This is a genomic window from Leptospira jelokensis (genome assembly GCF_004769635.1).
Lineage (GTDB): Bacteria > Spirochaetota > Leptospiria > Leptospirales > Leptospiraceae > Leptospira_A > Leptospira_A jelokensis.
The window spans coordinates 57,672-115,342 of record NZ_RQGH01000040.1; the positions used below are offsets into that span (position 1 = coordinate 57,672).

A 57,671-nucleotide genomic window follows, 5' to 3' on the forward strand; every position below is an offset into this window, starting at 1 on the left:
TTTCCACCCATTCTTTCTATTGTTTTCTTAATTCCTTATTATTTGGAATCAAATGAGGCAAGGATTCAAATCTTAAATACAATCCATGTTTCGGAATATGGATCCATACTGAGTGGTCTTAATTTTGGAATCAAACTTGCCATCCTCTTGTCGGTTGGAATATTTCTCTTTCGAGAATGGATCCCAAATGTGGTTTTGTCAGTTTTTTTCACCAAACGTGCGATATACTCTTCTATTTTTATACTATTGATTTGGATCGATTTGTTGGTTGGAAGTATCGGATTTGGTTTCCAAATTCCTTTTTTTCGGAAGTTGAGTGCTTACCTATTGCCCATTTTGATGTATTTTTATTATTTTACACGTGAGTTATGGGAACCATTTGTTTCTGATGTACGAGATAACATTCAAAAAAGCAAATATGAAAAATCCAAACTTGTTTCTGTCCCACTGGAAACCATAGATCAAAAATTATATGAATTAATGTTGGAAAAAGTATTTTGTGATGAGGATTTAAATCTTTCTAAACTTGCTGAGTTAGTGGGTGTAAAATCAGGGCAGTTATCTGAATACTTTTACAAACGGTATGGATTCGGATTTTACCAATACATCAATCAATACAGAATTGAAGAGGCAAAACGTTATTTATTGGAACCTACAGAGCGAACCATCCTTTCCATTGCTGATGCTGTAGGTTTCAATTCGAAGTCTACTTTTAATCGAGTGTTTTTAGAGAAGGTAGGAGTTACACCCACTGATTTTCGAAAACAATCAAAACACCCAAAATAAGTGTTTTAAAAGTCTCAAAGAATTCTAGGGGACGACAAAGTTTTTTCTATAGGTTACTCTTCTATTCGAAAGAGGAATTGAAATGCGAACCATGATAGATTTTTATTTAGACCTACCCAAACGGTTTGGGCAAAAAAATGCATTTGCGACGAGATTGGGGTCTGGGAATTATCAATTCAAAACTTACAATGAATTGTTAACTGATGCAAAAGACTTGGCTACTGGTTTAACTGGGAGTTTGTATGAAAGGGACAAAGTGGCGATTTTTGCCGACAACTCATATGAATGGATCCAAACTAGTATCGCAATCACACTTCTTGGAGCCATTGATGTTCCGAGGGCATCGGATGTCACAGACCAAGACATATTATACATTCTAAACCATTCTGAATCCAAAATCCTTTTTGTAGAAAACGAAACCGTTTTTGAAAAAGTGATTCGATTGGAAAAGGATTTAGAGTTTATAAAAGAAATCATTTTGTTTTACCCACCAAAACAAAATAAAAATCTTAGATCTAAAAAAATTAAAATTAGAACCTTACAAGACTTAGTTTTGATTGGAAGTCAAAAAAGAAAAGATAATCCTTCGGATGAATTGTTCTTAAACAATACGATTAAAGAATCTGATTTGTTTACGATGATTTACACCTCTGGTACAACAGGAACACCGAAAGGAGTGATGTTAACTCATGGAAACATCCTTTTCCAATTAAATCATTTGCCTTTGAGTTTGAGAAAAGGAGACAAAACATTATCGATTTTACCCATTTGGCATATCTTTGAACGTATCTTCGAAATCTTCAGTTTGTCTTACGGAGCTTGTACTTACTATAGCAGTGTGCGAACTTTAAAAGATGATTTGAAATATGTGAAACCAAATTTTATGGCTTCCGCACCGAGATTGTGGGAAAGTATTTATTCGGGAATACTTGGAACATTGAATAAATCATCGCAATTAAAACAAACTATGTTTAAAATTTCAATGTTCTTTGCGAAATCATTTTTTCACTCAAGACAAATCATTACAGGCAATGTACTGGATATCCATCCAGTTCCTTTTTGGAAACAATGGCTTCGGTTTTCTTTCCACCTCGTTCGATTTTTTTCTGTAGCCTTACCATTTTTCATTTTTGATTTTTTGGTATTGTCCAAAATTCGAAAGGCAACTGGAGGTGAACTCCGAGGTTCTTGTTCTGGTGGTGGCGCACTACCGTTTCATGTGGATGAGTTTTTTAACATGATTGGCATTCCTGTTTTAGAAGGTTATGGGATGACAGAAACAGCACCTGTGCTTGCGATGAGAACCTTTGAAGAAATCATTCCTGGTTCTGTGGGAAAAATATTTCCTAAAACAGATTTACGCCTCGTCGATTTGCAGTCAGGTGAAGTGTTTTTAGACACAGAAATTGGTATGTTTGTGTATGGAAGGAAAGGTGAAATCCATGTAAAAGGCAAACAGGTTATGGCTGGCTATTATAAAAATCCTGATGCAACAAACAAGGTTTTGGTGGATGGATGGTTGAACACAGGAGATTTGGGTTTATATACATCCAATCATCATTTAAGGATTGTTGGCCGATCCAAAGAAACCATTGTTCTTTTAGGTGGTGAAAATGTGGAACCTGTCCCAATAGAATCTAAAATATTAGAGTCAGAATGGATTGACCAATGTATGGTAGTGGGCCAAGACCAAAAATTTCTTTCTGCCCTTGTTTATCCCAATATGAATCGATTTGAGACAGAACCGAAGGGTGAATTTTGGAAAGACAAAGAAATTTTGCAAAAAATGGAATCAGAAATCAAATCCAAAATCAATTCACAAACTGGATTCAAATCTTTTGAGCGCGTTGTTGGTGTGGTTGTGATTCCAAAACCTTTTGAGGTAGGTGATGAGTTAACTGCAAAATTATCGCTCAAACGACATGTGATCACAGAAAAATATAAAAATCAAATCCATTCCATTTATGATAAAACTTAAAATTCAAATAGGAATGTAAGAATGGAATTGGATTTGTTTCCAATCGCTCTCATGAAAATCCAACGTTAGGAAAGTACAAGGATCTGTGGAGGGATTAGTTTCCTCCACTAATCCTTGTAATGTTAATGCTAAAGTTTCTTTCTGACTCGTGACCAAAAAAATCTTTTGTTTGCACCTTGATGGTGTTTTCACCGGCCTTTAAATTCAGAACACCAACGAGATAACGATCTTTGAAAAAGAGATCGTCAAAACTAAGTCCATCTTTTGTTTTCCATTTGGAACCATCAAATTGTAAGGACTCAAAATTTGCTTTTTTATACACTTCGCCATTGAAGAGATACTTCACATCTCTGATGCCACGACGTTGGCTATTTTTGATTCCACCATCAATGATACTCACGGTAAGTGGAAAGGCTTTGGAAACATTGATGTTATCACCATCATTCAAGTTGGTGTAATTTTCTCCCACATGGATGAATAAATTGGCAATTTGAGGAGGCATGGTATCTTCTACAGGTGGCAGATAGGAGAGTGGATCTAATAAAGTTTTTCCATAATCTTTTCCTAACACAAAATGTAAGTGACCACCTGTGGAGTGTCCGGTGTTCCCAGAAATTCCGAGAGAATCCCCAGCCTTCACCTGTGTTTGGTTTTTTACGAGTTCGTTCCTCGTTCCACCTAAGTGGTAATAACCGCTCACATAACCATTTTTATGCGCGACCCAAACGATGTTACCAGATCCTCTTTCATCCTCAAAGGGGTTGTCCTCCGCATAACGCGAGTACAAAATGAAACCATCTCCCATGGAACGAACGGGTTGGAGGACAGACGAAATGTCCAAACCATTGTGAAAATGATCCTTTCTCGATTCTCCAAATGTACTTGTGATGAGGCCAGAAAGTTCCAACCCTTGGATCGGCCAAACAAATTCAGGTTTCCCATCAGACTTCTGTCCATCAGCGAAAATAAAACTTGCCAGAAGAGCGAAAATCACAACAATACGTTTCATGTTATTAGAAGTCTCTTTATGGGTTCATTTTTAGGAAAGTAGTTTATGAATCAGACTTCTTATTCGCCAGAAGAAATTTTAGAACTTGTCAAAGAATGTGGGACAGGGGATGGAATCGCCCTTCAGAAGTTCTTTGATCTTTATTCCCAGGATATTTATAATTTCCCGATTCGTGTTTTCCATCTAACGGAAGATGATGCCAGTGATTATTATATTTATGCGTTCGAACGATTGAAATCAGGCAAACGATTCAAAAGTTTTGTGGGGAAATCCAGTTTTAAAACTTGGTTTTTTTCCGTATTGCGAAACCTTCTCATTGATTGGCAACGCACCAAACGAGAAGTGAAAACCCAAACCATTTCCAAGGTCAACCAAGAAGGGAAAGAATACAGTACCATCGAAGATGAACCGGACAAACGAGCCGATGCGTTGGCAATGGCCCTCGACGCAACTGACCAATTCCAATCCGTTCTTTCTTCCATCAAAATGGAAAATCGAATCGTGTTCAAATTATCATTTATCTACTACCTCCACCTAGATCCAGAGGAACTGCACTCCATTGCCGAAAAAACAAAACGTTCCGAGGAAGAGATCCGTATCGAAATTCTAAAACTCCGTGAGGATTTATCCCATCGCGAGGAAGAAAATCTCAAAATGGAAGACAAGATCACTTCCTTGTATTTGAATATTCTCGATTTGAAGGAACAGAAAAAACAAAAGGCACAAGGGGACAGTGTAGAAGCGCAATATTATAAAGAACGATTGGACCATGCACTTGCGAAGAAGTACGAACAACGTAAAAAGCTGATTGAGAAAAAGCAAAAAGGCCACTTCCTCGTGCGGACCCCATACCGAGAAATTGCCCGAATCTTAGGGATTTCCGAAGGTGGGGTGAGTGTGACCTTGCTCCGGGTGCTCGAAAAAATGCAAAAAAAAATGCATTCGGTTGCGGGAGAGTCGTGATTTCCTTCGTCATACTTACTATCGTGGAGGCGCCACATGGAACATCAGGACTTTAACGTAGAATCATTGGAATTGGCTCGGGATTTATTCCTAAAGGGTGAATTTCCGAGTGAGGCTCTGTTGCAAGACCACCCAGACCTTTGGGACGCCTATTCGTTTTGTGAGGAATCCTTTTTTGCCGCTCTCCGTTTGGAAACGATGGTCGACCACCCATTGGCAGAAGCCTTTGCCTTACAAAAAGCAGAGAACACGGTTCACCGTTCTCCTTTGGCACTCCCCGAATTCCTAAAAGAATACACAAAAAAGAACCTCACTGCACCTGAAAAAAAGGACAATCTCATCATCCGCCTCTCCCAATCGGGGATCCGTGTGATTGATAGCCTGATCTCTTCTTTGCAGATCCGGGAAAGTTTGGAATTTGCTCCTGCGATGCGCTCGGCATCGACTGACGTACGTTCCAACGACACAAACTCTGTGATTTTTGAAGAGACCACGAAGGAAAACCAAAAGTTTTACTACCAAATCGTAAAAGAAAACGAAGGGGAAGTGTATCTTTCTGTGAAGGCAGAGGGAGTCACTGGATTCCAACAAGTGAATTTGCGTCGGGACGGACGTTTCATCCTTTCCAATAAAATCAATTTGGATGGCAGTGCTAGTTTTTCAGGATTAATACCAGGTAGTTATACAATAGAGTTTGTTGGCCCTAATCATTCAAAATCGTTTGACTTGTCCATTCTCCTTGGATAGCTTCAAGGGAGAATGCTCTCCCTTATCATCGATCGTGTAGGCAATGTCAATATCTTCAATGTTTTAGAAGACAATCTGCCAGTCGAAGAATCTCACATTCAATCTACGTTAGACGATGATTTGATTTTGGAATATTTGGGGGAAGTGGAGAGGTTAGTGCATGTCTCCCAATCCGTTTTATCCAAACCCAATCAGGTTCTAAATGTTGATATCTTACAAGACTTGAAGGTGCTTGGGGAAACGTTTTACCAACAGTTTTTCCCTACTTCCATCATTGAAAAATTAAAAAACACAAACAAACAAAGTATCCATTTTAATATTGATCCCACTCTTGCCCTTGTACCCTGGGAACTTCTGCATGATGGAAATCGTTTTTTATCGGATAAATTTCGGATCGGGAAAACGATCCGAGGTGGGCTTCACAGGTCCACTCACCAAGAAAACAGAAAAATCAAAATGCTCATCATTGCCGATCCGACAGAAGACTTATCCCATGCGCAAAAAGAAGGGGAAGTATTATTTTCTGTCCTGAGCCAAAAAGTTCCTAACCATCTTTTAGAACTTGAATTTATTGGTGGCAAACAAGTCACCAAACTGAAGTTACTTTCTCTCATCAAAGACAAACATATCATCCATTATTCGGGGCACTTACATTTTTCAGACGATTCTCTTGAAAATGGTTGGTTATTGTCAGATGGAAAAGTATTAAAAGCAAGGGAAATCAAATCCACAGGGATTGAAACTGATTTAGTATTCTCTAACTCTTGTATGTCGGCGAAGTCAGCGGGCAAAAAACTCAATACTAATATCTTAAACCAATATGCAGGTGCATTTTTAACTGCCGGTATCAAAACCTTTGTGGGTACCAATTGGGAAATTTTGGACAATGAACGAACCATTGACTTTACAGTTCGATTTTATACATATTTATTTTCTGATAAATCAGTAGGTGAGTCTTTATTCCTTTCTAAAGAATTTGCAAGAAGGAATTACCATGCCAATGATTTGACTTGGGCAAATTATTCCTTATATGGAAACCCAGACTTTTCTATGTTTGTGAAGGAAAGAAGGAATTTCCATTCTGCAAAAATCCTGAATCCCACTGCCGTTTTGGAATTTTATCCCACACCCATTTCACTTGCGTATTCTAAATGTGCAAACTTAAATAAAACCAAAACGATCGATAAAACCAATCTGATCAATTTGATTCGATTGTTTGAAGCCATTAGCCAAGTTGTTGGTATGATTGTGTTTAGTGACCATGCTTCCCACGCAATGAACAAATCCATTCCAAATAACTTAGATGATGCAGTTACACTTAGAAAGTGGTGGGAACTCGTTTATAGTTGTGTATGGGATTTTCAAAAACTAAAAATCACGAGTATTTTTGAAACTGCACTTCCTGTTTTACACGAACAAAAAGAAACCATATTTAAAATTTTAGGTTGGATGGAAGGTTGGGAACAAGGGGATATAAAAACGGAAGAGTTAGAATCTTACCAAATCATCCTCCAGTTCTTTTTAGAAAATATGTTACTTGAATTTGCCGAACTAGAGCGAATTAGCATCTTACTTGTATCAGAAAACAACAATCCACATTTTTACTTTAAAGGGATTAAACCTTCGTATCTTTATCCAACTTCTCATGGTTCAAGGGAAAAACTTTTAGAACAATTGTCCCACCAGAAAGGCAACTTGGTGTTATTACACGAAAGTAGAAAAATGGTAATCCCTTTCCAAACTTACTTCAAAGAAAAAAAGGAAACTGGTGATTTGGAACTTGTATTCAATGGACTAATTCCCTTTGTTCTTGGAGCCAAACAGAGTTGAGTTTATGCCATCCAGATAAAGGGAATGTTTCCTGTGGTGCCTGTTGTGGACTTTTTAACTTAAAACTTACAACGAAAGAATACAAAACCTTACTTTTAGAAAGAACCGCTGAATTTAAACAAACTGTTGATTTTGAAGTTAGGCATAGTTTTCCTATCTATAGAAAAGAAAGAGAAACAAAAGAATCCCAAATTTCTAAAAAGGATGACATGACTTATAATTGTCCATTTTTGGGATATGTAGATGACACCAAACAAAGGATAGGTTGTATGATCCATCCTATCTATACTGGTGACCCCAAAAGCCAAAATTTTTCTTTTTATGGGACTTCGATTTGCCAAGCTTATGATTGTAAAACGAAGGAAGGAGCCCTTGCGGATCTATGGGAAAACCTATTTGTGGAGATAGCAAAAGATTCGATTGAATATTCATTTTTATCGGCAGACCATATCTTTACAAATGCAGTAGAAAAGTTTTTTTCTCACCAACAAATGAATACAGAAGATATGTTCCATCACTATCGTTTGGAATTAGTTGCATTATTTCGGATACGTTTGCTTACTTCGAGTGTTAAAAATTTCACTTCATTTGAAATCAATTATGATGCATTTTTAAGTTTAGAAGATGTTGAATCTTATTTCAATTCAGAACTTGGATCGGAGTGGTGGGATTGGAAGTTAGAGTGGGAAAAGAAAAACCCGAATAGAGGTGAAATATCCGGGTTTTGATAAGTGATTTGGATTATGCTTTAGAAGTAACAGTTGCTACTTTTGCTTTTGCTTCAGCTACAACAGTGTTTGCTTTTCCAATGATGGTTTCTACTTGAGAAAGACCTTCTTGAACATATTTTCTGAGGTTTACAGAAACTTCGCTTTGGTCTTGAGCACCTTTCGCTGCCAAGTTTTGGAATTCTGTGTTGATTGTAGAGAAAGCTTTTTCTGCTTCTACTTTTGCAGTGTTCACTGCGCCTAAGATAAAGTTTAATCCGTCTTTTACTTGTTGTTCCATTTTCATTTCCCCTTTTTCGGTTTCTAGTTTGTGCAATGCACTACTTCTTTTTGTGCGCTGCACACGGATTTGTCAACCTGTTTTTTCATTTTTTTCCTGCATCGCACAAAAAAAATGGAAAGATGCCCCAACCCGAATTTTTACCCATCCAGTGGAAATCCACTCATCTCTCCCTTCTCGACCAAAGAGCCCTTCCAGGAAAAAAAGAATTTTTGGAAATCCACACCATGGAGGAAACCATTGTTGCCATTCGTGAAATGGCAGTTAGGGGAGCGCCTGCCATTGCCATTACGGGAATATTTGGGTTAACACTTGGAGCAAAAGAGAAACAAGGAAATCTTTCCTCAGTTGAAGTGGATTCACTCATCAAACAAATGTTTGAGTCTAGACCAACTGCGGTGAATCTTAGTTTTGCGTTAAAAGAGGCAAAAAAAAGGTCCGAAGGGAAAACCGATTGGGAATCGATCCAAAGGGTCTGGGAATCTTATGCTTTGGAAATGATGGTGGAAGATTTGAGAGCCAATCAGATGTTAGGCGAAAATGGGGCAAATCTTTTCCCAAAAGACCAAAATGAAATTCATATCATAACCCATTGTAATACGGGGGCTTTAGCCACTGCCGGTCATGGCACAGCGCTGGGTGTCATCCGTAGCCTTCGGGACCAAGGGAAAAAAGTGATTGTGTATGCCGATGAAACTCGTCCGTTTTTGCAAGGGTCTAGGCTCACTGCATTTGAGATGATGGAGGAGGGGATCGAGTGTTATATCATCACAGATGGAATGTCCGGTTGGCTTATGAACCAAAGAAAGATTGATGCAGTGCTTGTGGGATGTGACCGAGTGGCGGCCAATGGAGACACTGCTAATAAAATTGGTACGTATAATTTAGCGATTGTGGCCCATGAACACAATGTTCCCTTTTATGTATGTGCCACAAAAGATAGTTTTGATTTTAATCTGAAAACGGGGGATGAAATTCCCATTGAAATGAGAAAGGAATCGGAAGTGACCCAATTCGATTTTTTGAAAACTAGTGATGGAAACTATTTATTGCCTGAAGGGAAAACTGCACCCTTTGGTGCCAGGGCTCTCAATCCGTCTTTCGACATCACAAAGGCAAAATTTATCAAAAACTTTATAACAGAATTAGGGTGTTTTGTACCCACAGAGATTTCCACTCGTCTAAAGAAAGTATGACGGAAAAAGCGATTTTAGGTGGTGGGTGTTTTTGGTGTACGGAGGCGGTTTACCTTCGCATCCCTGGTGTGATTTCCGTTGTTTCTGGATATGCGGGTGGACAAACACCAAATCCAAGTTATAAGGACATTTGCACTGGAACAACTGGTCATGCGGAAGTGATTGAAATTGAATTTAACCCTGAGGTCATTTCATACTCAAAAATTTTAGAAATATTTTGGGCTTCGCACGACCCCACAACCCTCAACCGGCAAGGGAATGATGTGGGAACACAGTATCGTTCCGTGATCTTCTATTTAAATGAAAAACAAAAAGAATTGGCTGTAGAATCGAAACGGAAACATGCTTTTATGTTCCCCGATCCCATCGTCACAGAGATTTCGCCTGCCCCCACGTTTTACAAAGCAGAAGACTACCACCAAAATTATTTTACCTTAAACCCACAAAACCCTTATTGCCACTACGTGATTTTTCCCAAATTAAAGAAATTGGGACTGAAGTTAAGTTAAGTAACAGAGATCCAAACCGATCGATTCCAATCCATTCTACGACATTGACCAATGGATGAGATCGATTGTTTGTTAGCCGAGTGTCTATTTGCCTTTGAAGGCAGTGAGCATCGCTTTTTCTTGGTTTGGAAAAAAGTTCATCACAAACGCAGATTGGGCCTTGGTGATTTTTTCCACTTGCCTTCTGTATTTGATCACAGCGCCCGGGTGAGCCGTGTTACGAACCACAACTTTTACATTGTCTTGGTTATAACGTGCCCCTTTTAGTTCTTCAATTTTTGATTTGAGTAATTCGACAGTTTTATTTTTTTTCTGATACGCATCAAAAATTTCTTTGAACTTTTCTTTTCGCGCTTCATCAAGTTTTCCACGAGAACGTTGCACCACTTCTTTGATCTTTTGGATTTCTGGCACTAGTGCTTCCAATTCTCTTTCCATATCAGTCAGTCTGGAACTACCTTCTGTGAGAAGTCTGTCATTCTTATAATGGAATCCAACTTCAACAACTGTATCCATTTGCGCAGATGAACCAAGAGAAGAAACAGTGATACCTTGGAAAGAAACGAGATCACTTCCGATGATGGAGGATGATTCACCGGTAAGGATGATATTTCCTAAACAGAGGATTTTACTTCCCAAAATGAAGTTTTCAATGAGACAATCACCATCAATTTCTAAGTTAGCGTTTTCAATGAACTTTGCACGAAGGTCTCCTTTGATTCGGATCACTCCTTTGCCTTTTGCCTTAACGCCACCTTTTACTTCTAAATCTTCTCCAACGATTACATCAGATGATTCAACATTCCCATCCAGATACAATGACCCTTGGCAATTGACAACGGCTCCTTCTTCGATGGTTCCTTTCACACGGATGGTACCTTCAAAATTGATATTGCCCGTACCAAGTCCAATGTTACTTTCTATATTGAGTTCAGGTGAAACGGTGAGTGAAGTATCTGTGGAAAAAACCACTCCACTGAGTGTGGCAAAGTATTCTTTTAATTGCCTTCCAGGTTTTTCAGGATCATCAATTGTTTTTGGCAAAACGTTTTTACCAAGTGTTAACCTTGGTCGATCAATGGGATTGGGGTAAATGGGATTTCCTAAAACATCGACCCCTTGTTCCCCAGCGACTCCTTCAAATAAGGTAGCAAGTTTTTCGCCTTCTTTGACATGCACATATTTATTGATATTACGAAAATCTGCAGAGCCGTCTTCTTTTAGAACAACTCGCTGGGCTCTTGGAAAATAAAATTTGATCCAACCACTTTCCCCTTGTTTGGCGGGAATTCCTTTCCCCACAACAAAGGTAAATTCCTCTTTTACCTTCTCAGGGTCTTTTAGAATTTTTGCGATTTCTGCAGCGGCTTGGTCCACATCTTTCATCAAAATGCGGTCCCTATGAATGGTAGCGTTATCAAGTGCCTCAAAAATAAGTATATTGCTCATAGATCCCCCTAACAACCAAATTGGTTTGACCACCAAATTAGCAGTTAGTCGATCCTCGGAGATTTGGATCTTGAGTCCCCGTTCCGGATTGAAGTCCGGTGCATTTTTTACGTCCATTCTGACAATAATATCGGCAGAATTCTTAGGAGAAACGACAATTTCTGTAGTGTTATCGTTCCAACCAGTGCAGAAAACTGCCAAAAGTTTGAAGGAGGGCCGGCACCCCAAAGATTTGGGAATGCAAGGGTAGGCTGTCCCCATGGGTGAGGGCGGTTGAGGTTCTGTGGACGTGTAAAATCCCTTTTTCCTGGAAAAGGCGGGCGAGCTTTTCTGATTCTTCTTTGGAGATCACGGGGTCGGACTTTCCGTGGAGTAGGGCCACGGGACCACTCAACGTTTCGAGTTGGTAGTAAGGAGAAAGGGTTTCTGGCATTTTTTCTGGCACTGTGTCTAGGACTCGTTTGGCCAAACTGATACGAAAGTTACGGTCGTTGTGGACTGCTTCAAAAAATTCTTTGGCAAGGAGGCTGGTTTTTTCTAAGAGGATGGGGGATTTGGCATTTTCACCCAATCGTTTTAACCCGTTGTCGAGAGCTGCCTCAAAATAAACAGGTTCTAACTCCTCGGCAATTGTCGGTTCAAATCGATGCAACATATTGAATAAAATGACGTACACAGCGTACGGATCTACTTCGTAATGAGAGAAAACAAAAGGTACTGCTTCAAAAAAATTGCAATACCCACCAATGAGCATACTGGTTTTAATTTTGTCACGAGTATTGGATCTGGATGCTGCAATGATGCCCATGCCCGCAGAAAAACTTGCAGATAAATAACCTAAGTCAGTTCCATTAAACAACTGTTTATTGTCGTAAATCTCTAACATCAAGTTTTGGATATTCGAGATGGTTTGTACTTCAATTTTTAAAGCTTTTACCTCTGGTAGTTCCGGTAAAATAACACTATAACCTGTGTTTGCAATGTTTTCTGCTAAATCAATGATCCTTTGGTCATCAATTCCCATCGCACTCATTCCATGTTGGAGGTAAACTCCTGGTAAATTTTGTGGATCTTTGTCTTTTGGGAAAAATAAAAAGGAACGGCGCCCAGTATCCTTAAGAGTAATTTCTTTACGTTCGAGAGACTTTTTTTGTTTTAGCCCGGCATAACTCAAAATCAGAGGGAGTGCCAAAACGTAGGGTTTCATTCGTCTTTAGTTTTGAGGAGTGGGGAATTTTTCCAACAATAAAATCAGATACAATCGCCCCATATATTCGTCTCCACGACGGTCTTTTAAATTAAAGATCAGAATGTATTGGCGAAAGTGTTCAAGAGAAATGGGAACCAGTTTGTGGTTTAAATTTTCTGGTGGCAAAATATCAATTTCGTAACGTCCCAGTCGCATTTCTGTAATTAAATTCCCTGCGATTTGATTGGCGAATTCCATCATGATGGAAGAAGAATGTGCCCTTGAAGTTGGATCAATTTGAAAGGCTTTCGCAATTTTTGGTAAAAGTTTGAGTTTTGTATAACCATCAAGGGCTAAATAGAGTTTACCATTGATATCCCCTACAAATTCGACCAGGGTGCAGTTTTCAAAGCAAAGACCTTCGTTTTTAGAAGGACCATAGGCTTCCCTCTCAGCAAACACAAGTAAGGTTTTGTAAAAATGATCAGGTAAAACTTGTGAAACCGTTAAAATAAATTTTTCATCAATGAGTGGATCCATTTATCAAGCTGCGTTATAGAGGATACTCTCTTCCAATGAACTGTATGCTTTTTTGATCCAAACATCAAACTTTAAATCCGGGATGAGTGGATTGGAATATCCTAAAGCGACTTCCGAAGGATAACCCAATTGGTCCAGTTCTTCGATGAATTGTTGGAAAAAGGATGAAAATGATTCCAAACGTTCATTCGGAATGAGAGCTGCATACAAATTTTCTTCTAATTGGAAAAGGCCTATGCCAAGGACTGAATGTTTGATCCCCATTTGGTTGAGTCCAATGGCAAGTTCCGATTGGAAATTGGTTTCAATGAATTTAAAAAGTACCAATGTCTTTTTTTCGGAAGCTTCAAACGAAGCTTTCGCCAATTGGTAAAAATGGGAAACTGTATAAAGTTTTGTGAACGGATGTTTGGTGACCTTTGCATATTCACGTTTCAAAAGGATTTTTTCAGATAGGTTTGTTGTTTCGTCCCAAAAAATTTGTATGTCTTCGTTTGCCCAACCTTCCTTGGAAGTGAAACATAAAAAGCCAAACAATTTGGCATTCATCGTTAAAGGAACATATAACTTACGTTTGTTTTTGGAAATGACTGGTAGTGATTCTCTGATTTGATTTTCTTCCCATTCATTCCATTCCACAGGATTGTCATCTGTTTCCACCAACATATCTGACTTTTGCCAGTAACATTCCTTAAAATCTTTTCCATCAAAATAAACATATTGGATGGAAGATAACTTAGGACTTGTAAAGGAAAAAGGGAATTCTTTGATTGTATCACAAAATAAACTTCGTTCTTCTAAACGCACCGATTCCCGAGCATAAAAAATTGGATCCACTTTCCATAGGATTTCTTTTGTTTCTGTTCCTTCCCCTTCGGTGTTAGTAACGACCGAAGCTGTGGACAAATGGGAACGATCGGAATTGGTTTGGGCATTGGTATCAAAAACAACTTCAGTTTCTAAATCAATTTTTTGTAATGTGGATGGATCATCTTCCATGGAAGGATTTTCTGGTTGGTACGATTGCGAAGGGAGTTTGGCATTTGGATAGGATTGGAAATCCAAACTGTATAAAAAAAGTGTGAGGAGGAGGCAAGAAACAGCGAGCAGAGTGAAACTAACCCATGAAAAATAGAAGAGGGTTTGAAGGGTTACACCAATTGCAAAAAAAATTGTAGGAATTGTATATCGTTTCATGGTACCTTGGCCGTTACTTAGAATAACGGGTAAAATGGGGATTCGCTAAACTGATTTTCCTTTTCCACTAGGAGCAAATGAAACTCTATTCCGAATTAGCAGAGTACTATTTTACCATCGAAGAACCTAGTCGTAAGTTTTCAGAAGAAATTCTGTTTTTACGTGAAACATTCAAGCGACATAAAATTTACACGGTGCTCGACATTGGTTGTGGCACAGGCGAACACATCAAAGAATTACAGGGTATGGGATTCAAACCACATGGAGTGGATGGGTCACCTAGAATGTTAGAAATTGCAAAAGCAAGATTCCCACATTGTTCCTTTGAAGTTGGGAAAATGGAATCATATGTTGCGAAACAACCTGTTGATGGTGTGATTTGTTTGTATGGGACCTTTAACTACTTAGTCAACGATGATTTGGTTCAAAATTTTTTAAGGAATTGTTATAAAAATTTAAAACAAGCCGGTTTATTGGTGTTAGAGATATGGAATGCAGACCCAATCCATAGGATCAAACGAAAGCCAATCACGACAGTGAGTAATGTGAGGCAAGGCACGACATCCATTCGTAGGAATAGAGGTTTTCGTTTAACAAGGGCAGATGACATTGCCATCGTCGAAGTGAATTATGTATATAATTTAAATCAAAAAGATTTAAAAGACAAACATACGATGCGAGTGTTTCATTTCCCACAAGTGCGAAATTTCTTAGACGAAAACAAATTTGAGATCTTAAATGTGTATAGCAATTATGATGGCGAAAAATACATCAAAACTGGCGCACGGATGCTCATCGTCGCCAAAAAGAGGTCTTGACTTTCTTTTTTTGTACGGTATCCCATTCTATCGGGAGAACGTATGTCCAATTCAAACCATTTCCAAGTGATCGTGATTGGAGGAGGGCCTGGTGGTTATGTCGCCGCGATTCGTGCAGCCCAACTCGGATTACAAACCTGTGTTGTTGAGCGCGACAAACTCGGCGGTGTTTGTTTGAATTGGGGTTGCATTCCCACCAAAGCTCTGTTAGAAAGCGCCCATGTTTTAGAACACCTGAGAGAAGCCTCGAAATTTGGTATCTCAGCAGACAATATCAAAGTGGATTTTGAAGCCGTGATCAAACGTTCTCGCTCCGTTGCGGACCAAATGGCGAAAGGTGTAGAATTTTTAATGAAAAAAAACAAAGTCACTGTGGTCAATGGTGATGCAAAATTTCTAAATTCCAAAACCATCGAAGTAAAATCGAATTTAGGTGAAACCTCTTTGCTTACAGCAGATTATTTTATTTTGGCAGTGGGTGCCAAAAACAAAGCCCTTCCCTTTTTACCTTTTGACGGCAAACGTGTGTTATCGGCGAGAGAGGCGATGGTGGAACCAAAAGCCATTCCTAATTTAGCCATCATCGGCGCGGGAGCCATCGGTGTGGAGTTTGCCGATTTTTATGCAAGTATGGGATCAAAAGTCAGTATCATAGAATTCCAAGACCATCTCCTACCCAATGAAGACAAAGAAATCTCAGGTATTTTGGAACGGAGTTTTAAAAAACGAGGGATCGAACAGTATTTGAGTTATGGTGTGGAAACCGCCGCTCTCTCAGAGAAAGGAGTGGAACTCACCATCCAAGATCGTAATTCCGCAAAAAAAGAAAAACTAAACTTTGATAAGGTGATCGTAGGTGTTGGAATTTCACCCAATACAAGTTCTATTGGACTAGATGAAATTGGAATTAAGTTAAAAAATGGATTTGTGGAATATTCAGGTAACTACCGTTCAACGGTTGATCATATCTACGCAATTGGTGATTGTATTCCCACTCCTTCACTTGCTCATGTGGCAAGTGCTGAAGGGATACGCGCCGCAGAAGACATTTCGATACGATTGGGAAATCCACACCACATCCAAATCCAACGATTGAATTATGCATACATTCCTGGTTGTACGTATTGCCATCCAGAAGTGGCAAGTGTGGGACTCAGTGAAGACAAAGCGAAAGCAATGGGACATGAAATCAAAGTGGGAAAATTCCCATTTAGTGCGAGTGGACGTGCCCAAGCCCAAGGGGATACGACCGGTATGGTGAAAATTGTTTCGGATGCGAAACATGGTGAAATTTTAGGTGCACACATCATTGGACCCGGAGCAACTGAGCTCATTGCGGAACTGACGTTAGGTGCCAATATGGAAATCACTGTCAAAGAACTCGCAAACACCATCCATGCCCATCCCACACTGGCCGAAGGGATTATGGAAGGTGCTGCTTCTGTTCTCGGTGAAGCGATTAATATATAAGGGTAAAAGATAAAGGAAAGGAATAGGGGTCAATTTCAATTGGAGTTTCATCTGTCCTTTAGAAATAGATTCCTTTCTCGTTTAGAATGTGTTATGTTTAATTTCGAAAATGAATGCCTCAGGACATGGGTATGACTCTGATTTGATTAAGAAAAAAAGACGATCCCTTGAAAAAGCACTTGATACTTGGTTATACCCCAGTTATACTTGCTACATGAAGACAGCTATTTCTATACCAGATGATCTCTTCCTATCTGCTGAAAATACTGCAAAAAAACTCGGTATTCCTCGAAGTCAATTATTCGCAAAAGCTATCGAAGAATTCATTCAAAATCATTCAAAAGAAAATATAACTGACAAATTAAATGAAGTGTATACGCATAATATAAATATAGTTGATAACCCTATATCGAATATGTCTGTCACGAATTTAAGAAAGAGTCTTAAAAATGACTCGTGGTGAAATTTGGTGGGTCGATCTAGGAATTCCTTTTGGAAGTGAACCTGGCTTTAAAAGACCTGTTTTAATCGTTCAAAACGATGCCTTTAACGAAAGTAATATTAATACAATTGTTGTAGTCCCATTGACAACAAATTTGAATCTAGCGAAGGCTCCTGGTAATGTTCCGCTAAGTCGAAAGGAATCAAATCTTTCGAAAGATTCGATCGTAAATGTTTCGCAAATTGTTACTCTTGATCGAGACAGATTCATTAGTAAAGCATCACATCTGAAAACAAAAATTATGAAAAAAATTGAAGATGGAATCAAATTAGTACTTTCTCTGGACTAATGGGCAATACTCATAACAACGACTTACCACTTTACTTGGGAACAATTCCTCGCCGAGCCTGCGGTAAATACTCTTTTGGAATTCGCCTAGCGTGCGTAAGCTTTATGCAAGTCCCAAACGTCCCAGTTTCCCAAACTTTAGGGTGGACAACTTAGGGAAGTTGTTTTGTAAGTATCACAGATTTTTTTCAGATGAAAGAACCGCTCCATTCCCTCTTAAATCAGGTAGACCATCGTCCTTGGCCATTGCCAAAAACATCTTGGTTTTGGTACCAGGAATGGAATGAGGCAATTTTTTTCCATTACCAAGTGGATCCAAATTCACTTCGTTCCTTGGTTCCCAGGCATTTGGAACTTGACCAGTTTGGAGGCGAACATTGGATTTCAGTCGTTGCATTCACTATGGACAAAGTACATCCAAGGTTTACTTTCCCCATTCAAATCGTTTCTACCTTCCATGAGGTGAACCTACGCACCTATGTAAAAAAAGACGGCAAAGCTGGTGTGTATTTTTTGAGTATCGAAGCGGAAAAATGGATCCCAACACAAATTGCAAGAATCTCATCGGGACTACCCTACCAGCATTCCAAAATCCATCGAACAAAGAATTCCTATCAGATAAACGGAAAACGGTGTAAGATTGATCTTGATTTTCAAGTTACGCTTCCCATCAAATACCCAAAAGCAAAAGAGCTTTGGCTTACTGAACGATACTCTTTGTACCGGGGGAAGGACTCGCAAGAAAGGGCAATGGATGTGCACCACAAACCCTGGGAATTGTTCCAGGTGGAAATTTCAAAACTAAACATTGGTTATACGGAATTTTTTGGTCTCGCTGATTTTTCAAAACCAGATTTGACTCATTATTCTCCGGGTGTGCAGGTGCTTGCTTGGTTGTAAGAGAGGAATTTGAGTAAAGTATAATTAATATAAATCAATTGGAATAAACTGACTCATCATTTTGAAATGTTTGTCCATAGTGAATAAGCAGGATTTGTTTTGAATCACATTTTGAAGTATAATTAAATCTGGAATTCCAACATGATTAATGCCATTTTTAAGATTGAGTATTTGAAATTCTCTCAATTGTTTCCAATCAATATTCATTTTGAAAGATTCTATGGTTTCTAATAGATGAATCAATTCAGACTTTTTCTTGATTTTTATGAACGGAATTAGCTCTGTTAAAATGATTTCGTTCGTATAAATATTTCCATTGTCTATGAGGCTATCCACTTCTTCTGAGATTTTTGAATTTGAATTTCGAAAGTATTCAATCCAAATCGATGAATCGATAAGAACAAAACTCATCTTTTTCTGAGTTGGTTTAAGTTGATTTCGAGATCAAGATTCCCTCTGAAATTTTTTAATTTTTTTAATTTTTCTTTTCGAATTAGCATTTTTAACCCTTCTTTGATCACATCTGTTTTTGTTTTTGAGTGGGTCAGTTTCATTGCCTCTGCAACCAATTCTTCAGGAATATCAATTGTAGTTCTCATTCTATGCATAAATTAGTTCCTTTCTATGCATAAGTCAAATTATTTTTTTTAACGGATTCGTCTTCATTTTTTGAAACGTCTGGATCCATCAGGATTCAATCGTTTCCGTAAACAATCAAATCCTGGTTCGGAGTGTTGAAAAGTGTAAAGAAAGTTTGTTAGCGACTGTAACTCACTGCTCTACGCAAACAATCTTCTTTGCCATATTACAGGTGTCAGTTGTGGTATCAACAAGCGTGGTTGTACTTGCTCCCACAACCCCAGTGGCCCCACTCACTCCTATATTGGAACTAGCCCAATTTGAACAATTGACATCATTTGCTATATTTCCGCCAGTGATCGTCATCCCTGTCCAGAATTGAGTGCCATTGGTTCCGAGCGCAAAATTCATTTGCATCGTTGTATTGGAATCGCGGAAAATTCGGTTGGAAGTAGTCGTTGCACCCGTTGTATTGGAAGTGTCAGTGCTATTGGAATAGAAGGTATTGGCTTTTAATACCCAATCGGTATACGTCATTGTTCCTGTCGGATTGCCGAGGGCTTCTCTCACACCTGGGATGGTCACCATTGCTTTGTATGTTTTGCCCTTGATTCGATTTAAATCTCCATTACATACTGCATCCGCTCCTGTGATTCCTCCTATGCCGATCCTGCCACCAGTACCTGAACTAGTTAAAAATATATGACACCTTTCGGTACAAGGAGCAGAAGCCGTTGATGAATGGTAAAGTAAGGCGAGTATTATGTTTTCTTCGTTACTGTCTTCCGAAGGTTCGCAAGTGCCTAATAGAGCACTAAAAAAAACAAGAAATACCAAGAAATACCGTTAGGTCTCATTTGTTTGCCGTTTTTCATAGAACCAAATTTGAGAGATAGATTTCACAGTGGCAAGAAGGATTTGGGGGGAATGGGAATTGGCAAACGAAAAAATTTGGAAGAGGGGTGGGCGAGATTTGCAAGCTTTGATGCAGTAGGGATGGATTGACAGTCCACCTAATGTTTGTCCGAGGGTGGGTTTTGTTTTGGATGAAATCGAAACTAAGCTTAAGCATAAAGAGAATTAAAAAATCAGGAAAAGTGTGAAATACGATTTGACTGTAAGACAGATATGTATTACAGTTTGGAATTATGATTAGTTTACGCCTTCCACCAGATTTGGAAAGAGAATTAGATTCGCTTGCAAAATCGGAAGGGAAAAGTCGAACAGAAATCGTAAAACAATCAATTTTGGAATATTTACAGAATCGATTGCATCGTAAAACTCCGTTTGAATTGGGCTCAGATTTATTTGGAAAACATAATTCCGGAATGGTTGATTTAGCCAAAAATCGAAAAAAATACCTGCAAGATAACCTACGGAAGAAAAATGAAAAACGTAGCACTCATTGATTCTGGTCCCATCATCGCTTTATTTAACGAAAAAGACAAGTTTCACAAATCAATTCTTAAATATTTGAAATCATTTAAGGGAGAATTGATTTCTTCCTGGCCTGTGGTAACAGAAGTTATATACCTACTTTCTTTCTCAGTTGAAGCGCAATCTGATTTTTTGGAATGGATTGAACGAGGTGGTATCCAAATCTTTAATCTTAGTATTGAAGATCTGAAGTATATTAAAAGTCGGATGAAAAAATATTCTGACTTACCAATGGATTTGGCTGATGCATCCTTAATGTGTATTGCAGAAAAATTTGAATATGAAAATATCATTAGCATAGATTCTGATTTTTCTATTTACAAAACTGTAAAAGGAAAGTTTTTGCGAAATCTGTATCATGTATAAAAAATTTCGTTCGCCAAATAGATCCATTTTCTATTGCGCCAGCGATTGCAGCGGAAATCCTTTCGCAAAGCGAAAGATTGGAGCGAAAAGCGCGGTCGCTTTTGGAAGGAGAGTCACTGCCACCAAACGACTGCGAGGCGCCCAATCTCTTTCCTAAAAGAGTAACTTCAATTTACCATTCACTCGATTTCTAAAATTTGTTTCATCCAGTTCCAAGTTTCTTCTGGTCGTTCGAAGGGAAAAAAATGGGTGAAACCCGGAAAGATGGTCACACTTGACTTCGGATGTACTTTTGTGAGTAGGTTTGCATACTTCGGACTACAAACTTCGAATGTTTCGGGAATGGCAATGTGGTTTTCGGTTTTGATGCCATAAAAATTTTTGAAAACATGGAAGTGGGCATGTCCAAAGATTTTTGCTTCGACTCTTGGGTCACAACAGAGTTTCACTTCGTTTTCGTGGCCTGTGGGAACAAAACAAGAATTTAGGTAATCTTCAAAGATCGATGGTTCAAAATTCGCAAACGCTGGGAATTTTCGAAATGACCGCCTAACAAGCTCAATGGATTTGAAATGTGTCCTTCGTTTTTTGGCACCTTTGGCAAGTGGGTTCTCTAAAAATTTAGAAAGTAGGATGAGTTTCCAACCAAGGATGACGGGGTCCATTGCAAGAACTTTGGTAAAGCGTTCTGGTTGTTTTTTTGCAGCAAGTAAAGAAGAGGCACCACCGAGCGAATGGCCAATGATCGTTGCATTTGTGATCCGTTCATGGTCAAGAAGGGAAAGGATTTGGTCACGGAACACATTCCAATTCTTGAATTGCAATGTGAATTCAGAACGACCATGCCCAACAAAGTCTGGTGCAATGACACGGTAATGTTTTTTTAATCGTTCAAAATAATAAAGATAACAACCCGCACTGTAACCGTTGGCATGACAAAAAATAACTGTGGGTCCTGGTGTTTCTGAATCTAAGTAAGCAGTTTCCCAATTTTTGTAGCGAAAGGATTTTGGTTTCATTTTCTATTTGACCCTTCCCGATTTCCATCGGATTTTGTCTCTATCCCATGCAATTCCAAGTCATCCTCTTCTTCTGTATAGCTGTATTCTTCAATGCATTGGCGAATATTTTAATCAAAACATCTTCCATGCAGGACAAACAAGTTTCGCCGGGAGAAGGATTTTGGAATCTTGTTTTTACAGTATTCAATCCTTATTTCATTGCAGGTCTTGCAAGTTTTGGTTTAGCACTTCTTGGTTACCGATATGTTTTAGGAAAAGGATTAAAACTTTCATTAGCATACCCTGTGTTCACTTCCAGTGGTTTTATCATTGTGCTGATTGCTTCTTCCATTTTTTTCAAAGAAAGACTAAATTTTACGCAGTGGCTCGGGATTTCATTTATTTTAGTAGGCGTATGGTTAACCGCCTTGCAGATGTTTGACGTTAACTCTTGATTCCAAAACACCTTTTTAAAATCATTTTTAATTTAAATCGAATCCATTCGCTTTCTGTTTCCATTTTATTTGTCTTAGTTCTCACTTCTTTTTGCAAAAAAGAAAACTCCCTTTCGGAATCGAATTTGGAAGAGGGTAAGTATGATGCGGATAGTAAAATAAATGTGACCAGTCATCTTTCCCAATCAAAACCAAATGTGATCTGGATTGTGATTGATAGCCTTAGGGGTGACATCATTGGAAATTACAATGTAACACCTAACATAGATATGTTTGCCAAAGATGGGATCCAATTCCAATACCATTTGGTGAATGCTGCATGGACTCGGCCATCCACACTTGTTTTTTTTACAGGGAAATATGCTTCCGCCAATCCTGTCAATTTTTGGGATTACCCCACGACAAAATCGGAGGTGCAAGCCTTTTATCGTTCTGAAAAAAAACCATTGCCCAAAGTATTAAAAGATTCAAAGTATAACACGGTAATGGTGGGAAATAATCCATTCCTTACTGATAAGTATGGACTTGGTGTCGATGTAGGTTTTGATGAGTTATACGATTTCTCTAACTACAGTGAAGATACCAAAAAAATCACAAAAAAAACCTTAGAAGTGTTGGAAGCTGTCTCAGCAAAAGAAGATCCTTTCTTTTTGTTTTTGAATTACAATGATCCCCACAAACCTTATACACCGCCTCCTGGATTCACAAACCGAATCCAAACAAAGGAAAACTTAGACGAACGAAAGTTGAATTATTTGGGTGAAGTGGCTTTTGTGGATGAAGAGCTGGGAAAGGTTTTTGAATCAATTAAAACCAAAGGACTTTGGGAAAATTCTCTGATCCTCATCACCGCCGATCATGGAGAAGTGATGCATTCTTCACATGCGATCTCTCCTTTTACAGGGACCAATACCTATTATGGACATGGACAGGATTTGTTTTTAGAAAATATCCATGTACCACTTCTTATCAAATTACCAAATTCCAAATTGCAAAAAGCAGTTCAGTCTATGACACGCTCCATTGATTTGTATCCAACCGTTCTTGATTATATTGGAATTCCGATACCAAAATCCATCCATGGATTGTCTTTGCGTCCCATCATCGAAGGAAAAGAGACCAACAAACGAACATACTACGGGGAGACAAGGTTCACGCAAGGGTATGGAGAAGGGAAAGAGTTTTTATTGCAAAGGTCGTACCGGTTTCATGAATTAGGAAAGTTTTGGCAAGGTTCAGTTGGAAACGAGTTTTATTTGTATTTTGATACAACGTCTGATCCGAACCAAGAAAGACCCATTCGGATCAACCACATGGATTCTATCGGCGAACTAAAATTAAATGCAGCATTAGAGAAAAAAATGAAAAGGTTTTGGAAACAAATTCGTTCGATGGAACCAAAACTTCCAATGTATCACCTATGGGTGAACCCAAGTCCTACTGCAACTGAATCAGAAATTCAGATTTCTGTTCCGAGTGGCATCATCCGTTTGGAAAATCTTCCATCCAATGTGATTGTCGAAGAAAAAGGGAAATTCGTAAAACTCAAAACCAAGGATCAAGTTCCGTTTCAAATTAGTTTTGAAGTATACCCTGATGTGAGTTTTCCTGAATTCAAAGTTTGGATGGGGAAACAAGAAGTCGCAAAATCGGATATCCGAATCGGTTATTTTGGTGTGAATCTTTCGGCGTGTAAGAGGGACTGTGATCTGTTATACGAATCGCAATCCTTTCGGCCAATCATCCACCCACAAACAAAGGTTCATTTTTGGAAAGAAGGTGGCCTAAAAAAATCCTACGAAAACAAACAAGAACTTGGAACTGATGCATTGGACATACTAAAAAAACAAGGGTATGTGCAATAACTACTTTTCTATCCGAATGAATATTTAAACCCATTCACATTGAATCGCACTGGATGGGAATCAAATTCAGATTATCAATCATTGTCGTTGTTTGTGACTGAAAGATTGGGGATCGTTTCTCCATTAAATCCTGTCCCACCACCTCTCAGAGATCCAAATAAAATTGAATAAAGTACATTCCCATCCACCAAACCATCATCCACACCAGTGATCACAATATTTTGAAAGGAATTCCAATCAGTGGATGTAAATGTTAGATTTGAAAGAGAGCTTGTGCCTTCTGCAACATTGGAACTTGATACTGCAATGTTTACATTTGTAGTTGGACGTGCCCGTAGCCTAACTTGGAATCGAGACTGACCACCAAGTTCCGTTGTTACTAAATTAGGTGAAGAGACTAAGCCTCCATGAACGTTGGGAGAGGTGCCACAAGCGGCCATCGGATTTGGATCAATACAGGGAACGATATCGTATAAATTGTAGATGTGGACTCCTGGAATGGAACTTGGAGTGAGTGCACTGTAAATGGTGGACGGAGAAAATCCAGTTCCAGTTTCACTGGAAGAGATTTGAGGGTTGATGTTATAATTTGCATCTAACACGTCGGCTGAGTCTTGGCCAACGATCGTAACCAACTGTCCTGTGCCAAAATTGGATGGAGTAAAAGTCAATGGTGCTGTGGGAAAGGAAACAAGCCCACCAGGAGTGCTTGAAAAATTAATTGTAACATCGGTTGTGGGTTGTGAATTGAGATAGATGTAAAACTCAGAACTTGCACCCGTTTGGGAAGTGATAACCGTAGCTGGTGCAAAAGCAGATGTGGTGATGCCTGCGGAATCGTTGTCATTTAACGTGAGTTCGGGGTAATCAGCCGATGGAAAAGGATTCACTCCATTGTAAAATCCATCGGTGGAGGTTAGCACTCCCACTTCAATCGGACAAACTACATTGCCATCGTCTACTGAATCGTTAAATGGTGTAACCGTGATTGTGTTGTGTGCTCCAATTGTATTCCAATTAGCATTTGTAATGGTGACGGTGTTTGTTGAAATCGAAAACTGTGTGACAGTCGGACCCGTAAACAAAGTACATGGGAAACTAGAAGGGATCGAAATTGGGATTGTAACATCATCAGTTGGGGCTTGGCTGAGTAAAATGTAAATGGAAAACGATGCCGCATTTTCTGCGCGAACCATTACTTGCGGTGTGATGACAGTCACAGGATTTTCAGAGACACTATAATTGACTAGGTTTGCGGTGGTGCCATTACTCCCCACAAAACTATCATACCAAGATGGGAAAGATCCCGTTTCAGCTCCCGAAACAGTGATGTTATAATTTATATTTCCATCACTCAATAGATCTGACACACCAACAATTTCCACTGGAACAGATGTGCTCCAATTGGTTTCATCAAATACATATTGTTTGGAACCAACAGGAGTTCCACTGTCATTGATCATCCCTTCTGTTGTGTCAGATGTGGATAAGGTCACTGTCACAGAATTTCCTGGGATGGGGCGGCTCCCTAATCGTAAACTGTAAAAAGTAGAAAACCCTGACTCAGTCGTAAAGTAAGGTTGTCCTGTATCCAAAGTGAATAAAATTTTTGGAGATGGGTTGTCGTTATCAGTGATAGTAATGGTTACATCACTTGGATTCATTCCTTCATAGTCAGTGCCAGAACCGGAAATTGCACCTAATGTAAGTGTATGGGTCCTTGTATTGGATTCATTGATGGAATCATTGACCACAGTGACTGTCACGGTTTGTGCTGTTCCATAATTTGTATGAGTGAATGTAAGGTTTGCTGGCGAAAAACTATATTGAGTAGAATCAGGTAACGAAAATGTTTCCGCTGTGATGGGGATGGTCACAGAACCACTCGCACAAGATGCCAAGTTGCCCGGAGTGTCACAGGGAGCTGCATTCAATCGAAGAGTAAACGTTCCATCTGCATCACCTTCTGTTAGATTGAGTGTAGTTGTGGAAAAGGTAAACCCTTTTGTATCATTGTCTGTGATGGTGACCACCAAATTCCCGTTTGTATCTGTATACCCAGGCACAGCCCCCGTGGGATACAAACCTGTAAAATAAGATCCATTTGCTTGTGGGATATGAATTGTGACTGGAATATTTCCATCAGCAAAAGAATCTGTCACAGAACGAATCGTGATGGTTTGGGCTACATCCCATCCACTTTCACTCGAATTCCCAGTAAAACTCCCTGCCTGTCCGTTGGTGGGAGTAAAGGTGAGTGTACGTGAAGCGGCAACTCCGGAAACACTATTGAGTAAAACAGCTTCCGTACCATCAGAAGAGGTGATGGGCCCAATTACGACATTCGAATTCGGTTTTAAAGACAAACGAATTTCAAATGTGATGGTAGAGGTCCCATTTTCTACTATGGAAGAAGCAGATAAATTTTGAATGCGCACCATAGGTTCGTTGCTATCGGTGTTGATTGCGGTCACGGCTGGGATTGAAAGAGAATTGTATTTTGTATCAACAGAGGATGAATTTGCAAAATTGATATTTACATTTTGGTCACCATCATCTGTGCCATCTAACACAGATGTGATGGTAACGGTTTGCGGTGTATTCCAGTTGGCTGTGGTAAATGATAAAGAAGTTGGTGATACGGTAATCTCTGAAGTATTACTAGAAGAAATTGTTGGTAGGTTCACAGTTTGGGTGGGTTGTGAATTTAAAACAACAGTAAAAGTTTCAGTAAAGGGAGTACCATTTTCATGAACGACAAGCCCGCCAACAGGAGTCACTGTAATCCCTGCAGTATCATCGTCAGTTACAGAGAAACTAATTTGTGTTGGAGGTGGGATAACATTGTAAACAGGATCAGCGCTCCCCCCGGTATCCACAGAGCCAAACTGTAATACCACTGTCCTTGTATCTTCATCAATGGAGTTATTATTTGTTGTTATTTGGATCAATTGGTCAATGTTCCAATTGGCATTGGTAAACACCAAACTAGCTGTATTCACATTGGTAATGGAATTGTTTTCATTAATTCCAGTGAGGGTGACAGTGGAACCAGGTGGGGGTTGGGAAGAAAGGCGTATTGTAAAATTAAGCAAACCACCATTTTCTGAGATGGTCAAACTTCCAGGCGAACTTAAAACAAAACCAGGTACGTCATTATCGGTGTTGGTTACTGTTGGAAATACTGGTCCCGCCAAACCATTGTAATCTGAGTCTGTTGATGTGGCAGCACTAGAAACGATCGATACTGTCTGTGATCCATCCACAATGAATTCATCCACTCCAGTGACCGTTACGATCTTGGGTGTAAACCATTCTGCAGGGGCGAAGCTGAGTGTAGAGGGACTAGTAACTGCTTCAGAGCTCGGAGTCGCCACAATGGAAGGAATGGTGACGGTATCTGTAGGAAGTGTATTTAATACCACTCCAAATGACACAGCACCTCCGGCTTCTGTTGTGGTTAAACCAGATAAATTCACTACAGTAAAACCAGCAATATCATTATCTACATTGGTACCTGTGATGATTGGAACCACCTTTCCCATGTAAGCTGGATCAAAAGAGATCGTTGGGTCGGCAGAGATTTGGAATGTGCTATCATCAACACTAAAATCATCGACACCAGTCACTGTTACTGATTGAGGTACATCCCAGTTATTAGGTGTAAAAACAAGTTCAATGGATTCGACAGTTGCCTCTGTTGTATCATTTGATACAAAATTCCGAATGTAAACATCTTGCATCGGCCTTGTTTGTAATACGTAAAAAATTTGGCCAGTTTCCCCCGTTTCTGATGTTAACAGTCCAAAAACAGGACTTGCAGCCACACCAGAAGATTCGTTGTCGGTATTAACTACAATTAGTACTGGTAAACTCTGCGTTGAAAATCGGAAGTCAGAAGTTAAGATACTTCCTAATTGTACACGAAAGGTTTGGTTTCCATCTGCCAAGAGATCGTCAACTCCCGCCAAACGAACTGTATGCGGTTCGTCCCAATTTTCTGGAGTAAAATCGATAAATGTATCGGATAATAAAACTCCTTCTGTGGGATCGGAGATGGTGATTGGTCCAATTCTCACTGAACTGTTTGGTTCAATGTTCAAACGAAGTATGAATTCTGCTTGTCTTCCATTTTCACTCGTGAATAAAAAATTGGGAGCTTCATAGATCACAGAACCTTGGCCGGCTGCTTGGACAAAAAACGAGCCGAACAATCTTTGTAGATTAACAGGAGTTACCGATTGGCAGGAAAAAAAGAAGGTTGAGAAGAGGATGAGGGCAAAGGAAATTTTTGGTTTGAACACGGTTCCGATTTGTCCTCTTATGCATCCCATTTAGGGTTCTCCCTCTTTATTCTACGAGAAAAAAGGCCAAAATCAGAAAAAAATTTCCAGGAAATGCAATAAAACAAGATGAACCAAAACACAAACCCCAACGCAAAAGGTCCACTTTCAGGCGTAAAAGTCGTCGATTTGTCCTTACTCCTTCCAGGGCCACTTTGTTCCCAACACCTTGCCGATATGGGAGCCGAAGTCATTAAAATCGAAAACCCTCGTGCCTATGATGGGTCACGGGCAATGTTCAAAGGCAAAACCGGATACCCCGCCCTCTTTATGATGCTCAACCGAAACAAAAAGGCGATCACTCTCAATTTAAAACGAGAACAAGCCAAAGAAATTTTATTCAAACTATTAGAAGATGCTGATATTCTGTTGGAAGGATTTAGGCCTGATGGAATGGATAAAATGGGAATTGGGTATGATGTCCTAAAAGAAAAATTCCCACGTTTGATTTACTGTGGCATTTCTGGTTATGGGACCAGTGGAAAGTACGTAGACTTTGCTGGACATGATTTGAATTATCTGGCGATCTCTGGTGTCCTTGACCAAACGGGAAATCCTCCGAGACCTGCCGGTTTCCAAATGGCTGATGTAGGTGGCGGAACACTCACAGCTCTTTCTGCTATCCTTGCTGCTTTGTATTATAGAGAAAAAACAGGTAAGGGGCAAAAGATTGATATCTCGATGACTGATGCCTCTATCCAATTCATATCCCTTTATGGTGGGATTTTGTCAGCATCTGGTGTTTCTCCAGAAGCAGGGAATGATATCCTTTCTGGTAAATTACCAAATTATAATGTATATGAAACAAAAGAAGGTAGGTATGTAGCACTCGGTGCTTTGGAAGATATGTTTTTCCAAACATTTTTGCGAGCTGCGGGAATGGAAAATTTAACAAAAGAACACCCTATGGTTGAAGAAAACCTCCCTATCATTAAACAAAAGTTAACTGATTATTTTAAATCCAAAACCTTTACTGACTTACAACCGATTTTTGACAACACGGATGCTTGTTTGTCTCCAATACTGAATATGAAGGAAGTATCGGAAGACCAACATATGAAAGATCGAGGGATGGTTCTCGAAAGGAATCATCCAAAATATGGTCCAATCTTACAATTTGGATCTCCTTTTCATTTTTCGGAAACACCATTTGTGTACCGCAATGACCCACCGGAACATGGAGAGCACACCGAGGAAATTTTAACCCAATTGGGGTTTTCCAAAGAGCATATTTCAGGCTTCAAAAAAGACAGAGTCATCTAACGAATCTTGCTTTTTTTTTCGAACTTCTGTACTTTGTCCTAGGGGAGAGGTAAACTCTCCCTTACACAAATCCATATGAAGTTTTTACAAGTATCTGACCTACACCTTTCCTCCTTAACAAAAGAAGAAGAGACCTATTCACTAAACGTCCTCAAGGAAATTATAGAAACTGCAGAATCCAAAGGCTGTGATCGGGTATTTTTTTGTGGGGATGTTTTCAATCGCTTCCCCGATTTGGAAACCCTACGTTCGCAGTTTATCAAATTGGTTTCTTCGTTTTCTGGGTATGTGTATTTTTTGCCTGGCAATCATGAAGTATTAGAAAAAAAAGGAAATGAAACTTCATATGCGGCATACGATTGGTCAAAAAAAGTCAGTGTGCTAAGCGCTCTCCCTTTTACTTTTTTTGAAGATAGCGGAATCGAATTTGTTGCAATCCCTCACCAAGATAACTATTCCGAAATTTTATTAACGCCCCCTCCACCAAAAAAATCACAAATACGAATTGGCCTTGCTCATGGGACCGTGTCAGGGATGAGCTTTACCGGTTTACAAGAAGAGGAAGAAGAAGGTGGTTCTTATTTGGATCCAAATCTATTACAAATTTTGGATTTGGATTATCTTGCAATCGGACATTTACATAGACACCGCTTTGGAACTGTTGGAAAATGTAATGTTGGTTATGCGGGATCATCCCGCGTTTGGCGAAAGGGTGAGTTTGGGCCACGGGGTGGCATTATCATTGAAATTGAAAATGGCAAATTACAAACCGAATTCATTCCATGGAAATCAGCTGGTGAATACCGTGAAATCATTGTTAACTTAGATACTGATGGAAATCCGGAACTTGGAGTCGATGAGTATTTGGCAAATACATCCCCCAATGATTGGATTTGTTTTCGATTCGTAGGGTATGTGGATTCCATGGACGGAAAACAAAAGTTCCAAGAAACCATCGAAAGAGAATGGAAACAGAAATTTCGAATTTGTGAATTTGATCCCGATGAAACCCAAGTTTTTGTCCTGCAAAATATTTCGGAAAATGAATTCATCAAACAATTTTTAGAGAAAATGGAAGAACGGAAAAACCAAATGGATCCTGGTCTCTGGAGGTTCACTCGTGTAACAGGGATTCGGTTTATTTTGGATGGGGGAAAAGTAAAATGAAATTGAAATTAGAAAACTTCGGTATCTTTACTTCAAAAGAATTCCCAATTCAAAGAATTACAGTTTTTACGGGACCAAACGAATCTGGAAAAACCACCATTTTGGATGCCTTTGTTTCAGCCCTAGTGAAAGTAACGGGTACAAAAAAATATGGAAAACTATTAAATGAAAGGTATCAGGAAAATCGAAATTCTGATTTAGGAATTGAGAAACAAAGTCTCTCCCCAAATTTATTTTTAAACTCACTTGTCATTAGGGAAGGGAATATGGAGGTAGGTTCCGATAGTGAACTCACTTCGGTGATTGAACAATCCATTTTTGATAGTGGTTTCAATCCAGGTTACTTAAAAGAACAAGCTGAAATCCAAGTCACTAAAAATGGAAATCGCAAAGTCGTAAAGGATTGGAATTTAGCATTATCGGAGTTAGATGCCGCTAAACGAAAATTTGATGAATCCGAACGAAACTTAAACCAAATTTCAAAACAATTTGCAGAATTGCCAAGTTTGGAATTGGAAAGACAAAACAAAAAAACAGAAATAGAAAGTTTTGTAACTGAAAGAAATACATTACAAAAACAATTTGAAGAGTTAAAAGAAAAGGAACTCCATGCAGATGCAGATCGAGTGTATCATCAGATTTTGCAATGGGAAATGTTGTCTCAAGAGAAAAAAACTGATTCTAAATTTTTACAAAATGATTCGGAAAAACAAATCAAATCACTCGAAGAATCCATTCGGGCTGGCAAACAAAAAATAGAGGCAACAAAAGAAAGGATAGGCGAATTAGAAAATGGGAAAACTGCTTCAAATTCTAATCGATCTAGTTTAGAAAACAAATTCCAAAAACTAGAGTCTTATTTTCAGTTTTTTGAATCTTGGAAAGATGTGCTCCGCAAATTCCAAGATGATTTCCCTGTTGTTCCAAAAGTCACCTGGAATCCATTTTACAGAAGTTTGGCGGTTGTATCTATCTTCCTTACTTTGTTTACCGTGATAACAATCCTTTTCGCTGATTTTGGAAATTGGATATACATCCTTTTAGGCTTATTTTTAGGTTTGTCTTTGTTTTTTGGTATCAAAATGAAAGAAACCAAACTCGAAAAAGACGAAGCCAAATGGAATGAAATGATCCGTCGGATAACAAGTGAAATGGAAACCAAAACTTTGGGTGAATGGAAACCTGATTCCCTTCACTTGGATTCATTGTTTACCACTTTCCAAAGGTATGAAAGGGAATACACAAAACAGAAATTAGAACTTCAAAATTTAGTTGTTATGATTTCTAAAATGGAATCGGAAATCCAGAACCAAGAAAATCTTTTGAAAAAAGAAAAAGATGTTTTAGATGAAAAAGAAAAAGAACGTTCGACCCACTTGCAAAATTTAGGTGTGAGTTCTCTTAGCGAATTAAGCGAAACCTTGGTCCAAATACGCCTCAAAGCTGACAAAATCAAAACCATTGAAGATTCCCTGGGAGTAGAAATTAAAAAATGGGAAACAGATGGAATTGAGTCACTCAAACTCAAACTCAAAGATAAAATGAGTGATTGGGAGAAACAGGGAATTGGTAAACAATTCCAACCAGAAGACCGAACCACCAAACAACGACTTGAGAATCGTATCAGAGAGTTAACTGAATTGATTCGAAGTTTGGAAGTAAAGATTGTAGACTTAGAAAAAAAATTGGATACCGGAAAAGCAATTTTGGAATCCCAAATGGTTCCTGCTCAAAAAGAATGGGAATCCAACAAAAAAGATCTTGAGTCCAAAGAAAAAAAGAAAATCGAATTGGAAAAAAATTTCCAAGCCTTTGAAGTCCTTGTTGGAATTTTTTCAGAAATGCAAAAAGAAAGTACAGATAAAATGTCTTCTCTTGTGCGTTCCTTACAAAACAGAATGGATGCCATCAAAGGTACAATGCCATCCAAACAAATCCATTGGAATGGGTTTTCTGACGAAATCCAAATCACATCAAATCAAAATGAAGGACATTTTTCTTTTGGACAATTGTCAACGGGAACACGCGAACAAATTTCCTTTGTTTTGCGATTGGAATATGCATTTCGTATTGGAAACCAATTTAATGTCCTTTACTTATTGTTAGATGAACCGTTTCGGCACATGGACAATGTTCGGCGAAATGCGGCATTGGAATATACCCTTCAATGCATTGCAAATTCTGATGAAAATTGGAAAGTGGTGTTTTTTAGTTTTGATGAGGATTTGGTGGCAAACATCCAAGGATTGGCAGAAAAGTACAACCTTCCCTGCCAAATCCATACGTTATCTAAACAAGTTTCTTAGCTTCTGCAAGAACGGTATCGTAGTTAGGTTCACTTCCAATTTCAGGAACAAGTTCCGTGTAACGAACCACATCGTCTTTATCGACAACAAAAACGGCTCTTGCGGATAATCCAGCAAGTGGGCCACCAGAGATATGGGTTCCATAGTTTTTGGAGAACGAAAAGTCTTTAAATTGGGAACCTGTGATTAGGTTTTCCGAGTTGATGCCTTCCGTGGAACAAAATCGTTTCATGGCAAAAGGTAAATCACCAGAAATGATTAGAGTGGTGATCCCATTTTCTTTTGCTACCTTTTCGTTGAATTTTTTTGTTTCGATGGCACAAACCGGAGTGTCGAGGCTTGGTACGGCTACAAGGATTTTTACCTTACCTGCCAGATCTTTTAAGGAAATATCACTTAAATCTTGTTTGGCGACTTTGAAATCAGGAGCTTTGTCTCCAGGTTTTGGGATGGATCCTTCGAGAGGAACGGGATTTCCTTTGAGTGTTACTTGTGCCATATTTTCTCCTATGTTTCTTTTAGACTGGGATTCATTCTCTTAAGAGTTTCTTTCTTGTGGAAGGATTTTTTCCATCCAAAGGAAAGATTCTGCAAGTTCTCCCTTTTGGATGGTGGCACTCAAATGGCGCACTCGGTCCAATATCCAAGTAGGAGAGTGTTCGCTAAGTCCCGAAAAGGCAGACAGTTCTTCAGCATTGAGTGTACCATCAAAGGAAGCACAGATGGCAAAAATAGCAACCGGCCATTGTTTTTCTTCTTCTGGCAATGACTGGAGGGACAAAACAAAAGCCTCCCAGTCATCTAAGTGTTGTAATGTTTCTCGATTTGGCAAAAGCCCAAGTAAACCAAAGAGTAGGTATTCAAAATTGGGATGAAACGTTTTTGTATACACAATTGAAAGTGCAACGGAGCGTAACACCGATTCTATCAGTTTTGGATTCCTAAATTTCGATTTGATTTGGATGAGGAGGGAATCTGCTAATTTTCTTGTGATGATTCGTTTTCTTAATTCAAAAAGAATGATATAAGTAGTAACGGCATCCCATATCCCGGTGATAGGCCCTGAAATGTATTCAATGAGAAAACGTAAACTAGTCCTTCCCAAAAATACCTTTAACAATAGTTTTGCGAAAATATTGGATAAAAATACCTTACTTTTATACAAGAGAGTTCGAATAAACAATGCCCTCTCATTTAAGTGTTTGTAAGGATCAATCCCATAAAGGCGGATCCTCGGGTCAGGGATTTCCAATACGAGACGTGCCATCATCCCTGGGATGGGTGTGATGAGTTCAGGTTCTTCAGCAAGTTCCACATCAGCAGCTTTTGCCATTTGGTAGGAAAGGTAAAACCCCAACCGGAAGAGGAGGTAAAACTCAAGGACAGTGATGGAAGTGAGTAGGACAAGGAAACCAACGAGAGCTTGGTAGGGAATGTCAGAAAGGTGGGAAAATGAGATGGCTGGCAAATACAAGGAAAGGTATACAAAGAGAACGGAAGGAAAAAAACCAATCCAAAACGACCAAAAACTGCCCCAAAATAGGAGTTGTTTCGAAGCTTCAGAAAAACTGGTTTCTGCCTTTTGTCCCTCGTTTTTCGTAGATGTCCGAATTGCAATGAGGACCCGGCGGCCCCATTGTTCTAAAATTCCTGGTTTGTAACGATCTGTACTCATTTTTTTGCAACCGGAATCGGATTTCGGACTCCCACTCCATGGAACAGGAATTTTCTATGACGACACAAGCTGAAATCAAAGTCAAAAACCCAATCGATTGGGTGACTACGATTTTTTTACTCACATCCCCCCTCGTTGGTATCTTCGGAACCATCTACGTTACCATATATGAAACCATTCATTTGGGAACATGGGCACTTTTTTTGTTTTATTTTTTTGCGACGGGCATGGGGATTACAGTTGGTTACCACAGACTGTTTTCACACAAAGCCTATGAAGCGAAATCCCCCATAAAACTTTTGTTATTGTTGTTTGGAGCAGCTGCCTTCCAATCCACTGCGCTCGAATGGAGTGAAGACCACCGCATCCATCACAAATTTGTGGATACAGACAAGGATCCATACTCCATCAAAAAAGGGTTTTGGTATGCTCATATTGGTTGGTTATTTCGCAAACGAAACTATGTTGGGCAAGGGGTCCAAGATTTGCTGAATGACCCACTCGTAGTTTGGCAACACAAACATTTTTATTCGATTTCAATCTTTATGTGTTTCATTTTGCCTGGACTCATCACCATGTTATGGGGATCCTTCTTAGAAGGATTTTTTGTAGCCGGGTTTTTACGATTATTTGTAGTCCACCAATTTACTTTTTTTATCAATAGTGCCTGCCATGTTTGGGGAGAACGAACTTTCTCAAAGGAACAAACGGCTCGTGACAATTGGATGATCGCATTTTTTACGTTTGGTGAAGGATACCATAACTTCCATCATGAATTCCAAATGGATTATCGGAATGGAATACGTTGGTATGATTATGATCCATCCAAGTGGATGATCAAATTCCTTTCTTTTTTTGGCCTTACTTATAATTTAAAAAAAGTTTCAGAAGAAAAAATTTTACAAAAAACCATGTTTATCAAAGAGAAGGAAACCCTTCACCAGTATTCGAATCTCGGTGAGGACAAACTAAAATCTTGGTCTGAACAATTGGCTCATCTGAGAGAAACAGCAATCTTAGAATACCAAAAATGGTCGAAAGCAAAACAAACTGCAAATGAAACTGAAGCGGGAGTTTCCAAAAAGAACTTTGAAACCACAAAGGAAAATTGGGAAAAACTGTTAAGCCGTCCACTTTTCTCCTAACAACTTACCCTCTCACCTCCCTAAAAATTTCTTTCGGGAGATTGGGAACATCACCTGGTCCAACTAACGGCAAATAAACCATAAACAAAGTTCGACCAGGGGATGACTCCACTTCAATCCTTCCTTTATGTTTTTCGATGATTCCTTTGACGATTCCTAAACCAAGTCCTGTTCCTTCACCTTGGTCTTTTGTGGTAAAAAAGGGATCCCAAATTTTATCTTTGATTTCACTAGGAATTCCGGATCCATTGTCTTCAAAACTAATCATCACATACTCTTCTCCAATCCTTCTCGAAGAAATGATTAGTTTTGGGTGTTCTGTTTTTTTCATCGCATGGATGGCATTGGTAATGAGATTGGTCCAAACTTGATTTAGTTCATCCAAATTGCACCTAACAAGAGGGATGGCTCCGTAATTACGTTCAATTTCCACTCCATGTTTGATTTGGTTTTGCATGATGACCAGGGTATTTTCGAGTCCCTCGTGGATGTCCGAGACTTCATATGAATTTTGACCTAGGTGGGAATAATATTTTAATGCTTTCACAATTCGAACAATATTCCGAATCGCATACTTAATATTTTTGATATTTCTTTGCAAACTTAAGGTGTTCTTCAACATTTCAAATGTTTCTTTCCCACCCGATTTCCAAATCCGTAACAATTCCTCTTGCATATGCATAAGATGGTGGTCGATGAGAAAGGTAGCAAGGTCTGTGGCATCATTTTCAGGCATTCCATCTTGGATGAATTTGAATTTGGTTTCTCTTTTTAATTTAAATTTGTCCTTCGGATCAATTTTGGTGTTGGGATCTTCTTTCACGAAGCTAAACAAGATATCCAAATAAAGGGAACGAAAATCTGGATTTTGGATGAGATGGGTGATATCGCCTAAGTGTGATAATACGAATACTAAATTCGCATCTAAATTATCAGCTGCTCCGTTGATCACGGCCGCAGGTGTATTGATTTCGTGAGCTATTCCTGCTACCATCACCCCAAGCGATGCCATTTTTTCTGACTGGACGAGGTGGGCTTGGGTTTCTTCTAATTCTTTGGTTCTTTCTCTTACTTTTGCTTCCAAAGTTTCAGTTAAGTTTAAAAGCTGTTGGTAGATCATAGAATTGGAAAGGGACATGAGAGATACAGATAGGATCTCCAAAATGATTTCAATTTCCTCTAGGTCGTAAATTTTTCCTTCTTTATGTTTTCCTAGTAAAATAAATCCCACCAAACTTGATTTAATTGATAATGTGGCAACTAACTCTGATTTTGTGTCTGAAAAAAAATGTAAGGCTTCTTTTGCGATTTTTTCATGACTTGGGGAAACACATTGGATAAAATTTTCTTTGATATGGATTCCTTCCCTTTCCGATAACCATAACAAAAATGGATTAAAAACCGGAATGGAAGGTAAGTCGGAGGTCATTGTGTTTTTTGACGGTAGGAATGGCCTTGGTCGGAATTGGCCTTCTTTTTCATCCCAAGTATACACTTGCACAAATTCAGCCGGGATTTTCGCGGCTAAAAATTGACTGATGGTTTCGCTGATTTGGTCAGGGTCATTAAAGGAAATGAGTTCCTCTTTGAATTTTTCAAGGGCAAAAAGATTTTGCACCAACTCGTCGCGTTTTTTCGGTTTTTCCTCCAAAACAGTTTCGTGTTTGGGTAAGTGGAAGAGAAAAAGGGATAAAGTGAGTAAGCCCATTAGTAAAGTCGCAAATGTGAGAAGATAGGATGTTTGGAACATGCTTAGTCCATAAGCAATCGCAAACCAACCAAAGGATGAAAGAAGAATGATGCTGGAACGAAAGAAAACTTGTATTTGCATGTGGATCGTATACAATGTGAGAACTAGATAATTATGGTGTTGAATCCACTTGGGTAAAGAACAATTTACAATCGCTCGTATCTTCGGTGCTTATTATGAAATTTATTCGGAAGCCACTACCTATGCCCTAGCTGTACTCAAAGGCAAACTGCGCCTAAAAAATTCGGATGAACGCCATCCTTTTGTTGTGGGAGATATAGTCCTTGCTGAAAAATCTTCGGGAGAAGAGTGGGTTATCTCTGAAAGGATGGAACGAAAAAATTACCTCACAAGAAAGAGTGATAAAGGCGACATTCACGTGTTATGTGCAAACCTTGACCAAGTGGCCATCCTCGCTTCTTGTAAGGATCCAGAAACAAAACCAGGATTCATTGACCGGCTCCTTGCTGCCTCTTACCATACAGCCATTCCACCCCTTATCATCTTTACCAAAAAAGATTTAGTATCGGAGGAAGAGATAGAAGACAGGGAGACCTATTATAAGGAGTTAGGTTATGAAGTGATGAGTGTCTCACTCCTCTCGGAAGAGTCCATCCAACCCCTGTGGGAAAAAATCAAAGGCAAACGAACCTTTCTCTGTGGCAATTCTGGGGTGGGGAAATCGACGCTCATGAACCACCTCCACCAAAAAACCGTACAACGTACGAATTTGGTCAGCGGATCCACCAAAAAAGGAAAACACACAACCACCAATTCTTTTGCTTTATTTTTGGAAGGAAATACCGTCCTCATCGACTCGCCGGGAGTCAAAGAATGGGGAATCCTCCACTTGACCACAACCGAACTTTGGGAAAGTTTTCCCGAATTACGAAATGTAAAGGAACGTTGTCAGGAAATTTATTGCTGTGAACTCGGTTCTAACTGCCCAATGCGCCAATACATGGAAGAGACGATGGACGAAACCCGAAAAAAGAGCCTCGAATCCATGATCGAAAGCTTGGAAAACCCCCACAGGGTAACTCGAAGGGACCATTGGACAAAAGCGGTCACAAAAAGGTATTAGGGAAAAGAGTTGCCAAGGCTTCAGTTGTTATCTATTTTAAGAAAGTTATTTCCGGAGGAAGGAATATGAAACGTACAATCATACAAAAATTGTCGGTTTTGGGATTTGTGGCGGTTTTTGCCATGTTTGCCACAGCTTGCCAAAAGGACTCAAAAGAGACTGTAACGGCTGTTACAGAAAAAAACCAACCATCTAGCAATGTCGTGATCGCCTTTGTAAAGGGAGATGTTGTGATCTTAAGAGAAAGTGGTCAAATCAAACCAAGTTTAGGTGATACTTTATCATCAGAAGACACAATTGTGACTGGCCAAAACGGATCCGTTGAACTTCTTGTTGGTGAAGATGGAGTTCTCAAACTCAACAAAAACACTTCCTTAAGTGTAAACCAAGCGTTTGCTGCAAACGATGGAACTCGCGAAACAGAAGTTAACATGCAATACGGAAAACTGGTGACAGTACTTCGTAAGGAAAGAAAAACGGAATCCTTCAGTGTTGTGACTCCAACTTCCATTGCGGGTGTTCGTGGAACAATTTTTTTGACGAATGTGGAAAACCCTTCGGCTAAAGGTGGAAACGTAGCCTGTGGATCTTCAAACTGCGTTGTAAAATACACGGTTTTAGATGGAGCAGTTGCCATCCGTAAGTCAAACTCTGAAAACGAAATCGTTGTCGACAAACAAAAGTCAGCTGAAGTTGGTTCGGACACAAAACTTTCTGATAAAATGATTAAGCCAATGGACAAACAATCCTTAGGTGAAATGAAAGAAATGTTAGTTTTTGAAAACACAAAGATGTTACAATTTGAATCATTAGCAAATGAACTCAAATCAAACAACGAAGAACTTCAAAAAATGAACATCGGTTCTTCTGTTGAGGAATTGGAAAAAGCGGCTAGAACTCGCGAAATCACCAAATCAAAGTCAGATGAAGTGATCACAACAGCGAAGTCGATCGAAGATTCCAAATACATCAAAAAAGACGTTCAAAAAGATTCACTAAAATTAGCTCCTAAAGAGAGTTTTGATAAGACGAAATGAGATATGTTTATTTACCGGTCCTTTGTTTTTTAGTCGGTTATTGTTCCTCGGTCACTCAGATCGAAACACTCAATCGAAGTTTTACAAAACCTAAGTTTGTCACTCCAGATATTGGAGAGTCTGAACCCCTTCCTTCGGGTAGAGATTACAGAGAACGACTGGTAAATAAATCCACTCCAAGTTTCACTCTCCTCTGGAAACAAATTCCAGAGGGGTTTTCTGCTTCCGACGTAAGTCTATTAGAGGAAAAAATCCTTTTCCCCCACTCCAAGTTGGGTGCTTACCAAAAATCACCTGCGAAACCAGATCCTAAGTTTTTTCAAGCAAATGACATTGATTTAGTTTTAGAACTCAGTTTATCAAAAGTAGCAGAAAGATTGTCCGTGGAAGTTTTGTACAATGACCCTGTACTTTCACAAAACTTCGGAAAGGCGGTTTTCGTTTACCAAGAAGAAAAAGAACCCAAATCCAAAAATGCGAAGTCTTTTGATGTTTTCCATGGAAAAAAACACTTACTCCCGTTAACTGAATTTGTCCCGTCATATTTTTTAGAACTGTCTTCACCGTCTTCTGATGAAGTCCGCAATATCTTTACATCGTCTTTACAAGGGAAAGTCTCTGTATTTTCCACATCCCCTGGAACCACTATCTATTTGGATGGAGTTGAAATTGGAAAAGCTCCTCTCATTGGTTTCACCTTGCAAAATGGTAAACACACACTCTCCTTTGCAAAACCAGGCAAAGACCAAGTCAAACGCAACATTTTAATCCGCGCTGGAAAAACCACAAGGGTATTCCAAGAATGGAACGACGATATTTCCCAAGGAACGGTTGTTGTTTCTAGTTTTCCCGTCGGTCTTGATGTGGTCATCGACGGTCAAAAAAAGGGAAAAACTCAATATGCAGAATCGGGAGTACCTTACGGTAGTTATCCGATCCAATTCATCCGCACGACACAAGATTCCCATTTTGAATATGCCAAAGCAGGCATCAAAATTCGACCAAAACAAATTACCTCGATCGCCTTACCAATCTCCTTGGAAGATGGAGTGGGTTGGGAGTCAGAAGAATTTTGGAACCTCACATCTTCGTCTCCTAATTTTTCAGCTACATTCCCTGGTAAGTTGACTTTCGCGAAAAACAAGGACCTTCCGAAAGGTTGGTATGGAGTGTATTCTGAGGATCTGATACCTGATTATTTGGAAGCCGAACTTGTGTTAGACTTAAAGAAATCTTATAGCGGTGCTTTAGGCCTTTCCATTCATGACCACAACCAAAATACAATTTTAGTTTATGTGGACCAAACAGACTTTCATATCGTAAAGTTTTCAGGGAACGAATCGGAAGCACCAGTTCGTTCCTCATTTCGTTGGAACAAAGAAGATGAATTGAAAGGTCGATCCATCAAATTCGCAACCGACCTTGAGAAAAAGATGATTCGTTTGTATTTAGGTAACAAAATGGTTGAAGAATTTCCATGGAGTTTTGAAACATTTTGGAATTTAGGAGTTCTCACTCCACATAATGCTCCTTTGGTGGGCATGCCACTTCGAGGATTAAAAATCCAATACCCAGACATGGTTAAGTTTGAACAAAGGTTCCAAAAATGAAACAATTGATTGTTGTATCTGTTTTACTTGTAACGTTTATCGGTTGTCGTTCTCGAGATTTCCAAGCTGTCACAGTGAAAGACACTGTGGTAGAAAAATCAGCGGTATCTGACCGTCAAAAAATCGAAGAAGCACGTTCCCTCATCGCCGATGGAAGTAATGAATTCCAAAAGGGAAACATGGATGTCGCATTGGAAAAAGCAAAAGCATCCATCCAAAGTTTTGAACTTGTAGAAGGTTATGCGTTACTCGGTGCTTCCCATTACCAATTAGGCGAATATGAAAATGCAAAAAAAGCCTACGAAAATGGTAAAAACTTAGACCCCCAAAGTGAAAAAATTCTAATTGGACTTGGAACCGTACAATCCACACTCGGTGAAAACGAAGAAGCACTCGCCACCTACCAAACGTTAAACAAATTAAAACCAGAAGAATCAATTTATACTTATAAAACTGGTCTTTTATTAAAAAATTTGGGTCGTTACCAAGAAAGTTTGGTAACTCTAAAGTCCTTAGAATCAAAACAAGACTTTCCTTACCCTATCGAATTGTTAAACCAATTGGGTGATGTGTGTTTGGAATTAAAAAAGTATGAGGAAGCTGAAAGTTATTTTGCAAGGGCTGAAAAATTAAACCCGGAACTCAAGTCAGCAAAAGATGCCAAACTCTCCACAAAAATTGCATCTCTCATCCAAAGGGGAAATGACTTTTTAAACAAAAAGAATTACCCAGAAGCAACTGCTGAATTCAAAAAAGCTACAGAACTCCAACCACAAAATGGTTCTGTTTGGTCATTTTTAGGGAATGCTCAATTATTAAATGGAAAACTAAAAGAAAGTGAAGAGAGTTTCAAAAAATCGATTTCTTTATCGGATACAAATGCAAATGCCTACGTAGGACTTTGTAATGTACTCATCCAAACACATAACTATTCTGAATGTTTAAAAACTTCGAAACAAGCGTTACAAAAAATTCCAAAAAATGCAGAGATTCGCAACAAACAAGGAATATGCGAATGGAAATGGGGTGAAGTCAAAAAAGCAACACTAAGTTTTCAAGATGCTTCTTCCTGGGATCCCAATTTTATAGAACCAAAGATGAATTTGGCTTATGTCTTAATCGATTCAGGTCGTTTTGATGAAGCACTAGATGTGTTAAAAAAAACGGAAACTCACCCGAAGGCCAAAAAGGAAGAGATCCGAAAAGCAAAAGTTTTGGCCGAATCACAAAAATTCATAGCTAGTGGTGACGTTTTTTTGCGACAAGGCAAACGCAAACAAGCGTTTGATGACTACGGAAGAGCGATGGGTGTGAATCCTGAAAACCCTGCCGTTCAAAATGCATTTGGTCGAGGTTATTTTGCCTTCAATGAATACAAAAAAGCAGAAGGTTCCTACTTAGAAGCTTACCGTATGGACAATACGAATCCAGGTGCCTTACAAGGGCTTGCTCGTGTTTACGCGAAAACCGGTGAGTCTAAAAAAGAAAAAGAATACATCAAGAAATTAGAAACCTTATCAGCAACTGATCCGTTCAGTGCCATCACTCTTGGGCGAATTGCAGAAGATGCAAGTAAGTGGGACGAAGCAGAATCCATCTATATGGGACTTAAAAAAAAGTTTCCAGGAAATGAAGCAGTGGATTACCGCTTGGGTAGTTTGTATTACAAACGTGCTGTAGAAGAAAATACAAAAGAAAATTATGCTAAAGCAAATGAATACATTCAGAAGTCTAAAAAATTTACAAAAGACATTCCTGAAGTAATCGAAACTGAAAAAACTGTTTCGGAGAACTCTCGTTTTGCGGAGATATTACCCCTTGTTAAGGAAGGGAATGCGCTTTTTAATCGTAAAAAATACATTGAAGCGGTCACTCCTTACCAAAAGGCATATGATAAAGTTCCAAAGGCATCCCTCCTTGTCAAAATAGCAGAATGTTATATTGAAAAAGGGGAAGAAGAGAAAGGCCTTTCTATTTTAGAAAATGCAGTTAAGTCCAACAAAGAAAATGCGATCTCTTTTAAAGAAGGGATTTATAGTTTTTATTACAAAAAGGGTGAGTTAAAACGAGCGGAAGATGGATTTTATGACATCTTAAAAGAAAAACCCGATTCATATTACGCTTATTATATGTTAGGACTTGTTTCTATGAAACGGAAATCCTATGACCTTGCCATTGGTGAGTTTGATAAGTCGATATTAGTGAACCCAAATTTTGCACCGAGTAACGTTGCAAAAGGTTTAGCATTTTACAAATTAAACCAAATGGATGCCGCCAAAAGGGAATTTGAAAAAGCAAGAGCGAAGGATTCTGAGTTTGGGCTTTCGTCTTATAACTTGGCAATCGCATATTTTAATGAAGACCTAACAAATGAAGCCAAATCGATCCTTGAGTCCATTCGCAAATCTGATCCAGATTTTATGGACGGGGAAATCCAATTGGCGTACATCTATTTTAAAGAAAACAAATTAGATGAAGCTGAAAAAACAATTGATCGGGTATTAAAAGAAGAACCATCGGCAGAGGCATCGTTTGCGCAGTTTCGCATTTTGGATGCCAAACAAAAACAATCTCCATCCGAAAAAACCAAATCGAAACGAAATGCTGTCAAAGAAAAAATCTTGAGGGAATATGGAGAAACCAAATATGCAAGGTTACTTCCTTCGGATGCATTGGATGATGAACCACTCCATGTTACAGACCTAAATTTATCGGGCACTCCAGTTTCCACTCCAATTGTATACCCAAATCGAATCATTGTGAATTATGGAACAGCGCTTGTTGGTTATGACAGGCTTACGAAAGAGCTGATTTGGAAACAATACACATCCACCCCTTTCCAATTGCTTGTAGCAGGGAAAGAACTTGTAGGAATTTCTAATGACACTGCCACAAAAATTTACCCTGAATCAGGTAAGATGACATTCAAAAAACAAGTATTAGCTGGTTGGAAAGTAAAACAAGGAACAGCTGATTCGAATGGATTTTATCTCCTTTTAGAAAAAGACAAATCAAATCAAAGAAAAATTGTGCGCACCAATCCTAATTTAGAGATTCAGGAAGAATGGGTTGGGAACGATACCATCGGATTTTCGCTTTCAAGTGAAGGAAAACTGTTTGTTTTGAAAGATACCAAAAAAGATTTTTTAATCCAAGTTTTAAACCCAAACCAATCATCTGAAAAAGAAGGAAAGTTATCACAAGCAATTCCAAAAAAAGATCCAAAGGAGACCGCAAATTTCCTCGGTTGTTTGGATGAGTCTTGTTTGGTATCGCTTGGTGGTCAAATCTACGAAGGAACTGAAAAAGCAAAACTCTATGCTTTGGGTAAAACTGATTCCGTTCGTTCCGTGGTAAAAAATCCTGATTCTATCTTGGTGAATACGGAAGATACCACCTATCTTTGGAAAGGTGGTTCTAAGTGGAAAGATAGTTATAAGTCGGAAGGAGATTTTTATTTTCCTTTGGATGGACTTGTTGTGGAAGGAAGAACCAAAGAACTATTACTCATCAAAGGAAAAGAAAAAACATCGGTTCCTTGGAAAGGGGACCGCGACGGCCTCCGCATTAGTACAATTACTGTTGATTAAGTGTTATCCCATAACAACGATAAAAAATCTCCCGGAATCTTTGGATCACGGGAGTTAGCATAGGGATTTTTAAAATTAAATTTTTTTGGTTCGTTTGAGGTAATAAATTCGTTTCCCTTCGTTTCGTTTTTCTGCTTCAAAAAACGAAATGGGAAATCCTGGCCTTTCGAATTCATATTCATTTCCCTCCCAGGCAAAATTAGGGAACTTTCGAAAAAGTGAAATTGTCCGCCTTGCATAAGGGCCATAGTCAGTTGCAAATAAAAGTTCTCCCCCTGGTTTTAAAAGGTCATATATTTGTTGTAACATATAGGGTTGCATTAACCTGTTTTTCCAATGTTTTTTCTTTGGCCAGGGATCTGGAAAGTTGATGATGATCGTATCAAAAATTTCTTTTTCGAGCAGTTCATCAAAAAACCATTGGAAGTTAACGGTCATATAACGGATATTCTCAAGACCCAATGTTTTTCTTTGTTTCTCTGTATGGATGATTCGGTTTACCTTTTTTTCCATCAGTAGGTAACCTGTTTGGTGGTCATTTTTTGCCAATTCGATGGCAACTTCACCCCATCCAGAACCTAACTCTAAAACAAACCGATTCGTATCTTTTGGGAAAGAATTTTTTAGGTCGATTTTTTTCCCACGTTCGTTAGGTTGCAGGAGATAGTCAGACTGATAGGGAGTTCGAATCGTAAACTTCCATAGTTTTTCTTGGATTTCTGGATTAACTAACAATTGAATTTCTTCCGATGATTTAATGTCAGGATTTTGAAAAGGAACTAAATGAAAATAACTCTTTTTGGTGTTCGAGGTTCCCTTCCCACACCGACAACAAAACAGGAACAACGAGAAAAAACTTTAAAAATTCTGCATTTGGCAAAGGAAGAGTGGAAAAAGGATCCAGACGGGTTTTCAGAAGAAGGATTTATCGACCAACTTCCCATTCCACTTTCACAAGACTTAGGTGGTAACACCACTTGTGTCCTCATCGAAGGAGAAGCGGGCGAAAAAGTCATTTTGGACATGGGGACCGGGATCCGGGTGCTTGGAAACCAACTGGCATCGGAAGCATTTAGTGGGAAAGAAATGGACATCCATATCCTTGTTTCCCATACCCATTGGGATCATATCCAAGGTTGGCCATTTTTTAAACCTGGTTACTCACCTTCAGTCAATATTCATTTTTATTCCTGTATCCCCAATCTACAAGAACGATTGGAAAGGCAACAACACCCAGAAAACTTTCCTGTTACCTTCCAACAAATGGCTTCCAAAAAACATTTTCATTTATGGAAAGAATTTGAATCTTATATGTTAGGTGGTCTAAAGATCATTCCGTTTGGACTACGCCATCCTGGTTCTTGTACGGGTTATCGAATCAGAGAAGGAAATAAAATCTTTTTATTTTGCACAGATGTAGAATACCGAGAAGAAGACCGGGAACATCTTTTAAAAATGAAACCTCAGATTGCGGGAGCGGATCTCATCATCATCGATGCCCAGTACAGCACTTCAGAGGCAGAGAAAAAAATTGGTTGGGGTCATACGGCTGTAAGTAAAGCAGTTGAATTTGCGGAAATGATGGAAATTCGTTCTGTTGTTTTGACCCACCATGAACCAGACCACACGGACCATGAAGTGGCAAGGATCATTTTGGATGAAGCCCGTTTACAAAAACCAGGTGGCATGCAGGTCCATATCGCCCATGAAGGCCAAAAATTTATCCTATAGAAGGAACGATTTCCATCCATCATTTTGATCCCAATTCCGATTGGGATTATGACTGGGGTTTATGCCATAAGTGTAGATTTGAATTCCTATCCTTCCTCACTTGATTGATTACCCTTCCTTCTTTCGTGAATCAGTACTACCGATTGATCGGTTCCTTCCTTCATTCATTCATTGATCAAATAGTTGGAGTGGTATCCTTTGCCTTCCCCTGAATATTCGGGGCAATTTAACTTTAGTTCGGCGATCCAGTGGATTTGGTATGGTTTTGCAAAAAACAATTGGATGAAAAATCGTAAAAAAGAAGAAATATTTTCTAGGGCACTCATTGTGGCAATCGGTCGCGTTCGTTTCACTGATAGTTGGCAAGATCCGTTACCAAAAGTTAATATTTCTGTTTTTGGAATCGTATAACCAGAGGTAGGTTCTTTTTCCCATTCCAATACTTCCACTTTTTCTACAGTACCTTCTAAAACTAGAGATCCTGACGGATTTAAAACCGCGACACGACGAAAATATTCACCAGGGAAGTTGGAATTGCCAATGAAGCCACCAGTAAAAATGCGATACCCATCTTTTGTTTGTGAACGAACAATCTCCCACTTCTTCGAATATTGGTAAACGGCTTCGTTTGTTAATATATGTTCAAGGCCTCCGACGCCTTTTACTTCTTCAATTACATCTTTATAACGAATGGTTCCGGTCACTGTCGAATAAGAAAATGGGATATCTGCCTGGACAAATTTACCTTTTTCGACTAAAGGAAATTTTCCATTGGAGATGGGAACACTGCCTCGTCGTGGTTTGTAATCCAATTTGATTTCCCGATCTCCGTAATTCATATAAAATGAATAAATTCCGTTTTTATACTCCATCCAGTTGTCACCACTCCTTTGGTAAAACTGACCTTTTTTGAATTCATATTCTTCTGAATCAAATTCGCGAGTGGAATAAAAAACAGGTTGGTCCTTAGTTTTTAACAATAACGATATACCATTGTTATGTGAGCCAGGTCCAAAATTACTGACGAGAAAAGTGGCAAAGAGATTGTGCCGATCACTACGGAAGGTAAAATTCCATGCCTGTAAATACCCTTCCTCAGGGAAATGTTGGGTTTTAAAATCTTGGGCTTGTAGTCCAAAGGAAAGTACAACGGTAAGACAACCTAACAAAACCAATCGGGAAAAATAGATTCGCCTTTGCACCGACAAATCCTAAGTGGAATCTCAAAAAGAAGCAAGGTTTTTCTTGGGGATTTCCTCTAGATTGACAAAAGTGTGGGGACCGAGATCTGGAATAAATCACCGAGACAAACCAAGGAAAACACAGGGTGTTCTGAATTCCCAATCGTCCGCAGGCGTTCTCTCTCCTCGGCGATCCCATCAATATGGATCCAGGTTTCCATAGCATCGTTCGGTAGAATGCGGCAGGCCACTTGGTATTCAAAGTTACCAATTTTGGCAAAAAAGATCTGGACCGAGTTTGGATCAGAATCGGCCAATTGCCGTCTGAATCCAAATTGTTTGGATTTGGTCTCTCCTCTCATTTCGTAATAATGGTTCAAGATTCGGAGGATGTGTAAAAATTCTTCCTTTTTCGTTACTAGTTCTCGCCATTCCAGGTCATTCTCATTCATACTGGAGGAGGTTTTCGAAATTGGTGTTTGGTTCTTAAAAACGGATTCGCACTTGAAAAATACTTTCCCCTATCCAGGATGAACGAAACAGACATGGTCACGGAGATCTTAGAAATATTTTGGAAAGAGAAACTTCGTTTCGCCCAATACTGTTTTGATGAATTGGCCACACTAGATGCCCAAACCTTCCAAGAAAAGGGTAAAACTGGCAAATCACCCCAATGGGTTCTCGGGCAAATGATTTCCTATGATAAAACCTTTCGCTTTTATCTACCGATTGCCCTGAAAATCAGTAGTTTTTTCTTTTTCCATAGCTTCAAAGACCAAGAAATCGAAAAAGATTTGGAAACGATTCGGGACCATTACACGCCACCTGCGTTCCCTTCCCATTTTTGGGAAATCCACATCACGGAAGCAAAAGAGTTAAAAATCAAAGCCCTCGATCCTTTGGTGGCCGTACAATGTGAATCGTGGAAGGAAGTTCTGACCCAATTAGAAGCAAAACTTTCTCTGATTTCGGAATCAGATGCTTATAGAAAAAGATATACATCCCTCACTGGAATTCATACCATTTCAGGAGCGATCAATAATTCGACAGAGTTTTGTCATTACCTTTGGAATCGTCATATGGGGAATCCAAATTGAATTTTATAAATGAGTATTAAAATAGAATGAGTTTAGGAGAAATCAATGGGAAAAATTAAAGTAAAAACACCGTTAGTTGAGTTAGACGGCGATGAAATGACAAGAATCATTTGGAAAGAAATCAAAGATCGTTTCATCCACCCTTACTTAGATATTACATTAGAGTATTATGACCTCGGTGTAGAGTATCGTGATAAAACGGATGACCAAGTGACTGTTGATTCTGCAAACGCGATCAAAAAACACGGTGTAGGCGTAAAATGTGCTACTATCACTCCAAATGCTGACCGTGTAAAAGAATACAACCTCAAACAAGAATGGAAATCTCCTAACGGAACAATTCGTGCGATTTTAGATGGAACTGTATTTCGTAAACCTATCATTATCAAAAACATTCCTGCAGCTGTAAATTCTTGGAAAAAACCAATTGCGATTGGTCGTCATGCATATGGTGACATTTATCGTGATGTGGAAATCCAAGTAGACGGTCCAGGAAAAGTAGAACTTGTATATACTGATGCATCTGGAAAGGAAAAACAAAGACTACTTGTCAATGAATTCAAAGGTGCCGGTGTTGCACTCGCAATGCACAACTTAGATGAATCCATTAAATCTTTTGCGAAAGCATGTTTCAACTATGCATTGTCTGAAAAGATCAGCATCTGGTTTGCCACAAAAGATACTATTTCTAAAAAGTACCATGCTCGTTTCCGTGATATCTTTGATACCATGGCAAAAGAACAAGAAGCCGCTATGAAAGCAGCAGGCATTACTTACAGTTACTTCCTGATTGATGATGCTGTAGCGCAGATCATGAAAAACGAAGGTGGTCAACTTTGGGCTCTCATGAACTATGATGGTGATGTGATGAGTGATATGGTTGCTTCTGGTTTTGGTTCCCTTGGTCTAATGACTTCTGTTCTTGTTTCACCAGATGGAAAATACGAATACGAGGCAGCTCACGGAACTGTAACTCGTCACTACCGCAAATACCAAAAAGGAGAAACTACTTCTACAAATTCAGTCGCTTCCATTTTTGCTTGGACGGGTGCACTTGCAAAACGTGGTGAACTTGATGGAACTCCTGATGTAGTGAATTTTGCTCACAAATTAGAAGAAGCGATCATCGAAACGATTGAGGGAGGAGAAATGACAAAAGATCTTCTTTCTCTTTCAACCGCTGCGAAAAAAACGGAATTGGATACCTTCCAATTTATGGAAGCAGTACAAAAACGTTTGGATGCCAAACTTAAATAGTTTGTCCACTTCACCCTGTCTATTGGCAGGGTGATTTTCTTTTCTTTATTTTCTTGCCTTCTTTCTTTTTCCTTATCCAATAAACATTCCATGACGAACTCATCCAAATCTTTACTTGATGCCTTTATGGATTGGTATTTAGTTGAGATGCCAAAAATCGATTCTCCTGCTTTGTTATTTCATTCCTATATTCAATACTTACAAACTTTAGGTTTAGAAATTATTCGAGGCAATATGGGGACAAGGACCTTACACCCTCAAGTGGAAACTCTCGCTTACCTTTGGGCCCCAAATGACCAAAAGAAAACGTTTGATATACAAGTGGATACTTTATTCCATTCTAGCAAATTTTATGAATTTCCAAACTCGTTTGTTCGCGTCACCAAATTTCGGTTAGGTTCAATACAGTCATCACAATTCACTGCAAGTCCTATTCAATATGTTTTAACTTCAAAGAAAACTTTCTATTATCCATTTGAGGCAGGTTATACAGGGCCTTATCCATATCCGATATTGGAAGAACTCGCTCCATCTGGTGCCACTGGTTACTTTGCTGTACCTGTGATCCAAAAAGGCAATAGTTATGCTTTTTTGAGTTTGTTAACCAAAAAACCATTTGGATTTGATGCGACCGAATTAGATTTTTTAACCAAAACATTAAACCTAATTGCACTCAAGTGGTGGACTTTCATCCAATCCGAACTCACGGAATCCTTGTTGAGTATTTATTTAGGAAAACGTACTGGTTCTACGGTATATTCTGGAAAAATTTATTTAGGAGAGTTGGACAATATCCAATCAGTGATTTGGTTTTCTGACATTAGAAATTATTCAGGTATCAGTGAAAAACTTTCACCTAAAGAAGTGATACAGTTGTTAAATGACTATTTTGGGATTGCGATTCCAAAGATTGAAGCTTACGGCGGAGAAGTATTAAAACTTTTAGGAGATGGAATTCTTGCTGTCTTTCCCTTCCAGAAACATAACAAACGAGTGGTTGGAAAAAAAGTTTTACTTGCGATTCGTAAATTAGGAGATGAACTTCATAAATTAAACCAAAAGAGGGAATCTGAAGGGAAAATTTCCATCCATCATGGCGTTGGTCTGCATTCCGGAGAAATATTATATGGAAATATAGGGTCTTTGGATCGACTGGATTTTACAGTGATTGGGGAAGCTGTGAATTTAACCAGTAGGATTGCTGGAATGTGTGGAGAATTAGGAAAAGCTGTACTTGCTTCCGAAGATTTGGCTCACCAAATCCCCGTTCGTTGGGAAGAGTTGGGAGAACACAAACTGAAAGGAATCAGTTCCCCTAAAAAAATATACGCTATTTCAGAAAAAAAATAAGATCGGTTCGATCAATTCGGTGGCAAGCTCAACTTGAGCCAATACGAGTCTTACGAATTTCAAATTTTCGTAAGACCCTTACTTTACAATTGACTTAAGTTTCTATCAAAATAACAAATTCGCTTCCAAAAATTTTTTTATCGCACAATTACCCATTTTCCACCGATTCGACTCAGATAAATAGGGATGGCAGCTCCTTTTTTTGAAGTGATCACAGGTTCTCCTTTGGGATCTGTAATTTCAAGGATCTGATTGTTACAAATTAACTTAAATTTGATTTTGATTGGGTTGAATTTCCATGTGGAACCAATTGCCTTTGTCATCCCTTGTATGGATTTCAATTCATCCACTTCGTTATAAGGGTAGTATCGGACTTCGGATGTGTCTTTTGCACGAAAGGCAGTGGCAGAAAGTATTTTTTTATGATCCTTTGTGTTGAGTACTTTTGTGAAGTCTTTTAAAAAGTCAATGGCAGAGGTTTCTAATTCCTGATTCAAAGTAAGTGATTCTGCTTGTTTCCATAATTCACTTGGGGGAAAAAATGGAGGATCAAAGGAAATTTCTTTCCATTCTCCTAAATTGGTTTGGTTTGTCTCATTCCATTCGTAGTGATGGAGTAAAACTCCTTCGTCTGGGAACTGGCCTTTCTGTCCTAAAATCAATTTCACTTCAGCTTCTTTTGGAAAATCAGATTTGTTTTTGTCTTTTTTGTTGGTTTTCCGTTCTGATAATCGGACCTTCAGTTTGTTTGTCCCAGGGATGATCCAATAGTTGATGTCTGCTTGGCCAGAAGAGTCATCATTGGAATGGCCACTGCGAACCGAATAACCATTCACATCAATTTCTAAATTTAGAGAGTAGTTTTTATAGGTGATGATAAAATAACCTTCTTTAGGTGGACCAGGAGGGACCGGTTTTTCTTCCGAAACGATTGGGTGTATGAGAAAAAAAGAAAAGAAAAGTAGAAGGAAAAACGGTTTCATTTGTATTTCTCCAAGATTTGGTAAAGGAGAATTCAATCGTAAAATTCTAGATTTGTCCATTGAAAAAAATGAATTAAAAATGGATTCGGATTCAGGATTGGAGTTTGTTTTTCGTTTATGGTAGAAATTTTTTTCCGTTTCGATCAAAGAAAAAATTGGTTTGGCAGACTGTGCAGTGGAACCTTCCGTACTTTTTGGCCGGAATCGGATGGTTACAAGATGGACAAAGTACCGTTTTGTTTTGGAAAGTGGTTAACCTAAGTTTATGTTCGAGTTTGTCTAAAAATTGGTGTCTGACTAGAACGGTTGCGATCACCACACCACTGAGAAAGGTGACAACTTGTCCCGCATAAGTTGTTTTGACATTCGAATGGAGCTCCACAAGGTAAAGGTAGGTTTGGACAACAATCCAAATGCTCAAACTAACAAAGATAGGAACTTCACGGATCACTAATTTTTCAAAGACCATTGTAATTTTTACATTGGGAAAAAATACATAATACATTCCTAACATTCCTGATACAACTCCAGATGTCCCCACAACGGGAGTGATGGAATTCATGTGAAAGAGGTAATAGGTTAAATTGGCAAGAATTCCAAAAAAGAAAAACAAAAAGAAAAAATGGAGGTGTCCGACAACATCTTCGACATTGTCGGCAAACATATAAAGGTAAATTGCATTGGTCGTCCACTCAACAAAGGATGTATTAAACAAAAAAGACGCAAGTAAACTGATCCCAAATTCTTGTTTGGGAGTGAATGCATAGGCACCAATCGAATCAAATGAAAGAGTACATAAAGTGAGTAAAATCAAACAAATGGTTACGATTGGGAATCGAGACTTTTGATTGGCTTTTTCAAAGACAAACATCTTAAATTGGGGACTCTGGACCAAATGTAATTGTTAGGTGAAAATTTGCCAATCAAGTTTCTTTGGAATGAAAAATTGTTTGTGATGATCATTCTCGAGATCCCACTTATATAAAAAGAATATTGGGATGAATCTATCGATTGAAGTTTATTTTGGTAGTCGCGTTAAAGGGTGTAGACCCTAATAAAATGGAAAATTGAGTTTACCATTTAAATTCTTAGAACTTTTTGATTTCCCTCAAATGCAGATAATTCAAAATGATTTTAGTCAAATTTTGTTTTGTTTTGGCTTTATTCTTCTTGTCTACAGAAGTTAGCAACCAAAGACCCTGATTGATCATTCCCACCATGATGTAAGCCTCCTCAAAACTAGGTAAATTTTCTATGTATTTTTCTTTCACCATTCGTTCTAGAAAATCTTGAATTGGTTTTTTGATATAGTGTTCTTCTAAGGAAATCATTTCTTCTTTCGTCAGAACACTATAGCTATCACGTATCCAAATTTGAACAAAATCAGAATCATCAGCTAAGTCCCATAGATTTGGAATTGATTTTTTGAAGGCGTTCCAACTCATATTCTCCCATTTCCTCGAAGCAGATTCATTGATCATGCGACAGACTTCAAAAAAAATCTGCCGTTTGTTTGTGAAATGATGGTACAAGGCACCTTTGGTGATTTGGAGTTCACTTATGATTCCTTCAACGGAAGTTTCTGCGAATCCTTTTTTTCCAAACATTTTTTTTGCAACGTTTAGGATCGTACTTTTAGTTTCTTGCCCTTTGAGGATTTTTTGACTCATTGCTTTCATATCGATTCACTAAAAAATACAAACCAATGTAAGATTTCTAGTGAATCAAACCTTTACTACTTTTCGGCCACTTCTTTTAATTTTGCAAGACATGTTTCAAAATCCTTTCCTAACATAGAATCCAAAAACAACCCAAATATCCTACCAATCGGGTAATCTAAGTTTCCTTCATTATGCCATATAACGATGGTTTTGGTTCCATCCGGTTTTAACTCAAATTTTGAAGTTGCAACCATAGGTTGTGGCTCTTCAAATACAAGATTCATTTTTACGAATACATTTGATTCTGCTGAGTCAATTGTCATTGAACCTTTTCCGTTGATTGGTCCATTCCATTCTTGTTTGTGTCCAGGTTTACCAGGTTCACCTGTCACAGATACTTTTTGGTTTGGATCAAGACTTGCCCATACTGACCATTTATCCCACTCGGCAAAGTTTTGGAGTAGGGGATATACTTTGTTTGGGGCAGCGTTCACAGTGATTGATCTTTCGACGTGATACTGTGCTGGCAATAAAGCTGACACGATTAACAAAAGAATTAAAAAGCTAACAAAACCTAATAGAATTTTTTTTATCATACATTACCTCTTGTCTTTGCTAAATTTCTTTTAACTCTATTGGGAGTGCAAACATTAAATGAAATATATTGACAAAATCATTTTGAATGATTTAAAACATACCATCGGTCGGTATGCAATCATTTGGGTTTTATAAAATTTTAGGAGGTATTCGTACTTATCGTTTGGTTTAGAAATACAAATAGAAAAAGAAGGTAATTCCAAGTAAAATGCCATACAACCATTCGTCTCGTTTGCGAAACAAAGTAAATAAGGGTTGGTTAGGTAATCTTTTTTGGTAGGTATGATAACAGGAAAACAATAGAAATATAAGGAAACCAATCACAGCGAAACTGAGTTTGTTTGCTGGAAATTGAACCCTAATATAGATTAGTGTTAAAAACAAAAAAATCAAAATAAAAACCAAAAGCAGGTTTCGAAAACTGGAAGGTTTTATCATCCCAAACCAAATGGATTGGTTTTGGGTTTGTGCATCGGTTTCACTTTCTTCATTTCGTTTCCGGTATTCGATGAAAGCAGCAGTCAGAAGTGTTATGAGTGCAAAATGAAAGATCAAAAATACCCTGTGTAAAAAATTTAATTCTTCACCAAATGTGAGTTTAATGAAGTTTGGGCTAAATTGTGAATAAAAATAGGGTGAGAAAAGGGAAAGGATTGGAGTGAGTAAAATGGTCCCACAGATCATCCGAGTGTTGATGCGAACATTAAAAATTCCTAACAAAAAAACAACAAGTAGGGCGGGTGTGAAGTGAGAACTTTGGTTTGATAGTTCAATGAAAAAGTTTTTCTTTGAGTTGGGATCAATGAGTAAAATGGCAAAGGCAGTCACGATTAAAGAAAATACAATCAGGAAAATCCTTCCAGATTTCATTTCCATTTCGTCGGAAAGTGGTTTTCCTTTTTTTCCCAAGAATGGTTTATAAAAATCAATGGTGAATAAAGTCGCGGCAGAGTGTAACATGGAGTCAATGCTTGAAAAAATGGCTCCAAGTAAACCAGCTAGGATCACTCCAATCAAACCATATCCTACAGGAACAACAAGGACGACTAACTTGGAAAAGGCTTCATCGGGAGCAATGTTTGCCGTTTCTCCGAGGGATGACCAAATTTGGTATGCAGCAACACCCGTAAGGATAGAGAAAAAAGGAACTGTCAGTTTGAGTAATCCACCAACTAAAATGCCAAAACGTGCCTCTCTTAGTGATTTTCCACCTAATGTACGCTGCACGACATATTGGTTTGTGTTCCAATAAAAAGTGTGTAATAAAAAAAGTCCGCTAAGTGCGCCCGTCCAAGGAAGGGTAGGGTGGTTTGGTGGCAGGTAAAAATTCATTTTACTAAGACCATCCAACCGATTTTCTTCCTTTGCGAAGAGTTCTACAAGGCCACCAACTTCTGGTCTTGTGATGGAGAGGTAAGCAAGCACGAGTCCCGATGCCAATATCAAAAATGTTTGGATCACATCAGTATAAACTACCGATTTTAACCCACCAAACCAAGTGTAGATGGTGGAAGTAAAAGCAATCCAAATTACTAGTTCTGCATAAGAGAGTGTAAGTCCTAAATTTTGTAAAAAAGGTAAAAAACTGCGAGCACCAATGTACAAGGCACCAGTGAGTTGGATGGTGATGAGGATGAGAGATATAGCGGAATAAATCCTTCCTGTTTGTTTTCCAAATTTTTCCTGTAAAAATTGAGAAAGGGTAAAAAACTTTTTCCGTCGGAATAGTGGCAAAAAAACAAAAGCCAATAATACAATGGCAGGGATGGATCCAAATTCATAATGGCTCTGTGCAAAACCCACAGAAAATCCAATGCCAAGCATCCCGACAAGGTGGTTAGCGGAAATATTGGTTCCAAATAAAGAGCCAGCAATCCCCCACCAGGGAAGGCTACGTCCACCGAGGAAATAATCTTTTGAAGATGATTCCTTTCGGCCCGCATACATTCCAATTCCCAAAACGAGGAGGAAGGTGAAGCCAAAAAAAAGCATATCTATCGTTGTGATCATGGAATGGAAGGAATGGAAACGTCAGACTAGTTTCTTTCTAAAAATAATGCAAGTCTTAGATTTTTTGAAATCCCTCTTGTCGTAACTAGGCATCCTTTGTTCCATTGGCAACAATGAATCCTATCCCAAAAGCACCCATCATTCGATCCGAAGACAACTCTGTAGAAGTTGCCTGGTTTTGTGACCTTTGCAATGGAGATTATGAATTTTTAGGAGTTCCTGATGGGAACTTACGTTCCAGCTTTGAACATTGCTCCGACATCATCCGAACCGCTGATGAATTGGGGTATCAAAATATACTTTTACCTTCCTCCTACCAAACTGGACAAGATACCCTCACTTTTGCTGCTGCAGCTTCCCAATTCACAAAACAAATTTCTCTCCTAACGGCGATTCGGTGTGGGGAAATCCATCCACCCATGCTTGCAAGGACTCTTTCCACATTGGATCATATGCTTAAGGGAAGGTTGAATATCAATATCATATCATCTGATTTGCCTGGCACAGTGAAAGATAGCAAAACAAGATATGAAATTTCAAAAGAAGTCATCCAAATTTTGCAACAAGGTTGGACGAAAGACCATATCAAATTCGAAGGAAAACATTACCAATTTGATTTAACCTCAGATCCGGTAAAGTCATACCAAGAGAATGGAGGCCCATTATTGTATTTCGGTGGGATTTCTCCGGATGCAAGAGCTCTTTGTGCAGAGTTCTGTGATGTATTCCTTATGTGGCCGGAAACTGAAGAA

52 protein-coding genes (2 of these 52 cut by a window edge) are annotated in these 57,671 nt (G+C 38.8%); 30 read left to right on the forward strand and 22 right to left on the reverse strand.

All coding sequences use genetic code 11. The features are described from left to right. A protein-coding gene (locus EHQ62_RS18180; protein WP_135645485.1) for an AraC family transcriptional regulator crosses the window boundary here: on the forward strand, nucleotides 1–786 show its 3' portion. The gene continues 318 nt to the left of window position 1, outside the view; 786 of the gene's 1,104 nt are visible here — the last part of the coding sequence; the start codon falls outside the window, past its left edge; its stop codon occupies nucleotides 784–786. A gap of 82 nt (nucleotides 787–868) precedes the next feature. Beyond that, nucleotides 869–2,764, forward strand: coding sequence for an AMP-dependent synthetase/ligase (locus EHQ62_RS18185; protein WP_135645487.1), 1,896 nt, complete (start codon nucleotides 869–871; stop codon nucleotides 2,762–2,764). A gap of 94 nt (nucleotides 2,765–2,858) precedes the next feature. Here the strand turns inward: EHQ62_RS18185 and EHQ62_RS18190 are convergent, their stop codons facing one another. Continuing rightward, the gene (locus EHQ62_RS18190; RefSeq protein ID WP_135645489.1) at nucleotides 2,859–3,773 is read right to left on the reverse strand and encodes a M23 family metallopeptidase; all 915 of its coding nucleotides are present in this window, start codon (nucleotides 3,771–3,773) and stop codon (nucleotides 2,859–2,861) included. 45 nt (nucleotides 3,774–3,818) lie between these two features. Here EHQ62_RS18190 and EHQ62_RS18195 point away from each other — a divergent pair, with 45 nt between their 5' ends. From EHQ62_RS18195 to EHQ62_RS18210, 4 genes are read left to right on the forward strand one after another with little or no spacing between them, the layout of a single operon-like run. Then, the gene (locus tag EHQ62_RS18195) at nucleotides 3,819–4,736 is read left to right on the forward strand and encodes a sigma-70 family RNA polymerase sigma factor (protein WP_135645491.1); all 918 of its coding nucleotides are present in this window, start codon (nucleotides 3,819–3,821) and stop codon (nucleotides 4,734–4,736) included. 36 nt (nucleotides 4,737–4,772) lie between these two features. Further along, the gene (locus tag EHQ62_RS18200) at nucleotides 4,773–5,483 is read left to right on the forward strand and encodes a hypothetical protein (protein WP_135645493.1); all 711 of its coding nucleotides are present in this window, start codon (nucleotides 4,773–4,775) and stop codon (nucleotides 5,481–5,483) included. 12 nt (nucleotides 5,484–5,495) lie between these two features. Next, nucleotides 5,496–7,313, forward strand: a complete 1,818-nt coding sequence (locus EHQ62_RS18205; RefSeq protein ID WP_135645495.1) for a CHAT domain-containing protein — start codon at nucleotides 5,496–5,498, stop codon at nucleotides 7,311–7,313. Continuing rightward, nucleotides 7,310–8,041: a hypothetical protein gene (locus EHQ62_RS18210; RefSeq protein WP_135645497.1), complete on the forward strand. Its 732-nt coding sequence runs from the start codon at nucleotides 7,310–7,312 to the stop codon at nucleotides 8,039–8,041. Before EHQ62_RS18205 ends, EHQ62_RS18210 begins: the two co-directional genes overlap by 4 nt. A gap of 13 nt (nucleotides 8,042–8,054) precedes the next feature. Here the strand turns inward: EHQ62_RS18210 and EHQ62_RS18215 are convergent, their stop codons facing one another. Then, nucleotides 8,055–8,321: a sigma-54 down-regulated protein gene (locus tag EHQ62_RS18215; RefSeq protein ID WP_015676141.1), complete on the reverse strand. Its 267-nt coding sequence runs from the start codon at nucleotides 8,319–8,321 to the stop codon at nucleotides 8,055–8,057. Between the two features lie 122 nt (nucleotides 8,322–8,443). Here EHQ62_RS18215 and mtnA point away from each other — a divergent pair, with 122 nt between their 5' ends. Both mtnA and msrA read left to right on the forward strand, forming a co-directional pair. After that, nucleotides 8,444–9,517, forward strand: coding sequence for an S-methyl-5-thioribose-1-phosphate isomerase (gene mtnA / locus EHQ62_RS18220; RefSeq protein WP_135645499.1), 1,074 nt, complete (start codon nucleotides 8,444–8,446; stop codon nucleotides 9,515–9,517). Further along, complete coding sequence (gene msrA, locus EHQ62_RS18225) at nucleotides 9,514–10,026, forward strand: peptide-methionine (S)-S-oxide reductase MsrA (protein WP_135645500.1); 513 nt, start codon at nucleotides 9,514–9,516, stop codon at nucleotides 10,024–10,026. Before mtnA ends, msrA begins: the two co-directional genes overlap by 4 nt. An 84-nt stretch (nucleotides 10,027–10,110) precedes the next feature. Here msrA and EHQ62_RS18230 read toward each other — a convergent pair whose 3' ends face one another. The 4 genes from EHQ62_RS18230 to EHQ62_RS18245 are packed head-to-tail and all read right to left on the reverse strand — an operon-like array spanning nucleotide 10,111 to nucleotide 14,401. Next, nucleotides 10,111–11,592 carry a DUF342 domain-containing protein gene (locus tag EHQ62_RS18230; RefSeq protein WP_135645501.1) on the reverse strand — a complete coding sequence of 494 codons (1,482 nt, stop codon included), beginning with the start codon at nucleotides 11,590–11,592 and terminating at the stop codon, nucleotides 10,111–10,113. Nucleotides 11,593–11,644: 52 nt separating this feature from the next. Next, the gene (locus tag EHQ62_RS18235) at nucleotides 11,645–12,682 is read right to left on the reverse strand and encodes an alpha/beta hydrolase (RefSeq protein WP_135645502.1); all 1,038 of its coding nucleotides are present in this window, start codon (nucleotides 12,680–12,682) and stop codon (nucleotides 11,645–11,647) included. 6 nt (nucleotides 12,683–12,688) lie between these two features. After that, nucleotides 12,689–13,204: a chemotaxis protein CheX gene (locus EHQ62_RS18240; RefSeq protein WP_135645504.1), complete on the reverse strand. Its 516-nt coding sequence runs from the start codon at nucleotides 13,202–13,204 to the stop codon at nucleotides 12,689–12,691. A gap of 3 nt (nucleotides 13,205–13,207) precedes the next feature. Then, nucleotides 13,208–14,401 carry a hypothetical protein gene (locus EHQ62_RS18245; protein WP_135645506.1) on the reverse strand — a complete coding sequence of 398 codons (1,194 nt, stop codon included), beginning with the start codon at nucleotides 14,399–14,401 and terminating at the stop codon, nucleotides 13,208–13,210. Nucleotides 14,402–14,478: 77 nt separating this feature from the next. Between EHQ62_RS18245 and EHQ62_RS18250 the strand changes: the two genes are divergently transcribed. The 5 genes from EHQ62_RS18250 to EHQ62_RS18270 all read left to right on the forward strand — a co-directional run bounded on the left by EHQ62_RS18250 (nucleotide 14,479) and on the right by EHQ62_RS18270 (nucleotide 18,379). Beyond that, nucleotides 14,479–15,219: a class I SAM-dependent DNA methyltransferase gene (locus tag EHQ62_RS18250; RefSeq protein ID WP_135645508.1), complete on the forward strand. Its 741-nt coding sequence runs from the start codon at nucleotides 14,479–14,481 to the stop codon at nucleotides 15,217–15,219. 42 nt (nucleotides 15,220–15,261) lie between these two features. After that, nucleotides 15,262–16,689, forward strand: a complete 1,428-nt coding sequence (lpdA, locus tag EHQ62_RS18255) for a dihydrolipoyl dehydrogenase (protein WP_135645510.1) — start codon at nucleotides 15,262–15,264, stop codon at nucleotides 16,687–16,689. A 214-nt stretch (nucleotides 16,690–16,903) separates the two neighbouring features. Beyond that, nucleotides 16,904–17,152, forward strand: coding sequence for a hypothetical protein (locus EHQ62_RS18260; protein ID WP_039928073.1), 249 nt, complete (start codon nucleotides 16,904–16,906; stop codon nucleotides 17,150–17,152). Next, nucleotides 17,139–17,480, forward strand: a complete 342-nt coding sequence (locus EHQ62_RS18265; protein WP_135645512.1) for a type II toxin-antitoxin system PemK/MazF family toxin — start codon at nucleotides 17,139–17,141, stop codon at nucleotides 17,478–17,480. The genes EHQ62_RS18260 and EHQ62_RS18265 overlap by 14 nt, the downstream gene beginning before the upstream one ends. Nucleotides 17,481–17,671: 191 nt before the next feature. Then, nucleotides 17,672–18,379 (forward strand): YqjF family protein, encoded by a 708-nt coding sequence (locus EHQ62_RS18270; RefSeq protein ID WP_135645514.1) that lies wholly within the window; start codon nucleotides 17,672–17,674, stop codon nucleotides 18,377–18,379. 24 nt (nucleotides 18,380–18,403) lie between these two features. Here EHQ62_RS18270 and EHQ62_RS18275 read toward each other — a convergent pair whose 3' ends face one another. From EHQ62_RS18275 to len, 3 genes are all read right to left on the reverse strand, one after another. Beyond that, complete coding sequence (locus EHQ62_RS18275; protein WP_135645516.1) at nucleotides 18,404–18,790, reverse strand: PIN domain-containing protein; 387 nt, start codon at nucleotides 18,788–18,790, stop codon at nucleotides 18,404–18,406. Beyond that, a complete protein-coding gene (locus EHQ62_RS18280) occupies nucleotides 18,787–18,978 on the reverse strand; it encodes a type II toxin-antitoxin system VapB family antitoxin (RefSeq protein ID WP_135645518.1) in 192 nt (63 codons plus the stop codon). Before EHQ62_RS18280 ends, EHQ62_RS18275 begins: the two co-directional genes overlap by 4 nt. A gap of 172 nt (nucleotides 18,979–19,150) precedes the next feature. Then, on the reverse strand, nucleotides 19,151–19,795 hold the full coding sequence (gene len / locus EHQ62_RS18285) for a Len family endostatin-like outer membrane lipoprotein (RefSeq protein ID WP_135645520.1): 645 nt from the start codon (nucleotides 19,793–19,795) through the stop codon (nucleotides 19,151–19,153). 311 nt (nucleotides 19,796–20,106) lie between these two features. Here len and EHQ62_RS18290 point away from each other — a divergent pair, with 311 nt between their 5' ends. Further along, on the forward strand, nucleotides 20,107–20,367 hold the full coding sequence (locus EHQ62_RS18290) for a ribbon-helix-helix protein, CopG family (RefSeq protein ID WP_012389840.1): 261 nt from the start codon (nucleotides 20,107–20,109) through the stop codon (nucleotides 20,365–20,367). Beyond that, a complete protein-coding gene (locus EHQ62_RS18295; RefSeq protein ID WP_012389839.1) occupies nucleotides 20,345–20,761 on the forward strand; it encodes a type II toxin-antitoxin system VapC family toxin in 417 nt (138 codons plus the stop codon). Before EHQ62_RS18290 ends, EHQ62_RS18295 begins: the two co-directional genes overlap by 23 nt. Before the next feature lie 179 nt (nucleotides 20,762–20,940). Here EHQ62_RS18295 and EHQ62_RS18300 read toward each other — a convergent pair whose 3' ends face one another. After that, the gene (locus EHQ62_RS18300; protein WP_135645522.1) at nucleotides 20,941–21,780 is read right to left on the reverse strand and encodes an alpha/beta fold hydrolase; all 840 of its coding nucleotides are present in this window, start codon (nucleotides 21,778–21,780) and stop codon (nucleotides 20,941–20,943) included. A gap of 47 nt (nucleotides 21,781–21,827) precedes the next feature. On the opposite strand from EHQ62_RS18300, the gene EHQ62_RS18305 reads away from it, so the two are divergent. Together EHQ62_RS18305 and EHQ62_RS18310 are read left to right on the forward strand one after the other, a co-directional pair. Continuing rightward, nucleotides 21,828–22,217 carry a DMT family transporter gene (locus EHQ62_RS18305; RefSeq protein WP_135645524.1) on the forward strand — a complete coding sequence of 130 codons (390 nt, stop codon included), beginning with the start codon at nucleotides 21,828–21,830 and terminating at the stop codon, nucleotides 22,215–22,217. 20 nt (nucleotides 22,218–22,237) lie between these two features. Then, nucleotides 22,238–24,082 carry a sulfatase gene (locus tag EHQ62_RS18310; RefSeq protein WP_425269551.1) on the forward strand — a complete coding sequence of 615 codons (1,845 nt, stop codon included), beginning with the start codon at nucleotides 22,238–22,240 and terminating at the stop codon, nucleotides 24,080–24,082. A gap of 74 nt (nucleotides 24,083–24,156) precedes the next feature. Here EHQ62_RS18310 and EHQ62_RS18315 read toward each other — a convergent pair whose 3' ends face one another. Next, nucleotides 24,157–28,416 (reverse strand): beta strand repeat-containing protein, encoded by a 4,260-nt coding sequence (locus EHQ62_RS18315; RefSeq protein WP_135645526.1) that lies wholly within the window; start codon nucleotides 28,414–28,416, stop codon nucleotides 24,157–24,159. Nucleotides 28,417–28,494: 78 nt separating this feature from the next. Between EHQ62_RS18315 and EHQ62_RS18320 the strand changes: the two genes are divergently transcribed. The 3 genes from EHQ62_RS18320 (at nucleotide 28,495) to EHQ62_RS18330 (ending at nucleotide 33,161) form a co-directional block, all read left to right on the forward strand. Beyond that, entirely contained in the window at nucleotides 28,495–29,688 is a 1,194-nt protein-coding gene (locus EHQ62_RS18320; protein WP_135645528.1) for a CaiB/BaiF CoA transferase family protein, read from the forward strand. A gap of 75 nt (nucleotides 29,689–29,763) precedes the next feature. Further along, the gene (locus tag EHQ62_RS18325; RefSeq protein ID WP_135645530.1) at nucleotides 29,764–30,855 is read left to right on the forward strand and encodes a metallophosphoesterase family protein; all 1,092 of its coding nucleotides are present in this window, start codon (nucleotides 29,764–29,766) and stop codon (nucleotides 30,853–30,855) included. Further along, on the forward strand, nucleotides 30,852–33,161 hold the full coding sequence (locus EHQ62_RS18330) for an ATP-binding protein (protein WP_135645532.1): 2,310 nt from the start codon (nucleotides 30,852–30,854) through the stop codon (nucleotides 33,159–33,161). Before EHQ62_RS18325 ends, EHQ62_RS18330 begins: the two co-directional genes overlap by 4 nt. Here the strand turns inward: EHQ62_RS18330 and tpx are convergent. Both tpx and EHQ62_RS18340 read right to left on the reverse strand, forming a co-directional pair. Then, entirely contained in the window at nucleotides 33,145–33,660 is a 516-nt protein-coding gene (gene tpx, locus EHQ62_RS18335; protein WP_015676275.1) for a thiol peroxidase, read from the reverse strand. The two genes, EHQ62_RS18330 and tpx, sit on opposite strands and share 17 nt — an antisense overlap. Nucleotides 33,661–33,699: 39 nt before the next feature. After that, nucleotides 33,700–34,836, reverse strand: coding sequence for an LBF_2804 family protein (locus tag EHQ62_RS18340; RefSeq protein ID WP_135645535.1), 1,137 nt, complete (start codon nucleotides 34,834–34,836; stop codon nucleotides 33,700–33,702). A 56-nt stretch (nucleotides 34,837–34,892) separates the two neighbouring features. On the opposite strand from EHQ62_RS18340, the gene EHQ62_RS18345 reads away from it, so the two are divergent. After that, nucleotides 34,893–35,981 carry an acyl-CoA desaturase gene (locus EHQ62_RS18345; RefSeq protein WP_135645537.1) on the forward strand — a complete coding sequence of 363 codons (1,089 nt, stop codon included), beginning with the start codon at nucleotides 34,893–34,895 and terminating at the stop codon, nucleotides 35,979–35,981. A 4-nt stretch (nucleotides 35,982–35,985) separates the two neighbouring features. Here the strand turns inward: EHQ62_RS18345 and EHQ62_RS18350 are convergent, their stop codons facing one another. Further along, nucleotides 35,986–37,812, reverse strand: coding sequence for a sensor histidine kinase (locus tag EHQ62_RS18350; protein ID WP_135645539.1), 1,827 nt, complete (start codon nucleotides 37,810–37,812; stop codon nucleotides 35,986–35,988). 49 nt (nucleotides 37,813–37,861) lie between these two features. On the opposite strand from EHQ62_RS18350, the gene rsgA reads away from it, so the two are divergent. The 4 genes from rsgA (at nucleotide 37,862) to EHQ62_RS18370 (ending at nucleotide 45,052) form a co-directional block, all read left to right on the forward strand. Continuing rightward, nucleotides 37,862–38,815, forward strand: a complete 954-nt coding sequence (rsgA, locus tag EHQ62_RS18355) for a ribosome small subunit-dependent GTPase A (protein ID WP_135645541.1) — start codon at nucleotides 37,862–37,864, stop codon at nucleotides 38,813–38,815. Nucleotides 38,816–38,880: 65 nt separating this feature from the next. Continuing rightward, nucleotides 38,881–39,852: a FecR family protein gene (locus tag EHQ62_RS18360; protein WP_135645543.1), complete on the forward strand. Its 972-nt coding sequence runs from the start codon at nucleotides 38,881–38,883 to the stop codon at nucleotides 39,850–39,852. Then, on the forward strand, nucleotides 39,849–41,462 hold the full coding sequence (locus EHQ62_RS18365) for an LIC10124 family lipoprotein (protein WP_135645545.1): 1,614 nt from the start codon (nucleotides 39,849–39,851) through the stop codon (nucleotides 41,460–41,462). The genes EHQ62_RS18360 and EHQ62_RS18365 overlap by 4 nt, the downstream gene beginning before the upstream one ends. Continuing rightward, nucleotides 41,459–45,052: a tetratricopeptide repeat protein gene (locus EHQ62_RS18370; protein ID WP_135645547.1), complete on the forward strand. Its 3,594-nt coding sequence runs from the start codon at nucleotides 41,459–41,461 to the stop codon at nucleotides 45,050–45,052. Before EHQ62_RS18365 ends, EHQ62_RS18370 begins: the two co-directional genes overlap by 4 nt. A 75-nt stretch (nucleotides 45,053–45,127) precedes the next feature. On the opposite strand, the gene trmB is transcribed toward EHQ62_RS18370, so the two are convergent. Beyond that, complete coding sequence (gene trmB / locus EHQ62_RS18375) at nucleotides 45,128–45,787, reverse strand: tRNA (guanine(46)-N(7))-methyltransferase TrmB (protein WP_135645549.1); 660 nt, start codon at nucleotides 45,785–45,787, stop codon at nucleotides 45,128–45,130. Nucleotides 45,788–45,835: 48 nt separating this feature from the next. On the opposite strand from trmB, the gene EHQ62_RS18380 reads away from it, so the two are divergent. After that, a complete protein-coding gene (locus tag EHQ62_RS18380) occupies nucleotides 45,836–46,783 on the forward strand; it encodes an MBL fold metallo-hydrolase (protein WP_135645551.1) in 948 nt (315 codons plus the stop codon). Between the two features lie 164 nt (nucleotides 46,784–46,947). On the opposite strand, the gene EHQ62_RS18385 is transcribed toward EHQ62_RS18380, so the two are convergent. Together EHQ62_RS18385 and EHQ62_RS18390 are read right to left on the reverse strand one after the other, a co-directional pair. After that, nucleotides 46,948–47,973 carry a hypothetical protein gene (locus tag EHQ62_RS18385; protein ID WP_425269552.1) on the reverse strand — a complete coding sequence of 342 codons (1,026 nt, stop codon included), beginning with the start codon at nucleotides 47,971–47,973 and terminating at the stop codon, nucleotides 46,948–46,950. 68 nt (nucleotides 47,974–48,041) lie between these two features. Then, nucleotides 48,042–48,416: an LIC_13246 family protein gene (locus EHQ62_RS18390; RefSeq protein ID WP_135645555.1), complete on the reverse strand. Its 375-nt coding sequence runs from the start codon at nucleotides 48,414–48,416 to the stop codon at nucleotides 48,042–48,044. Nucleotides 48,417–48,494: 78 nt separating this feature from the next. Here EHQ62_RS18390 and EHQ62_RS18395 point away from each other — a divergent pair, with 78 nt between their 5' ends. From EHQ62_RS18395 to EHQ62_RS18405, 3 genes are all read left to right on the forward strand, one after another. Next, nucleotides 48,495–49,061 carry a hypothetical protein gene (locus EHQ62_RS18395; RefSeq protein ID WP_135645605.1) on the forward strand — a complete coding sequence of 189 codons (567 nt, stop codon included), beginning with the start codon at nucleotides 48,495–48,497 and terminating at the stop codon, nucleotides 49,059–49,061. 45 nt (nucleotides 49,062–49,106) lie between these two features. Continuing rightward, nucleotides 49,107–50,318 carry an NADP-dependent isocitrate dehydrogenase gene (locus tag EHQ62_RS18400; protein WP_135645557.1) on the forward strand — a complete coding sequence of 404 codons (1,212 nt, stop codon included), beginning with the start codon at nucleotides 49,107–49,109 and terminating at the stop codon, nucleotides 50,316–50,318. A gap of 90 nt (nucleotides 50,319–50,408) precedes the next feature. Continuing rightward, on the forward strand, nucleotides 50,409–51,668 hold the full coding sequence (locus EHQ62_RS18405; RefSeq protein WP_135645559.1) for an adenylate/guanylate cyclase domain-containing protein: 1,260 nt from the start codon (nucleotides 50,409–50,411) through the stop codon (nucleotides 51,666–51,668). A 137-nt stretch (nucleotides 51,669–51,805) separates the two neighbouring features. Here EHQ62_RS18405 and EHQ62_RS18410 read toward each other — a convergent pair whose 3' ends face one another. From EHQ62_RS18410 to EHQ62_RS18430, 5 genes are all read right to left on the reverse strand, one after another. Beyond that, nucleotides 51,806–52,657, reverse strand: coding sequence for a hypothetical protein (locus tag EHQ62_RS18410; RefSeq protein ID WP_425269553.1), 852 nt, complete (start codon nucleotides 52,655–52,657; stop codon nucleotides 51,806–51,808). A 109-nt stretch (nucleotides 52,658–52,766) separates the two neighbouring features. After that, nucleotides 52,767–53,522, reverse strand: a complete 756-nt coding sequence (locus EHQ62_RS18415; protein ID WP_135645563.1) for a rhomboid family intramembrane serine protease — start codon at nucleotides 53,520–53,522, stop codon at nucleotides 52,767–52,769. Nucleotides 53,523–53,739: 217 nt separating this feature from the next. After that, nucleotides 53,740–54,321: a TetR/AcrR family transcriptional regulator gene (locus tag EHQ62_RS18420; protein ID WP_167482905.1), complete on the reverse strand. Its 582-nt coding sequence runs from the start codon at nucleotides 54,319–54,321 to the stop codon at nucleotides 53,740–53,742. Between the two features lie 65 nt (nucleotides 54,322–54,386). Continuing rightward, a complete protein-coding gene (locus EHQ62_RS18425) occupies nucleotides 54,387–54,908 on the reverse strand; it encodes an SRPBCC family protein (RefSeq protein ID WP_135645567.1) in 522 nt (173 codons plus the stop codon). Between the two features lie 169 nt (nucleotides 54,909–55,077). Next, a complete protein-coding gene (locus EHQ62_RS18430) occupies nucleotides 55,078–56,919 on the reverse strand; it encodes an SLC5 family protein (RefSeq protein WP_135645569.1) in 1,842 nt (613 codons plus the stop codon). A 113-nt stretch (nucleotides 56,920–57,032) separates the two neighbouring features. On the opposite strand from EHQ62_RS18430, the gene EHQ62_RS18435 reads away from it, so the two are divergent. Continuing rightward, nucleotides 57,033–57,671, forward strand: the 5' portion of a protein-coding gene (locus EHQ62_RS18435; protein WP_135645571.1) for an LLM class flavin-dependent oxidoreductase. The gene runs 525 nt beyond the window's last position; only the first 639 of its 1,164 coding nucleotides appear in the window; it begins with the start codon at nucleotides 57,033–57,035; the stop codon falls past the right edge of the window.

Bases quoted from the DNA above. Each gene is read 5' to 3' on its own strand.
- EHQ62_RS18295 (WP_012389839.1), top strand. From the start codon at position 20,345: ATGAAAAACGTAGCACTCATTGATTCTGGTCCCATCATCGCTTTATTT.
- EHQ62_RS18330 (WP_135645532.1), top strand. From the start codon at position 30,852: ATGAAATTGAAATTAGAAAACTTCGGTATCTTTACTTCAAAAGAATTC.
- EHQ62_RS18240 (WP_135645504.1), bottom strand. From the start codon at position 13,204: ATGGATCCACTCATTGATGAAAAATTTATTTTAACGGTTTCACAAGTT.
- EHQ62_RS18185 (WP_135645487.1), top strand. From the start codon at position 869: ATGCGAACCATGATAGATTTTTATTTAGACCTACCCAAACGGTTTGGG.
- EHQ62_RS18305 (WP_135645524.1), top strand. From the start codon at position 21,828: ATGCAATTCCAAGTCATCCTCTTCTTCTGTATAGCTGTATTCTTCAAT.
- EHQ62_RS18400 (WP_135645557.1), top strand. From the start codon at position 49,107: ATGGGAAAAATTAAAGTAAAAACACCGTTAGTTGAGTTAGACGGCGAT.
- EHQ62_RS18350 (WP_135645539.1), bottom strand. From the start codon at position 37,812: ATGCAAATACAAGTTTTCTTTCGTTCCAGCATCATTCTTCTTTCATCC.
- EHQ62_RS18300 (WP_135645522.1), bottom strand. From the start codon at position 21,780: ATGAAACCAAAATCCTTTCGCTACAAAAATTGGGAAACTGCTTACTTA.
- EHQ62_RS18405 (WP_135645559.1), top strand. From the start codon at position 50,409: ATGACGAACTCATCCAAATCTTTACTTGATGCCTTTATGGATTGGTAT.
- EHQ62_RS18290 (WP_012389840.1), top strand. From the start codon at position 20,107: ATGATTAGTTTACGCCTTCCACCAGATTTGGAAAGAGAATTAGATTCG.
- EHQ62_RS18205 (WP_135645495.1), top strand. From the start codon at position 5,496: ATGCTCTCCCTTATCATCGATCGTGTAGGCAATGTCAATATCTTCAAT.
- EHQ62_RS18190 (WP_135645489.1), bottom strand. From the start codon at position 3,773: ATGAAACGTATTGTTGTGATTTTCGCTCTTCTGGCAAGTTTTATTTTC.
- EHQ62_RS18195 (WP_135645491.1), top strand. From the start codon at position 3,819: ATGAATCAGACTTCTTATTCGCCAGAAGAAATTTTAGAACTTGTCAAA.
- EHQ62_RS18325 (WP_135645530.1), top strand. From the start codon at position 29,764: ATGAAGTTTTTACAAGTATCTGACCTACACCTTTCCTCCTTAACAAAA.
- EHQ62_RS18420 (WP_167482905.1), bottom strand. From the start codon at position 54,321: ATGAGTCAAAAAATCCTCAAAGGGCAAGAAACTAAAAGTACGATCCTA.
- EHQ62_RS18345 (WP_135645537.1), top strand. From the start codon at position 34,893: ATGACGACACAAGCTGAAATCAAAGTCAAAAACCCAATCGATTGGGTG.
- EHQ62_RS18415 (WP_135645563.1), bottom strand. From the start codon at position 53,522: ATGTTTGTCTTTGAAAAAGCCAATCAAAAGTCTCGATTCCCAATCGTA.
- lpdA (WP_135645510.1), top strand. From the start codon at position 15,262: ATGTCCAATTCAAACCATTTCCAAGTGATCGTGATTGGAGGAGGGCCT.
- EHQ62_RS18430 (WP_135645569.1), bottom strand. From the start codon at position 56,919: ATGATCACAACGATAGATATGCTTTTTTTTGGCTTCACCTTCCTCCTC.
- EHQ62_RS18230 (WP_135645501.1), bottom strand. From the start codon at position 11,592: ATGGACGTAAAAAATGCACCGGACTTCAATCCGGAACGGGGACTCAAG.
- EHQ62_RS18270 (WP_135645514.1), top strand. From the start codon at position 17,672: ATGAAAGAACCGCTCCATTCCCTCTTAAATCAGGTAGACCATCGTCCT.
- EHQ62_RS18265 (WP_135645512.1), top strand. From the start codon at position 17,139: ATGACTCGTGGTGAAATTTGGTGGGTCGATCTAGGAATTCCTTTTGGA.
- EHQ62_RS18215 (WP_015676141.1), bottom strand. From the start codon at position 8,321: ATGGAACAACAAGTAAAAGACGGATTAAACTTTATCTTAGGCGCAGTG.
- EHQ62_RS18360 (WP_135645543.1), top strand. From the start codon at position 38,881: ATGAAACGTACAATCATACAAAAATTGTCGGTTTTGGGATTTGTGGCG.
- EHQ62_RS18280 (WP_135645518.1), bottom strand. From the start codon at position 18,978: ATGAGAACTACAATTGATATTCCTGAAGAATTGGTTGCAGAGGCAATG.
- EHQ62_RS18315 (WP_135645526.1), bottom strand. From the start codon at position 28,416: ATGGGATGCATAAGAGGACAAATCGGAACCGTGTTCAAACCAAAAATT.
- EHQ62_RS18425 (WP_135645567.1), bottom strand. From the start codon at position 54,908: ATGATAAAAAAAATTCTATTAGGTTTTGTTAGCTTTTTAATTCTTTTG.
- EHQ62_RS18245 (WP_135645506.1), bottom strand. From the start codon at position 14,401: ATGAAACGATATACAATTCCTACAATTTTTTTTGCAATTGGTGTAACC.
- EHQ62_RS18235 (WP_135645502.1), bottom strand. From the start codon at position 12,682: ATGAAACCCTACGTTTTGGCACTCCCTCTGATTTTGAGTTATGCCGGG.
- EHQ62_RS18370 (WP_135645547.1), top strand. From the start codon at position 41,459: ATGAAACAATTGATTGTTGTATCTGTTTTACTTGTAACGTTTATCGGT.
- EHQ62_RS18395 (WP_135645605.1), top strand. From the start codon at position 48,495: ATGAACGAAACAGACATGGTCACGGAGATCTTAGAAATATTTTGGAAA.
- EHQ62_RS18200 (WP_135645493.1), top strand. From the start codon at position 4,773: ATGGAACATCAGGACTTTAACGTAGAATCATTGGAATTGGCTCGGGAT.
- msrA (WP_135645500.1), top strand. From the start codon at position 9,514: ATGACGGAAAAAGCGATTTTAGGTGGTGGGTGTTTTTGGTGTACGGAG.
- EHQ62_RS18365 (WP_135645545.1), top strand. From the start codon at position 39,849: ATGAGATATGTTTATTTACCGGTCCTTTGTTTTTTAGTCGGTTATTGT.
- EHQ62_RS18390 (WP_135645555.1), bottom strand. From the start codon at position 48,416: ATGAATGAGAATGACCTGGAATGGCGAGAACTAGTAACGAAAAAGGAA.
- EHQ62_RS18380 (WP_135645551.1), top strand. From the start codon at position 45,836: ATGAAAATAACTCTTTTTGGTGTTCGAGGTTCCCTTCCCACACCGACA.
- EHQ62_RS18260 (WP_039928073.1), top strand. From the start codon at position 16,904: ATGAAGACAGCTATTTCTATACCAGATGATCTCTTCCTATCTGCTGAA.
- EHQ62_RS18320 (WP_135645528.1), top strand. From the start codon at position 28,495: ATGAACCAAAACACAAACCCCAACGCAAAAGGTCCACTTTCAGGCGTA.
- tpx (WP_015676275.1), bottom strand. From the start codon at position 33,660: ATGGCACAAGTAACACTCAAAGGAAATCCCGTTCCTCTCGAAGGATCC.
- EHQ62_RS18275 (WP_135645516.1), bottom strand. From the start codon at position 18,790: ATGAGTTTTGTTCTTATCGATTCATCGATTTGGATTGAATACTTTCGA.
- mtnA (WP_135645499.1), top strand. From the start codon at position 8,444: ATGCCCCAACCCGAATTTTTACCCATCCAGTGGAAATCCACTCATCTC.
- EHQ62_RS18250 (WP_135645508.1), top strand. From the start codon at position 14,479: ATGAAACTCTATTCCGAATTAGCAGAGTACTATTTTACCATCGAAGAA.
- EHQ62_RS18340 (WP_135645535.1), bottom strand. From the start codon at position 34,836: ATGAGTACAGATCGTTACAAACCAGGAATTTTAGAACAATGGGGCCGC.